Origin of the sequence: Streptomyces carminius (assembly GCF_002794255.1) — a bacterium.
Lineage (GTDB): Bacteria > Actinomycetota > Actinomycetes > Streptomycetales > Streptomycetaceae > Streptomyces > Streptomyces carminius.
On sequence record NZ_PGGW01000015.1, the window covers coordinates 1 to 44,747 of the forward strand.

Annotated in this window: 33 protein-coding genes and 2 pseudogenes; 24 read left to right on the forward strand and 11 right to left on the reverse strand. The window is 72.6% G+C overall.

Going from position 1 to position 44,747, the window contains the following annotated elements; translation table 11 throughout:
* Positions 1–900 (forward strand): thioredoxin-disulfide reductase (gene trxB / locus CUT44_RS04885; RefSeq protein WP_100200454.1); only part of this gene is annotated, 900 nt, incomplete at its 5' end.
* A 120-nt stretch (positions 901–1,020) separates the two neighbouring features.
* Here trxB and CUT44_RS04890 read toward each other — a convergent pair.
* Entirely contained in the window at positions 1,021–1,224 is a 204-nt protein-coding gene (locus CUT44_RS04890; protein ID WP_408646712.1) for an ArsR/SmtB family transcription factor, read from the reverse strand.
* Between the two features lie 376 nt (positions 1,225–1,600).
* On the opposite strand from CUT44_RS04890, the gene CUT44_RS04900 reads away from it, so the two are divergent.
* From CUT44_RS04900 to CUT44_RS04920, 5 genes are all read left to right on the forward strand, one after another.
* The gene (locus tag CUT44_RS04900) at positions 1,601–3,154 is read left to right on the forward strand and encodes a TIGR02677 family protein (protein WP_100200913.1); all 1,554 of its coding nucleotides are present in this window, start codon (positions 1,601–1,603) and stop codon (positions 3,152–3,154) included.
* Positions 3,151–4,497 (forward strand): TIGR02678 family protein, encoded by a 1,347-nt coding sequence (locus CUT44_RS04905; protein ID WP_100200914.1) that lies wholly within the window; start codon positions 3,151–3,153, stop codon positions 4,495–4,497. Before CUT44_RS04900 ends, CUT44_RS04905 begins: the two co-directional genes overlap by 4 nt.
* Positions 4,494–8,636 (forward strand): TIGR02680 family protein, encoded by a 4,143-nt coding sequence (locus CUT44_RS04910; RefSeq protein WP_100200915.1) that lies wholly within the window; start codon positions 4,494–4,496, stop codon positions 8,634–8,636. Before CUT44_RS04905 ends, CUT44_RS04910 begins: the two co-directional genes overlap by 4 nt.
* Positions 8,633–9,925, forward strand: coding sequence for a TIGR02679 family protein (locus CUT44_RS04915; protein WP_100200916.1), 1,293 nt, complete (start codon positions 8,633–8,635; stop codon positions 9,923–9,925). Before CUT44_RS04910 ends, CUT44_RS04915 begins: the two co-directional genes overlap by 4 nt.
* Before the next feature lie 541 nt (positions 9,926–10,466).
* Positions 10,467–11,957, forward strand: coding sequence for an AAA family ATPase (locus tag CUT44_RS04920; RefSeq protein WP_199185614.1), 1,491 nt, complete (start codon positions 10,467–10,469; stop codon positions 11,955–11,957).
* Positions 11,958–12,021: 64 nt separating this feature from the next.
* On the opposite strand, the gene CUT44_RS04925 is transcribed toward CUT44_RS04920, so the two are convergent.
* Positions 12,022–12,990 (reverse strand): hypothetical protein, encoded by a 969-nt coding sequence (locus CUT44_RS04925; protein WP_146252173.1) that lies wholly within the window; start codon positions 12,988–12,990, stop codon positions 12,022–12,024.
* Positions 12,991–13,920: 930 nt separating this feature from the next.
* Here CUT44_RS04925 and CUT44_RS04935 point away from each other — a divergent pair.
* The 8 genes from CUT44_RS04935 (at position 13,921) to CUT44_RS04985 (ending at position 26,399) form a co-directional block, all read left to right on the forward strand.
* Positions 13,921–14,877 carry a GlxA family transcriptional regulator gene (locus CUT44_RS04935; RefSeq protein ID WP_100200920.1) on the forward strand — a complete coding sequence of 319 codons (957 nt, stop codon included), beginning with the start codon at positions 13,921–13,923 and terminating at the stop codon, positions 14,875–14,877.
* 120 nt (positions 14,878–14,997) lie between these two features.
* Positions 14,998–15,996: a type I glyceraldehyde-3-phosphate dehydrogenase gene (gap, locus tag CUT44_RS04940; protein ID WP_100200921.1), complete on the forward strand. Its 999-nt coding sequence runs from the start codon at positions 14,998–15,000 to the stop codon at positions 15,994–15,996.
* A gap of 1,350 nt (positions 15,997–17,346) precedes the next feature.
* The gene (locus CUT44_RS04960) at positions 17,347–18,531 is read left to right on the forward strand and encodes a N(5)-(carboxyethyl)ornithine synthase (RefSeq protein ID WP_100200924.1); all 1,185 of its coding nucleotides are present in this window, start codon (positions 17,347–17,349) and stop codon (positions 18,529–18,531) included.
* 1,127 nt (positions 18,532–19,658) lie between these two features.
* On the forward strand, positions 19,659–21,086 hold the full coding sequence (locus CUT44_RS04965; RefSeq protein ID WP_100200925.1) for a non-reducing end alpha-L-arabinofuranosidase family hydrolase: 1,428 nt from the start codon (positions 19,659–19,661) through the stop codon (positions 21,084–21,086).
* A gap of 319 nt (positions 21,087–21,405) precedes the next feature.
* Positions 21,406–22,935: a Y4yA family PLP-dependent enzyme gene (locus tag CUT44_RS04970; protein WP_233221238.1), complete on the forward strand. Its 1,530-nt coding sequence runs from the start codon at positions 21,406–21,408 to the stop codon at positions 22,933–22,935.
* The gene (locus CUT44_RS04975) at positions 22,932–24,278 is read left to right on the forward strand and encodes a pyridoxal-phosphate dependent enzyme (protein ID WP_100200927.1); all 1,347 of its coding nucleotides are present in this window, start codon (positions 22,932–22,934) and stop codon (positions 24,276–24,278) included. Before CUT44_RS04970 ends, CUT44_RS04975 begins: the two co-directional genes overlap by 4 nt.
* Positions 24,275–25,519 (forward strand): aminotransferase class V-fold PLP-dependent enzyme, encoded by a 1,245-nt coding sequence (locus CUT44_RS04980; RefSeq protein ID WP_100200928.1) that lies wholly within the window; start codon positions 24,275–24,277, stop codon positions 25,517–25,519. The genes CUT44_RS04975 and CUT44_RS04980 overlap by 4 nt, the downstream gene beginning before the upstream one ends.
* A gap of 79 nt (positions 25,520–25,598) precedes the next feature.
* Positions 25,599–26,399 (forward strand): class I SAM-dependent methyltransferase, encoded by an 801-nt coding sequence (locus CUT44_RS04985; RefSeq protein WP_100200929.1) that lies wholly within the window; start codon positions 25,599–25,601, stop codon positions 26,397–26,399.
* A gap of 339 nt (positions 26,400–26,738) precedes the next feature.
* Here the strand turns inward: CUT44_RS04985 and CUT44_RS04990 are convergent, their stop codons facing one another.
* Positions 26,739–27,248: a MarR family winged helix-turn-helix transcriptional regulator gene (locus CUT44_RS04990; RefSeq protein WP_100200930.1), complete on the reverse strand. Its 510-nt coding sequence runs from the start codon at positions 27,246–27,248 to the stop codon at positions 26,739–26,741.
* Positions 27,249–27,371: 123 nt separating this feature from the next.
* Here CUT44_RS04990 and CUT44_RS04995 point away from each other — a divergent pair, with 123 nt between their 5' ends.
* The 3 genes from CUT44_RS04995 (at position 27,372) to CUT44_RS05005 (ending at position 30,698) form a co-directional block, all read left to right on the forward strand.
* Complete coding sequence (locus CUT44_RS04995; RefSeq protein ID WP_100200931.1) at positions 27,372–27,947, forward strand: NADPH-dependent F420 reductase; 576 nt, start codon at positions 27,372–27,374, stop codon at positions 27,945–27,947.
* A 155-nt stretch (positions 27,948–28,102) separates the two neighbouring features.
* The gene (locus tag CUT44_RS05000) at positions 28,103–29,008 is read left to right on the forward strand and encodes a dioxygenase family protein (RefSeq protein WP_100200932.1); all 906 of its coding nucleotides are present in this window, start codon (positions 28,103–28,105) and stop codon (positions 29,006–29,008) included.
* A gap of 145 nt (positions 29,009–29,153) precedes the next feature.
* Complete coding sequence (locus tag CUT44_RS05005; protein WP_100200933.1) at positions 29,154–30,698, forward strand: fused MFS/spermidine synthase; 1,545 nt, start codon at positions 29,154–29,156, stop codon at positions 30,696–30,698.
* On the opposite strand, the gene CUT44_RS05010 is transcribed toward CUT44_RS05005, so the two are convergent.
* Entirely contained in the window at positions 30,634–32,022 is a 1,389-nt protein-coding gene (locus tag CUT44_RS05010) for an MFS transporter (RefSeq protein ID WP_100200934.1), read from the reverse strand. The genes CUT44_RS05005 and CUT44_RS05010 overlap by 65 nt on opposite strands.
* A gap of 129 nt (positions 32,023–32,151) precedes the next feature.
* Here CUT44_RS05010 and CUT44_RS05015 point away from each other — a divergent pair, with 129 nt between their 5' ends.
* Positions 32,152–32,733: a CGNR zinc finger domain-containing protein gene (locus CUT44_RS05015; RefSeq protein ID WP_100200935.1), complete on the forward strand. Its 582-nt coding sequence runs from the start codon at positions 32,152–32,154 to the stop codon at positions 32,731–32,733.
* A 172-nt stretch (positions 32,734–32,905) separates the two neighbouring features.
* Here CUT44_RS05015 and CUT44_RS05020 read toward each other — a convergent pair whose 3' ends face one another.
* Both CUT44_RS05020 and CUT44_RS05025 read right to left on the reverse strand, forming a co-directional pair.
* Positions 32,906–33,445, reverse strand: a complete 540-nt coding sequence (locus CUT44_RS05020; protein WP_100200936.1) for a TetR/AcrR family transcriptional regulator — start codon at positions 33,443–33,445, stop codon at positions 32,906–32,908.
* A 22-nt stretch (positions 33,446–33,467) separates the two neighbouring features.
* Positions 33,468–34,304, reverse strand: coding sequence for an alpha/beta fold hydrolase (locus tag CUT44_RS05025; RefSeq protein ID WP_100200937.1), 837 nt, complete (start codon positions 34,302–34,304; stop codon positions 33,468–33,470).
* A 1,437-nt stretch (positions 34,305–35,741) separates the two neighbouring features.
* Between CUT44_RS05025 and CUT44_RS33820 the strand changes: the two are divergent.
* The 3 genes and pseudogenes from CUT44_RS33820 to CUT44_RS05045 all read left to right on the forward strand — a co-directional run.
* Positions 35,742–36,072 (forward strand): annotated as a pseudogene (locus CUT44_RS33820) (3-hydroxybenzoate 6-hydroxylase); the annotation flags it as partial.
* Positions 36,069–37,262 (forward strand): thiolase family protein, encoded by a 1,194-nt coding sequence (locus CUT44_RS05040; RefSeq protein WP_100200939.1) that lies wholly within the window; start codon positions 36,069–36,071, stop codon positions 37,260–37,262. The pseudogene CUT44_RS33820 and the gene CUT44_RS05040, both read left to right, overlap by 4 nt.
* Before the next feature lie 51 nt (positions 37,263–37,313).
* Positions 37,314–37,676 (forward strand): annotated as a pseudogene (locus CUT44_RS05045) (CocE/NonD family hydrolase C-terminal non-catalytic domain-containing protein); the annotation flags it as partial.
* A gap of 27 nt (positions 37,677–37,703) precedes the next feature.
* Here the strand turns inward: CUT44_RS05045 and CUT44_RS05050 are convergent.
* Positions 37,704–38,744, reverse strand: coding sequence for an NAD(P)-dependent alcohol dehydrogenase (locus CUT44_RS05050; RefSeq protein WP_100200940.1), 1,041 nt, complete (start codon positions 38,742–38,744; stop codon positions 37,704–37,706).
* A 94-nt stretch (positions 38,745–38,838) separates the two neighbouring features.
* Here CUT44_RS05050 and CUT44_RS05055 point away from each other — a divergent pair, with 94 nt between their 5' ends.
* From CUT44_RS05055 to CUT44_RS05065, 3 genes are all read left to right on the forward strand, one after another.
* Positions 38,839–39,447 (forward strand): TetR/AcrR family transcriptional regulator, encoded by a 609-nt coding sequence (locus CUT44_RS05055; protein WP_100200941.1) that lies wholly within the window; start codon positions 38,839–38,841, stop codon positions 39,445–39,447.
* An 89-nt stretch (positions 39,448–39,536) separates the two neighbouring features.
* Positions 39,537–39,815: a hypothetical protein gene (locus CUT44_RS05060; RefSeq protein ID WP_100200942.1), complete on the forward strand. Its 279-nt coding sequence runs from the start codon at positions 39,537–39,539 to the stop codon at positions 39,813–39,815.
* Entirely contained in the window at positions 39,812–40,210 is a 399-nt protein-coding gene (locus CUT44_RS05065; protein WP_100200943.1) for a PIN domain-containing protein, read from the forward strand. The genes CUT44_RS05060 and CUT44_RS05065 overlap by 4 nt, the downstream gene beginning before the upstream one ends.
* Before the next feature lie 69 nt (positions 40,211–40,279).
* On the opposite strand, the gene CUT44_RS32665 is transcribed toward CUT44_RS05065, so the two are convergent.
* The 4 genes from CUT44_RS32665 to CUT44_RS05080 form a co-directional block, all read right to left on the reverse strand.
* Positions 40,280–40,465, reverse strand: a complete 186-nt coding sequence (locus CUT44_RS32665) for a hypothetical protein (RefSeq protein ID WP_146252174.1) — start codon at positions 40,463–40,465, stop codon at positions 40,280–40,282.
* A 56-nt stretch (positions 40,466–40,521) separates the two neighbouring features.
* Positions 40,522–42,111: a bifunctional 3-(3-hydroxy-phenyl)propionate/3-hydroxycinnamic acid hydroxylase MhpA gene (mhpA, locus tag CUT44_RS05070; RefSeq protein WP_100200944.1), complete on the reverse strand. Its 1,590-nt coding sequence runs from the start codon at positions 42,109–42,111 to the stop codon at positions 40,522–40,524.
* 13 nt (positions 42,112–42,124) lie between these two features.
* Complete coding sequence (locus CUT44_RS05075; RefSeq protein ID WP_100200945.1) at positions 42,125–42,913, reverse strand: arylamine N-acetyltransferase family protein; 789 nt, start codon at positions 42,911–42,913, stop codon at positions 42,125–42,127.
* Between the two features lie 19 nt (positions 42,914–42,932).
* The coding region (locus CUT44_RS05080) for an acyltransferase domain-containing protein (RefSeq protein ID WP_146252175.1) at positions 42,933–44,747 on the reverse strand (1,815 nt) is incomplete at its 5' end.

Sequence of the window (44,747 nt, forward strand, 5' to 3'; positions counted from 1 at the left end):
GGCTCGGTGACCGCGGGCGGTGCACTGATGAACACCACCGAGGTGGAGAACTTCCCCGGTTTCCGCGACGGCATCATGGGCCCGGACCTGATGGACAACATGCGCGCCCAGGCCGAGCGGTTCGGAGCCGAGCTGATCGCCGACGACATCACCGCGGTCGACCTGGAGAGCGAGGTCAAGTCGGTCACCGACTCCGCCGGTGCCGTGCACCGCGCCCGGACGGTCATCATCGCCACCGGCTCCCAGCACCGTCGGCTCGGCCTGCCCAGAGAGGACGAGCTGTCCGGCCGCGGGGTGTCCTACTGCGCCACCTGTGACGGCTTCTTCTTCCGCGGCCAGCACATCGCCGTGGTCGGCGGCGGTGACACCGCCATGGAGGAGGCCACCTTCCTCTCCCGGTTCGCCGAGAAGGTGACCATCGTCCACCGCCGTGACACCCTGCGGGCCTCCAAGGCGATGCAGGAGCGCGCCTTCGCCGACCCGAAGATCACCTTTGCCTGGAACAGCGAGGTCGCCGAGCTCCACGAGGACGGCGGCAAGCTGTCGGGGCTGACCCTGCGCGACACCGTCACCGGCGCCACCTCCCACCTGCCGGCCACCGGACTGTTCGTCGCCATCGGCCACGACCCGCGCACCGAGCTGTTCAAGGGCGTGCTCACCCTGGACGAGGAGGGCTACCTGACGGTGGACGCGCCCTCCACCCGCACCAGCATCCCCGGAGTCTTCGCCGCCGGGGATGTCGTCGACCACACCTACCGCCAGGCCATCACCGCCGCCGGCACCGGCTGCTCCGCCGCCCTGGACGCCGAACGCTACCTCGCCGCCCTGGTCGACGCCCCCGAGAAGCACGTCGCCGAACCGGAGAAGACCGACGAGGCAGCAGCAGCCGCCGCACTCTGAACGGCCGCGGGGTACGGAACGGACCGCGTACGCGCGCCGGCTGCTCGTGAAGCGCGTCCGGGTGACTGGCGGGTGCGTCGCCGACCGGCGGCGTAGGGCCCAGCCGCTGAGACTCGTCCCTCAGCGCTCGGACAGGGCGGCGAGGCCGTCGTCCTTGGTGGGGGTGAGGATCTCCCGCAGGCTGCGGAGACCCTCCTGGTTCACCGAGTACCACACCCAGGTGCCTCGTCGCTCGCGGTTGAGCAGGCCGGCGTTGGTCATGAGCTTCAGATGGTGGCTGATCGTCGGCTGGCGCAGACCGAGGCACTCGGTCAGATCGCACACGCATGCCTCGCCCGTGGGTGAGGACTGGATCGGGCCTATCCCTGGTTTGGACCACGGTCCGGTCGCTGCCGAGAGCCTTGGGAGTCGCCGCCCATCCCGCCCTGCCCGATCCGGCCGAGCAGTTCGTATCCGCCCAGCTCGCAAGGGTCGTCGGGGCTGAGGGGCGCGATGTGCACGAAGGGCCTCACAATCGGGCGGAACCGGTGTCCACGATCACACCAGACCACTGCCCGCCCCCACGGGAGGCCGGTCACCGCTCATTCCCCGGCAGGCCGGGGCGCACACCCCTCTTCCGGGACAGGGCCCGTGGTCTCGGTGCCGCCCTCTACGGTGGAGAACGCCGATACCGCAGGGCAGGTGGGGAGGGACGACAGGCGTGCGCAGGGTGCCACCGGAGATGTTCCGGTTCACGACAGGGGAGAAGGCCGATCTGTACGGGGCGGTGCTGGACGCCTTCGGTGTGGCCGGCGAGCACCTCGAAACCACCCTGGGCCCCGACGCGGTGCGCGAGCGACTGCGTCTGGTGGGCTGGGTGGCGGACGTCGGCGACGGGGAACTGCACGACGCGCTCGCCCGGCTGGTGAAGTGGGAGCTCCTCGACGTCGTGCACAACCACGCGGAGAACTACCGCACGGCCGAGGAGTACGAGCGGCGCAACCTCCAGTACTCGCTGACCCGCCGGGGTGAGGCGGCTCTCGCCGGAGTGCGGCACGCGCTGGAAGTGCTGGCCTCCACGGGGGCGTTGCAGACGGCCGTGCTGGAGGCCATCGCCGACCGCTTGGACGACCTGTGCCTGCTGTCCGGCGAACCCGCCTCCGCCGACCGGCGGATCTTCAGCACGCTGCGCGAGCTGGAGGCGCATCTGGAAGCCCTGGTGGAGAACACCAAGGCGTTCAACGGCGAACTGCAGCGCCTCCTGCGTGCCGAGGGCGCGGACCTGGAGGTGTTCCGCGAGGTCAAGGCCGCCACCGTCGCCTATCTCCAGGAGTTCCTGGTCAACCTCGACCGGCGCGGACAGGCGGTCGCCGCAGCCGTGGCCCGGGTGGAGGAGCGGGGGACCGCCGTGCTGCGCGAGCGGGCTCTCCGCGGGGCCGAACTGCCCCCGGTCGCCGGTGAGGACCCCGCGGCCGGCTGGCTGGAGAGCAGGCGGGCGCGCTGGGCGGGTCTGAGGGCGTGGTTCCTGCCGGACGACGGGGCACGGCCCCGGATCGAGCAGCTGCACGACATCGCCCGGCGCGCCATCGTCTCGCTGCTGCAGGTCCTGGAGCGGATCAACGAGTCACGGCGCCGCTCCTCCAGCGCTGTACAGGACCTCCGGGAGCTGGCGCGCTGGTTCGCCGCGGCCCCCACGGAGGAGGACCTGCACCGGCTGTGGTCGACCGCCTTCGGACTCGCCCCGGCGCGCCACGCCCACCTCGCGCACCCCGACCCCGAGTTGATCCCGTCGTCCCGTTCCTGGTCCGAGGCCCCGCCCGTGGAGGTGTCGGCGCTGCTGCGGACCAGCGGACGGACGGAGCGCTTCACCCGCACGGCCAAGGTGCGGGACGTCACGGCGGTCAGGGCCGAGCGCGCGGAACGGGCCCGTACGGAGCGGGCGGAACTCGCGCGTGCCTGGCAGGCGCTGGAGACGGACGGCCCAGTGCGCCTGTCCTCCTTCGGCACCCTCGATCCCGCCGTTTTCGAGCGGCTGCTCGACCTGGTGGGCCGGGCCCTGGCTGCCCGGCCGGACACGACCGGCTCGCGGCGCGCCACGACGGGGGACGGCCGGGTGGAGATCGCGCTGTTCCCATCTCCCGACGAGCGCACCGCCGTACTGCGCACGACGAAGGGCACATTCGCCGGACCGGACTACGTCGTGCTCATCACAGCGGCCGACGCAGCGAGCCCCCTCCCACGGCCGGGCGCCGCGCGCCGGGAGGCAGCCGGATGAGCACCCTCGCCAACCAACTCGCCGCCGCGGAACGGGAGCAGGTCGCCCGCGCCATCCGTCTCCTGCTGGCCCGGCCCCTGCTGACCGAGGCCACCGACCCGGCCGGCTTCGAACTGGTACGCCGCCGTCGCGAGCCGCTGGCCCAGTGGTTCGACTACACCTGCGGCTGGAGCCTGGTGGTGGAACCGCGCCGCGGCTACGCCCGCCTCACCAAGGTCCGCGCCGACCCGGACGGCTCCCGGCCGGCCCGCCGGGCGCGTTCCGGCCGGGCCCCGTTCGACCGCCGGCGTTACGTGCTGCTGTGCGTGACCGCCGCCGAGCTGCTGTCCATGCCGATGACGACCATCGGCATGCTCGCCGACCGGGTCGTGCAGGCCACGTCGGCCGACCGGGCGCTGGCCGCGTTCGACCCGGTGCACAAGCCGGAGCGAATGGCGTTCGTCGATATCCTGAAACTGCTGGAGTCGTACGACGTGCTGCGCGCCGTCGACGGGACCACCGAGGCGTACGTCGAGTCCGCCGAGGCGAAGGTCCTCTACCGGGTGGACACCACACTGCTGATGCGGCTGCCCGCCGCGCCCGTCGGCGCCTCCCGGCTCGCCGTACCCCCGGACGAGGTGCCCGCGCGGTTCGGGGAACTCCTCACCGGTCTGGTGCGCGAGCGCCGTTACGGCGGCACGGTCGCCGACGGCACGGCGAACGAGGTGCACGGCGAGCGGGCGGCCACGGACGCGCAACGCAACCTGAGGCTGCGCCACTCGGTGCTGCGTCGCCTCTTCGACGACCCCGTGCTGTACCGGACGGACCTCACCGACGACGAGCTGGCGTACGTCACCTCCCTGACCGGACGCCAGATCCTACGCCGCTCGGTCGAGCAGGCCGGTTTCCTCCTGGAGGAACGAGCCGAGGGCTTCCTGCTCGTGGACCCGGACGGCCTCGCCACCGATGTCCGCTTCCCCGACGACACGTCCACCGCCCGGGTTGCCGCGCTGCTCCTCCTGGAGCCGCTGTGCGCCGCGCCCAGCGGACTGCTGCCCGAGCAGGTCGCCGAGGCCGGCGCGGACCTGCTGCGCCGCTTCCCGCGGTGGGCCAGGGCGTACCAGTCCGAGGACGGTGCCGCCCGGCTGTCCGACGACGCCGTACGCGTACTGCGTGACGTCGGCCTGGCCCACCGTACCGGGGGGCGTGTCGTCGCGTGCCCTGCCGCATACCGCTACCGCCTGACGGAGACGACGAGCCCGAACCGGGACGACAAGCCCGAACCGGGAGGGGACGCCGCCTCCCCCGGGGCCGCGGGCGGCACGGCTGCCGAGGGCGACGTGGAAGAAGGAGACGAGCAGTGAGCGTGACAGAGCTTCCCTCCCCCCGGCGGCCGGAGCCCACCGAACCGGCTCTGGCAGGGGCCGCCCGAGCGGCGGACGCCGCCGGCAGCCGTTGGCAGCCCCACCGCGCCGGCATCCTCAACGTCTGGCGCTACTACGACGAGACGTTCACCTTCCACCAGGGCCGCCTGCTGCTCCGCGGCCAGAACGGCTCGGGCAAGTCCAAGGCCCTGGAACTGCTGCTGCCGTTCCTCTTCGACGCCAGCCTCCGCCCCAACCGCCTGTCCACGTTCGGCGGTTCGGAACGCACCATGCACTGGAACCTGCTGGGCGAGGGCGCCTCCGGCAAGACCCGCGTCGGCTACGTGTGGATGGAGTTCCGCCGAGTCGGCGACGACGGCACCGAGCGGTGGTTCGGCTGCGGGGCGCGCCTGCAGGCCAGCGTGCACACCACCACGGTGCACGCCGACTACTTCACCACCGGCTCCAGAATCGCCCACCCTGGCGGTGTGCTCCTCGTCAACGACGCGGGACAGCCACTGACCCGGGCCGCCCTCGCCGAAGCCCTGCGCGACCGAGGCGACGTCCATGCCTCGGCCCCCGACTATCGCACGGCCGTACGGCGTGAACTCTTCGCGGGGATGGGGGAGCAACGCTACGAGTCGCTGCTGTCCGCGCTGCTCCAGCTGCGTCAGCCCAAACTGTCGGAGCGGCTCGACCCGTCCCTGCTCTCCACCCTGCTGTCCCGTGCCCTGCCCCCGCTGGGCGAGGCGGAGATCGCCGAACTCGCCGAGGGCTTCGAGCGGCTCGACCGGCAGCGCGAACACCTCAAGCGGCTGGACGACGAGGTGACGGCCGCCGAGACCGTCGCGTCCCGGCAGCGTGCCTACGCGCGGCGGGTCCTGCGCGCGGGTTCCGCCGCGCTCATCTCGGCCACGACCGAGCTGGACAACCTCACCCGCGTCGCCCGCCAGAGCGCCGAGGAACTCGAACAGGCGCTGGCGGAACGCAGGTCGACCCAGACCCGACGCGAGAAACTGGAGTTGCGCGCGCACGCGATGGACGAGACCGTCGAGGGCCTGCGCGAGAGTGACGCGTACCGGCAGGGCGAGGAACTCGACCGGCTCCGCCGCCGCGCCGAAGACGTGGCAGCCGCCGCCGGGAGGCAGCGATCCGCCGCTCAGGCCGCTCAGGTCCGGTCGCAGGAGGACCAGCGGCACGCCGAGGAGGCGGCGGACCACGCCCGCACACTAGGCGAGCACGCGCGCGAAGCCGCCGGGGAAGCACACCGGGCGGCTCGGGCAGCAGGGCTGGAGTCCATCCACCACGAGGTGAGGACGGTCCTCGACGCCGCGGAGCCCGCGGTGGCCCTCCCCCGCACCCCGGGACGCGACCAGGGCGGCGTCCCGCGCACGACAGCCGGGAACGGAGCGCGACAGGCCCGTCGACTGATGCGCGGCGCGGACACCGCCCGACGGCAGCAGGTCACCCTCGTCACCGAGGCGATCGACGAGCACGATCGCGCCGTACGCGACCGGGGCGCCGCCGAGGAACTGCTGGACGAGGCCCGCACCCGTCTCGCGGAGGCGATCGCCCGGCGGGACGAGGCGTCCGTCGCCTGGGACGACGCCCTCGCCGTACAGGTGGAACGCCTGCTCGCCTGGGCCGAGAACTGCACGGAACTGCGCATCACCGACCTCGACCAACTTGCTGCCACAGCAGCGGCGGAGGCCGAGGTGACGGCCCTGACCGAAGCCGCCGCACGCCCGCTGGAACAGGAGATCGCCACGGCGGAGGCCACCACCCGGGCCGCATGCCAAGGTCTGCGGGACGAGCGGAGCCGACTGGAGGAGCAGCGACGGCGGCTGAGCGGTGAAACCGACCTGCCGCCTGCGCCCCCGCCCACCCGCACCGCCGTCCGTACGGCGACGGCGGGAGCGCCCCTGTGGCGATTGGTCGCTTTCCGGGAAGGGGTCCCGCTCCCCGTTCAGTCCGCGGTGGAGGCCGCACTGGAGGCGTCGGGTCTCCTGGACGCCTGGGTCAGTCCCTACGACGGAATCACGCTGCCGGGCCACGACACGCGCGCCGAGGCCGCCCTGGCCGCGACCGCCCCGGAGCCCAGCCTGCTGGAGGTGCTGAGGCCCGAGGAGGACATCCCCGTCCCGGCCGACACCGTGACCCGCATCCTCGCAGGCATCGCCTACGGCCCCACTCTGCCGGGCGGGCACCCCGCGGCCGTCTCCGCCGACGGCGCCTGGCGTCTCGCGCTCGCCACTGGCACCTGGAGCAAACCGGAGCCGGCCCACATCGGCGCCCTGGCACGTCAGCGCGCCCGGCAGCGCATGATCGGCGAACTGACCGACCGTATCGGCGAGACGAACGCCTCCCTCGCCGCACTCGACGACCGGCTGCGCGGCCTCGCCGCTCGCCGCGCCCGGCTGGAAGCCGACCGCGCCGCCCGACCCGACCACCGGGAACTCGACGCCCGGCGGCGTGACCGGGACCGCGCGGAAGACACCGTGGCGGCTCGGGACGACGCCGTGCGTGACGTCGCCGGACGACTGGCGCGGTGCGAGAGGGAGGTGGCGGTCGCTCTGCGCACGCTCCACCGCCGAGCCGCCGAACACGGACTGCCCACCGACCGCGCCCGGTTGCGTACGCTCTCCGACGCCATCGACAGGTTCCGGGACACCGCCGACAGTTGGGTGGACGCCCGGCTCGCCGCGACCGCCGCCACCGACCGGGCCCGCCAGCGGGCCGCCCAGGCGGACCGATCGCGCCGGACCGCAGAGGAACGCGCCGAGGAAGCAGCCGCCACCGAAGCGGAGGCAACGGGGCTGAAGGCGCGCCTGGAGGCAGTGGAAGCCACCGTCGGCGCGGACTACCGGCAGATCGTCGCGCGCCTCGCCGAGGCGCGCGCCGAGCTGCGCCGCTGCCGTGAGGAGGCCGGCCGGGCCGCCGAACTCCTGCTGCGCCTGGAAGGACAGGTCGGAGAACTGCGTGCCACCAGCGGCCAGGACGCCGAACGACGGGAACAGGCCGTCGCGACCAGGGACGCAGCGGCGCGCCGGTTCCGGCACCTGTGTCTGGCCGGGCTGGCCGAGGACGCCGGCATCCCACCGGCACTCGACGCCGGGGACGGCATCAAGGTCACCCTGGAGGCCGCCCGCGCCACAGCGACGAAGTGGCCGGACCTCCCGCACGCTCCACGCAACCTGGGCGACGCCGCGACCCGCCTGTCCGAAGCGGTCCACGAGGCCCGCCAGCGCCTCGGCACCCGTGCCGACCTGGATCTGGAACCGGACGACGACATCCAGCTCTTCACCGCCACCCTGGACGGCGTACGCGTGGGGGCGACGGGCCTGCTCAGCACGCTCACCCAGGAGCGGGACCGCAGCCGGGACGACATCACGGCCGCCGAACGGCACCTGTTCGACCAGATCCTCACCGGCGACATCCGCCGCCACCTCGCGGCCCGCATCCGCCAGGCCGGCGAACTCGTCGACCGCATGAACGGGCACCTGGAGCGGGTCCGCACCGCCTCCAACGTCGCCGTCCAACTCGTCTGGGACGTCCGCCCGGACCTTCCGGACAGCACCCGCACCGCCCGTCAGCTGCTGCTCAAGGACCCCGGCCGGGTCACCGAGAGCGACCGGGAGGCGCTGCACGTCTTCTTCCGCGCCCGCATCGAGGAGGCCAAGGGCAGTGAGACGGCCGCGAGCTGGGAGGAACAGCTCGGTGAGGTGCTCGACTACACCGCCTGGCACCGCTTCACCGTCCGCCTCGACCGGGCGAACGGGACCGGCTGGCAGCCGCTGACCAAGAAGCTGCACGGCGCGCTCTCCGGCGGAGAGAAGGCCATCGCACTGCACCTGCCCCTCTTCGCCGCCGTCGCCGCCCACTACGAGGCCGTACCCATGGCACCCCGGCCGATCCTGCTGGACGAGGTCTTCGTCGGAGTCGACACGGTCAACCGCGGACAGGTCTTCGCGCTGCTCACCGCCCTCGACCTGGACCTCATGGTCACCTCCGACCATGAATGGTGCACCTACGGCGAACTGCCCGGCATCGCCGTCCACCAACTCCTCACCGGCGGGGACGACGACGCGGTAACCAGCGCCCGCTTCGTCTGGAACGGCGTCGACCTGGAGGTGGAATGACCAGCACCGAAGCGACGATCCCCACGGAACCGGCCCCGGGCGAGGCCACCCTGCGCCGACCCGAACTCCGCCCCCTATGGGACACGCTCCACAGCCGCCTCTCCTCCGGCCGCCCCGTCACACGGGTGCGCCTCGGACCGCTCGACGACACCCAGCGCGAGGCGCTCGCCGACCTCCTGGGCCTCGACCGCCTGCCGGACGCACGTCCCTCCGTCCCCCTGGCCCGCCTGGAGGAGGCCGTCACCGAACTCTCCGGCCGCACAGTACGAGAAATCGTCAGCGAACTGGTCGGCCCTCTCGGCGACAGAGCCGGCGAGCGGCGCCGCCAGAGGGACGAGCGGGCCGAGCTGTGGACCTGGCTGGCCGAGCACGAGACGGTGAGGGCCCAGCCGGCGCTCTCCGACTGGGCCGCCACCTGCCGGGCAGCCGGCGTGGTCGCCGGCTCGGTGGAGCACACCCGTACGCTGCTCACGGACGCGCTCAAGGTGCTCGCCGAACTGCCCGGCCAGGCAGAACCCCTGCCCGTCTTCGCCGCCCGGGTCCTGAGCGGCCAGACGCACGCACTCGACGACGGCACACCCCTGTCCGCACTTGTCCTGCGCGCCCTGGCGACCCTGTACGACACCGTCCCTCCGCAGTCCGCCGCGCAGCGGCGCGCCCTGTGGACCCGCGCGGGAGTCGCCGACGACGAGCTGTCCGCCACCGTCCTCGTCGGCGGTCTTCGCCCGGCCGGCGACGGACTGCTCGCCCGGGTGGCCACGGCGTGCGCGGAGGCCGGCCAGGCCGCCTGTCTGACCCTCGCCCACGTCCGGTACCCGGGCGAGTTCATCCTTTCCAAGGCCCCTGTACCCGTCGTCCACGTCGTGGAGAACCCCAGCGTCCTGGCACTGGCCCTACGCCGCTTCGGGCCCTGCTGCCCGCCGCTCGTCTGTACGTCCGGCTGGCCCAACAGCGCCGCTATCCAGCTCCTGCGCATGCTCGCGGACCACGGCGCGGCTCTTCGCTACCACGGCGACTTCGACGGAGAAGGCGTCCGCATCGCCGCCTACGTCCTGGACAAGACGCCGGCGCGTCCCTGGCGCATGACGGCAGCGGACTATCGTGCCGCGGTCGCCCTCAACCCACGCGGTCCTCAGCCGGGACGCATCACCGAAGCGCCCTGGGATTTCGACCTGGCCGAGGCCATGGCGGAGCACGGCATCGCCGTGGTCGAGGAACTGGTGGCGGAAGTGTTGTTGAAAGATCTCGCTGGTACGGCTCAACAGAGGCGTCGCCCTGGCTGGTCGTGACGCTCCTTTGACGCTCAGGTGGCCGAGTAGCCGTTCGGAGCGGCCGCAGACACACGCTGACCTGCGATTATTCGTCTCACTTTTCATGTGACGTCATTTCGATGACCCACCACATGGAGTGCGTCGCGGTCCTCAAGCCCGCCGAGAAGGGCTCCTGACCTGCTCTTCACCGAACCGGGAACCACGTTCGACCTGTTCCCGGCCATCCACCGGGTGGAACGGCCGCTTCACCCACGAAAGCGGCCTGACCTGCGGTTCTGTAGCGAAGCGCCCCTAGTGCCCACCGCGGTACGAGGGTCTCGCCCGGAGTCCTGACGCCCGTGTGACGCCCGGCTCCCCACGGTGGGACCGACGGAAGCGGTGTGCCGTGATGTGAGTGACGGCCTTGCCGCGGAGTCGCCGGGACGGCTCCGCGACCCTCGTTCCGACGGTGCTCCCAGCCGATCTCGACCAAGCAGGGTCGTACGGAATGCGTCTAAGTACACTTAGACGCATTCCGTCGTAGTGGGGCAGGATGGTGGAGGTTCCGGTGAGCGGGAGCATGCTGACCAAGCCCGAGGACGTGGTCGACCGCGATCGTGAGTGGGACCTGCTCACCGAGTTCGTCACGGACCCGGACCCGGCGATGCGTCTGGGGATCGTGTCGGGGCGCAGGCGGCATGGGAAGTCGTACCTCCTGCAGGCTCTGTCGCAGCGGATCGGCGGCCTGTACATCACGGCGGTGCGTGAGGAGGGACGACTGCCGGCGATACAGAGGTTCAGCGACGCAATCGCGGTCCACGCCGGACTGCGACCGGGCACGCTGCGACTGACCGACTGGCGCGAAGTCCTGGCCAACGCCCTGGACGTCACCGTGCGCTCGAAAACGCCGCTGCTGGTGATCGACGAGTTGCCGTACCTCCTCCAGCACTCTCCGGAAATCCCCGGCCTGCTCCAGCAGCTCTACGACGAGCGCCAGCGCGGCACCGGAGCCGATCCCGGACCACGGGTGATCCTCTGCGGGTCGGCGATGAGCGTGATGCACGAACTGCTGTCGGGGACGAAGCCGTTGCGCGGCCGCGCGGTGGTCGACCTGCGGCTGGGCGCCTTCGACTACCGGGCGGCAAGGAAGTTCTGGCAGATCGACGACCCGCTGACCGCCCTACAGGTGCACGCCGTCCTCGGCGGGGCGCCCGGCTACCGGCCGGTGGCCGCCCGTCCGCACCCGAACGACGGCTTCGCCGCCTGGCTCTCCCGGACGCTTCTGGACCCCGGGCGAGCCGTGTACTCACGCACGGAGACGGAGTACCTGCTGCGCGAGGACCCGCGCATCACCCATCACACCCTGTACTACGACATCCTCACCGCCATCGCACAGGGCGCCACCACACCCACCAGAATCGGCGCGGCCCTGGAACGGCAGCGCAACGCCGTCACCCACCCGCTCGATGTCCTCGAGTCCACCGGTTACATTCAGCGCGAGCAGGACATCCTCCGCCCCCGCCACCCGGTGATCACCCTGGCCGACCCGGTGATCCGCTTCAACCAGCTGGTCACACTGCCGCAGGCGGCCACCGTCGAGCAGGGTTTCGCCGAGCAGGCGTGGCAGGCAGCCGCTCCCACCTTCAACTCCAAGATCCTCGGCCCGCACTTCGAGGACCTCGCCCGCACCTTCACCCGCCGCTACGCCCACACCCTGCTCCCCGGCGGTCTGCCCGGTCCGGTCGGTACCACCGAGGTCGCCGACCCGGCGGCCCGCACCAAGCACGAGGTCGACGTCATCGCCCTCGCCCTGGGCGAGCGTCCGCAGGCGCCGCGCGCCCGGATCGCCCTGATCGGCGAGGCCAAGGCCACCGCCGCCCGCCGCGGCACCGGTGACCTGCAACGCCTGGAGCACATCCGCGGCCTGCTCACCGACCAGGGCTACGACACGACGGGCACCACGCTGGCCCTGTTCTCCCTCCACGGTTTCTATCCCGATCTGGTCGACGCAGCGGCTCGCCGCGATGATCTCCTGCTGGTCGACCTGCCGGGTCTTTACGGGATCGGGTAGCCCAGCGACTTCATGGAGACTCGCCCCAGCCCTTCCGACCGGCACGTTCGGAGATCGCGAACGCTCACCGCTGCTGCGAGGTGGCCGGGGAGTAGGAGTTCACCTTCGGCCTGTTCTTCACGCTGCGACCGCGGGTGCGTACGGCCCGTTCGCGGGGCGTTTCGTCGCTCGTTTCGAATCCCAGCATGACGCTGTATCCCTCGTGGGCACGCTGCAACCCGAAGTTCCTCAACTGCTCGACGCTGGTCCCCACGGTTCCGACTCGGCCGAGCTTCACGAGCTCCGCGAACTCCGCGAACTCCGAGCCGACGAGGTAGCCGGCCGCCCTCTCGTAGCTGAAGATGCGCCCACCCCTGGGTCCGAGCGTGCAGTCGTCCTCCAAGAGGACTCGGGCGTAGGAGAGAGGAATATACATGCCGTGGGCCAGTTCGGTGCTGGAAGCCGCCCCGTTCCGCCAGTGTGCGAACTTCAGGAAGCACGCGTCCGGGGAGAGGCGCCACTCGTGGGAGCGAGCGGGTTTCGAACTGAGCCGTGAAACCTGTTCCAAGCGGTCCATCTGGTCCAAGAGCTGTTTGTTCACCCGGTATTCCTTGTACCGGGATTCCAAGCGCTTGTACTGGACAAGGACGAAGCTGTGCGTGGGGTGGTGGTAGTAGATCATGTCCGTGCCCAACCGGCTCTCGACCGGGGTGGCGTTGACGTTGACGACCTCGAGACGACGTCCTGTGGAGTCTTCCAGCACGTGGATGTCGCATCGCACGTCACCGCGTTGTCGCCAGTCATCGAAAAGGGGCGCTTCGCCGCCCAGCCCGACTCGTGCGTCGTGGTCGATCAGGCTGTTCTCCACTGGATCCGGAATGAGTCCCGCCAGGTATGGCTCGTCCCGGGACGAGGGGCGTCCCCAGGCCGACAGTGCGGAGTGCGGGAAATCGGTCACGCGAGTGAGGGTCTGAGCCGCGTCCTTCTGTTCCTGCCACGCACGGTCCGCTGCGTCCTCGACGTTGAAGACGAGCGGGTTGAGACGGGCGAGCAACCAGCGACCTTCGGCATAGCGCTTCCGCAGTTCACCGCCCTGTTCGGCTACACAGAGATCGGTAGCACGAACCCATCCCGACCCGACCGAGGAACGGCTCGGACCTCTGAGGCCGTTGCCTGGTGGACGCAGGGACAGGTCACGTATGTCGATTGGCTGTGCGAGCGCGTCTTCGTCGAGACCGCCGACAGCGGTGGCACCGCGAAGTGGACGGCCTTGGGGCAGCCCCTCGGGATTGAGGCGATGCGACAGGTTCGCGTGACGCTCATTTGGCGCTCCCCACTCGGAAGACCATCGCGCAGGATGCAGAACACCCTTCTGACCTGCGGGTTATTCGGCAGCAAGGATTCGCACGCGTTCCCGATGACCCACCACATGGAGTGCGTCGCGGTCCTCAAGCCCGCCGATAAGGGCGTCTGACCCGCGGTTCCGCCAGTGCGCATTATGCGCGTTGTGGGTGTTACGGGCGATGCCTTGACGCCGAAGTGACGCTCGTTGATCCTGCTGGCCGGTGGTGGGTCAGGTCACTGGAGGGGAAGGCTGCGGCTCTGCCGAGGCTGGGACTGCAAGACGTTCGGCTCTGTCTCACTTCCGGTGGTGACGGACAGCGAGAACTGGGCGCATCTGCCTTGTGGAGAGGGTGGCCGGTGCTCTGGCCCTGATGTTTCAAAGCGGGTGGCAGCACGCCGGGCCGCTGGGCTTGTGCGCTGAACTCCCGCGGACAGACACCGAGCCGATCGGCCGCCTCCCAGAGGATGACCGTTGTACTGCGCGGACCTGCGGGTTCGTGATCGACACCCCTTCGGTGCTCCCGTGTCCGCACCACGGGGGCACTCCGTCTTGAACCGCTCCTCCGGGCTCGGCGAAGGTGGGCGACGGGTGGGGCGGGCGGTGGGTGTCCCGGCGGCACGCTCCGCGTAGCCTCTTGCTGTGTCCTTGCCCCCTCTGCGTCGTGTCGCCGTCCTGGTGCTGGAGGGCGCGAAGCCGCTCGATGTCGGCATTCCCGCGCAGGTTTTCACGACCCGCGCGAGCATGCCGTACGAGGTGCGGATGTGCGGGGCGGCGCCCGGTCCGGTGACCGGCGGCGACGGTCTGGCGTACCACGTCGCCCACGGCCTGGACGCGCTGGTGTGGGCCGACATCGTCTTCGTCCCCGGCTACCGGTTCCCGGACCGCGACGACCCGCCGCGGGCCGTCGTCGACGCGCTGGTCGCCGCCCACGACCGGGGTGCGCGGCTCGCCGCCATCTCGACGGGCGCCTTCGCGCTGGCCGCCACCGGTCTGCTCGACGGCCTGCGCGCCACCACGCACTGGCACTACACGCGGGCGCTCAAGGCCAGGCATCCGCTCGTCCGGGTCGACGAGAACGTGCTGTTCGTCGATGCGGGCAGGGTGCTCACCTCGGCCGGCGCCGCCTCCGGCATCGACCTGTGCCTGCACATCCTGCGCGGCGACCTCGGGGTGGCCGCGTCCAACCACGCGGCCCGGCGTCTGGTCGCGGCCCCCTACCGCAGCGGCGGCCAGGCCCAGTACGTGCCGCGCAGCGTCCCCGAGCCGCTGGGCGAGCGGTTCGCCGCCACCCGCGAGTGGGCGCTGCACCGGCTCGGCGAGCCCCTCACCCTCGGCACACTGGCGCGGCAGGCGGGGGTCTCGCCGCGCACGTTCTCCCGGCGCTTCGTCCAGGAGACCGGCTGCACGCCGATGCAGTGGGTGACGCGCGCCCGCATCGACCTGGCCCGCGAACTGCTCGAGCGCTCGCAGCGCGGCGTCGAACAGATCGCCGCCGACGTCGGGCTGGGCACCGGCGCGAACCTGCGGCTGCACTTCCAGCGCATCCTGGGCACCACACCGAGCGAGTACCGGCGCACCTTCACCCGGGGCGAATGACCCGCCCGGTGCCGTGTGGCGGGATCCTTGTGGACCGTGGCGGTGGCGCCGCTGTCGGCGGCACCGGCCGCGGGCGAGCCTGGAGTGGAAGGGAAAACGGAGGGGAAAGGGACCTCACTCATGACTCGCATCGCCGTCAACGGATTCGGCCGTATCGGCCGCAATGTGCTGCGTGCCCTGCTGGAGCGCGACAGCGCCCTGGAGATCGTCGCCGTCAACGACCTCACCGAGCCCGCCGCGCTGGCCCGGCTGCTCGCCTACGACAGCACCGCCGGCCGGCTCGGGCGTCCGGTGACCGTCGACGGGGACGCCCTGGTCGTGGACGGCCGCCGGATCACGGTGCTGGCCGAGCGCGAACCGGCGCGGCTGCCGTGGGCCGAACTCGGCGTCGACATCGTCCTGGAGGCCACCGGCCGCTTCACCTCGGCCACGGACGCCCGTGCCCACCTGGCCGCGGGCGCGCGCAAGGTGCTCGTCGGCGCGCCGTCGGACGGCGCCGACGTCACGCTCGCGTTCGGGGTCAACACCGACGCCTACGACCCGGCCGCGCACACGATCGTCTCCAACGCCTCCTGCACCACCAACGCGCTCGCGCCGCTGGCCAGGGTGCTCGACGAACTCGCCGGTATCGAGCACGGGTTCATGACGACGGTGCACGCCTACACCCAGGAGCAGAACCTGCAGGACGGTCCGCACCGCGACGCCCGCCGCGCCCGGGCCGCCGGCGTCAACATCGTGCCGACCACGACCGGCGCCGCCAAGGCGATCGGCCTGGTGCTGCCCAACCTCGGCGGCAGGTTGTCGGGCGACTCGATCCGCGTCCCGGTGCCGGTGGGCTCGCTCGTCGAACTCAACACGACCGTAGCCCGCGACGTGACACGCGATGAGGTGCTGGCGGCGTACCGCGCCGCGGCCGGGGGACCGCTCGCCGGCATCCTGGAGTACTCCGAGGACCCGCTCGTCTCCTCCGACATCACGGGCAACCCCGCCTCGTCGATCTTCGACTCGGCCCTCACCCGCGTCGACGGCCGCCACATCAAGGTGGTCGCCTGGTACGACAACGAGTGGGGCTTCTCGAACCGCGTGATCGACACACTCGAACTCCTCGCCACCGGCTGACCGCGCACCGGGGCCGGCACCCCGACCGCCGGCGACCGCACCGGCCGGAGCGCCCCCGGGCGGTGCCGGCACTCGTCGAGCGTCGCCCTGCGACGGCCGGTGGCCGCCCCTGACGGTCCGCGACGCCCCTCGAACCCGGCGGCTGTCGGACGGACCCGCCCCCTGGCCAGGCCCACGACCAGGGCGGGACGAGGAGCGGGGCCGGGAATCCTCGAGGAGATCCAGCAGCACCGGGCGGTTCTTCATCCCCTCATGCGGTGGATGCGCCGACGCCGCGGTACCGAGCCGACTTCGCGGACTCCGGCGGCACCGAACGGTTGGAGTGAGGGAGGGAACGGGGAATCCGCAGCCCGGCGTGCGCGGGCCGCACACCATGAGCCGGTGTGCGGCCCGCGGCCGTCCTGGTCCGCGGCCGGACGGCAGAAGACCTCGCCGTGTTCGTGACCCGGCCCCGGACGACCGGCTCGACGACTGTCGCCGGCCACGTCCCAGGACTCCTGCCGACCGGGCTGCCGGCGTTGGAGTCAGCCCGAACCCTGCTGCTCGGGCTCGGGCTCGGGAGGCGGCAGGGCGGCAGGGCGGCAGGGCGGCAGGAGTCGGTCCGGCCCCGATGATGTCGCCGCCGAACACGAGGCGGTCGACGACGGCCGCGCGGAGACGGGGATCGGTGAACGTCCTGGTCCGGCCGGGGAACGACGCGTCCGGGGCGATGGTGAAGCTGTTCTTCTCCGCACGTTCGGTGGTCGGGGAAGACCCCGGGAACGACCCGGCGCCCGCTGCCGGAACTCCGCGGGCGCTTCCACGTCGGCAGGCTCCGACTACAGCCACCCGCCACAACGCTCGGTGCGCGCCGGATGCGTTCCCGTTCGGGCGGAGCGGCCCCCGGCACGGTCGCACCGGTCGGGGCCGGGTGCGGAAGGGAGTACGGTTGCGTCACCGGGCGCACCTCGTATGCCGTCGTCCGTGGCGGCGTCGCACCCGGAGAACGGCAATGGCCGGCGTGTGACGAAGCCGGCCGGAAACGAGCCGCGCGATGGCTTCCGGCTCGTACGGTCCCACCGTCTTCCGCGACCACTCTCGCGTCCGGCGGCAGTGGACCCCCAGCTCTCCATATGCCGCGGCGGTCACCCCGAACCGACCGCCGGGACGCTCTCCGGGCCGGCCCGTCTGACGCGCGGCACCGGCTGCCGGAGGCGCCCGGCTCCGAAGCGGTGGTCGTCCCCCGCGGTGACGGCGGGCAGGTGCCCGCCTGTCCCGGGAGGCGTACGTACGGCGTACAGGCCGGTCGACGACTCGGGTTTCCCCGGCAGCCGCACCACCTACCACGACAACGAACAAAGAAGGACGTGCATGAGTCTGCTGAGTATCGGAGTACCCGCCTCCTCCCTCAAGGAGAACGAGTTCCGGCTGCCGTTGCACCCCGATCACCTCGACCGGATCGCCCCCGACGTACGTGCGAGGGTCTTCCTCGAGGAGGGCTACGGCGAGCGGTTCGGTGTCGCTGACGACGCGCTGCGTCCGCTGGTGGGCGGACTGCGCTCCCGCGGGCAGCTCCTCGCCGAGTGCGATGTGCTGATGCTGCCCAAGCCGATGCCCGAGGACGTCGCCCGACTGCGCGAGGGCCAGGTGCTGTGGGGCTGGCCGCACTGCGTGCAGGACGAGCGGATGACCCAGCTCGCCATCGACCGGCGCCTGACCCTCATCGCCTGGGAGGCCATGAACCACTGGACCTCCACGGGCGCCTTCAGCGTCCACGTCCTCCACAAGAACAACGAACTCGCCGGCTACTCCTCCGTGCTGCACGCCCTGCAGCTCGGCGGACTGACCGGCAGCTACGGCCGCCGGATGCGCGCGGTGGTCATCAGCTTCGGTGCCACCGGCCGCGGGGCGGTCACCGGGCTGGGCGCCATGGGGGTCTCCGACGTCACGGTACTCACCCAGCGGGCCGCCGCCGCGGTGGCCTCGCCGATGCCGTCGGTCGCGATGGGCCACTTCGCGGAGCGGGCGGACGACCCGTCCCGTCTGGAGGTGTCCACCGGACTGGGGCCCGTGCCGCTCGCGGAACATCTGGCCGGGTTCGACATCGTCGTCAACTGCGTGCGGCAGGACACCGACGCACCTCTGACGTTCGTCACCACCGAGGAACTCGCCCTGTTCCGGCCCGGGACCTTCTTCGTCGACGTCTCCTGTGACGAGGGCATGGGCTTCGAATGGTCCCGGCCGACCACCTTCGACGACCCGATGACCGTGGTGGGCCCCGGCTGTCACTACTACGGGGTGGACCACAGCCCGTCACACCTGTGGAACTCCGCCACCTGGGAGATCAGTGAGGCACTGCTGCCCTATCTGCGCAAGGTCATGAGCGGCCCCGCGTCCTGGGACGGCGACGCCACGATCAGGAACGCCGTCGAGATCCGCGACGGAGTCGTCCTCAACCCCAAGATCCTCTCCTTCCAGGGCCGGGCCGCCGAGTACCCGCACCTCCCGGCTCCGGCCCACGACCCGGCCCCGGATTTCTCCGCGCAGTCGGTCTGACACCCGGTGTCACGGCGGGAACCGATCCCGGTGTCGGCGGTGACGCCCGCTGATCCTGTTCTCCGGTGACAGGGCAGTTCGCCGGACGGGCAGGTCGGCGCCCCGCCGACCGCCCCGCGGGGGTACGCCGTCCTGGGCGGCGCTCCCCGGTGCCGGCCGTTGGCGGCCCGCCCGCCCCCGGACGACGGCTTGGCCGCCCGGCTGACGCGCCCGCTCCCGGTTCCGGGGCGGCCGGACTCCGGTGGTGCGGGGACGCGGCCGTCCCCGCGGGGGCGACGGCGGCAAGTGGTGGTGCGAACAGGTCGTCTGACGGTGCGATGGGCGCCGCTTCGCGCACGGGCCCTACGAGACGTTCCGGCGTTGATGGCGGCGTACGCGAGAGGCATTGACGCCGTCCACCGTTTCCTTATCATTCAGGATGCTCGACACTTCGACCGTCGTCCGATATACCGAACACTCCGGAGTCGCTCCTTCGCGCAGCAGGGCCTCTCCGGGGTGCGCCCCCGAACGCCGAGCCGTAAGGAGCCCGCCGCATGCGCATGCCGGGGCCTCGCGAATCCTTCCCCCGCCGCCGGCGCGGCCCTCCCGCTGACGGGAGTCCTCCGCGCCGCGGCCGCTTCCGCCCGGGGGACGGCCCGCGTCACCGCCGGTGGGTACGCGAACCCGGTGATCCGGCAGGGCTTCGCAGACATCGATGTCATCCGCGTCGAGAACACCTGTGACGTCTCGGCCTCGGCCATGCGCTGCTCGCCGTACGCGCCCGCCCCGCGCGCGTACGACCTGAACGGGGCCCGTGGCCGTGTCAGAGGGATCCGGGCGTCACCGCCGGCCGACCGGCCACCGCACCGGCCGTACGAGGAGAAGCATGAACCCGCTCCGACGCCTCGGACGTCGCCGAGCCCCGGTCCCGGGACTGCCGGCCGCGGCAGCCCTGATGGCGCCCGGGGCGCCCACGCGGCCCGGAGACGCCGGGCGCCGCCGGGCCTTCCGGAGGCCGCGAAGGACCAGGACGCACGAGCGGTCCGCCGTGGTGCTCGCGGACCGCTGCACACCGCACGACACCGACAGTCCGGACACCCTCTGACGAGGCCGGCCGGAACCGCCCACTCAAGGTTGGGAAAGTCCCCATGCACAGAGGAAGTTCCATCCGCAGGCATCCGTCCGCGGCGCTCGCCGCCGTGGTCGCGGCCCTGGCCACGCTGGCGGCGATGCTCGTCGCACCCTCGGCTCAGGCGGCCACCAGTGGCACTTTACGCAGCGTCGCTTCGAACCGGTGTCTCGACGTGCCGGGCGCCAGCCGGACCGACGGCACGTACCTGCAGATCCACGACTGCTGGGACGGGACCAACCAGCAGTGGACGCTGACGGACGGCAATGAGCTGACCGTGTACGGCGACAAGTGCCTGGACGTCCCGGGCCACGCCACCGCGGCCGGTACCCGGGTGCACATCTGGACCTGCACCGGCGGTGCGAACCAGCAGTGGCGGGTGAACTCCGACGGCACGGTCGTCGGAGTGGAGTCCGGGCTGTGCCTGGAGGCGGCGGGCGCCGGTACGGCCAACGGCACGGCGGTGCAGATCGGGACGTGCGACGGCGGCAGCGGCCAGAAGTGGACGGGCCTGTCCGGGACGCCGCCGACGGACGGCGAGACGTGTTCCCTTCCGTCGACGTACCGGTGGACGTCGACGGGTGTGCTGGCGCAGCCGGCGCACGGGTGGGCCGCGGTGAAGGACTTCACCACCGCGAGGCACAACGGCAGGCACCTGGTCTACGCGACGAACTACTCGGGATCGTCGTACGGCTCGATGATGTTCAGTCCCTTCACGAACTGGTCGGACATGGCGTCGGCCGGCCAGACCGGGATGAACCAGGCCGCGGTGGCGCCCACCCTGTTCCACTTCGCGCCCAAGGACATCTGGGTGCTGGCCTATCAGTGGGGTCAGTGGCCCTTCATCTACCGCACGTCGAGCGACCCCACCAACCCCAACGGCTGGTCCTCCCCGCAGCCGCTGTTCACCGGGAGCATCTCCGACTCCGACACCGGCCCGATCGACCAGACCCTGATCGCCGACGACCAGAACATGTACCTGTTCTTCGCCGGTGACAACGGCAGGATCTACCGGGCGAGCATGCCGATCGGGAACTTCCCGGGCAACTTCGGCTCGTCGTACACGACGATCATGAGCGACACGAAGGCCAACCTGTTCGAGGGCGTACAGGTCTACAAGGTTCAGGGCCAGAACCAGTACCTCATGATCGTCGAGGCGATGGGTGCGAACGGGCGCTACTTCCGCTCCTTCACGTCCTCCAGCCTGAACGGCTCGTGGACCCCGCAGGCCGCCAGTGAGAGCAACCCCTTCGCGGGCAGGGCCAACAGCGGCGCCACCTGGACCAACGACATCAGCCACGGTGACCTGATCCGCGACAACCCCGACCAGACCATGACCATCGACCCCTGCAACCTGCAGTTCCTCTACCAGGGCAAGGACCCCAACGCGGGCGGCGAGTACAACCGGCTGCCGTGGCGGCCGGGCCTCCTCACCCTGCAGCGCTGACCTTCCCGCTTCCCGGTGACCGCGGCGTGGCGCGGTCACCGGGGGGTGGGCGAGCGGTTCGCGGCGTGGGTGGTTCCACCCGCTGACCGGCACTCACCGCATCGAGGGACCCCGGCCGTACGGCGGCCGGGGTCCCTCCCGTCTCCGGCGCACGGGCCGTCATGGAGGGCGCAACCGGGCGCGCCGGCCGTTCCCGGCGGTGGAACGCGAAGGCGCCCCCGGCCACCGCCCGGTGAGGCTTAGCGGCGGATGCGGGTGGAAACGACTACTTCCGAGCGATCGCCGCAGCGGCGGTCGGCCGACGCGGGAGGGGTCTCACGTGGATGTGCCCTTATATCTGAGGCCGCGAGTGGAGCCGCCGCTCGCCTCACTGCTGAGGGCCGAATCGTTCCTGCACTCGCTCGCCGACGCGCTGGGGTCTCCGCTCAACGTCCTGCTCCCCGAGGTCGTCGCCGAGAACGCCGCGCGCTTCCGCGCCGTCTACCGGCGCCACCGTCTCGCCGGACGCGTGTACTTCGCGCACAAGGCGAACCGGTCCGCCGCCCTGGTGCGGCGGCTGGCGGCCGAGGACGCCGCCGTCGGCGTCGACGTCGCCTCCCTGGGAGAGCTGAGACACGCGCTGAGCTGCGGCTTCACCGGGGAGCGGATCATGGCCACCGGCCCCAAGGACGCGGAGTTCCTCTGGCTGGCGGCCCGGGTGGGGGCGACGGTGAACCTCGACTCGCCGGGCGAGCTGGAACGGCTCTCCGGCCTGGTGCGCACGCACGGTCTCGGCCGGGTCGCCGTACTGGTGCGCCTGTCCCGGTTCGAGTCGGCCGCCGCACACGGCGGGGCGGGCACCAGACTGCTCTCGCGGCGCAGCCGTTTCGGCACCCCGCTGCGGGACGCCGGGGAGCTGGTGGCCGCCCTGGAACGGCACGCGGACGCCGTCGAACTGACCGGTGCCGCCTACCACCTGGACACCACCGGCCTGGAGGAGAAGGTCCGGGCCCTGGAGCAGTGCGTGCTGTTCCTGGACGAGTGCCGGGCGCGGGGGCTCGCGCCGCGCGCCGTGGACATCGGCGGCGGGTTCGGCGCCGGGTACGTCGCCGACGCGGGGGAGTGGGAACGCTGGACCACCGCGCTGAGCGAGGCGGTGCTCGGCGTCCGCCCGCCCCTGACCTGGCGCGGCCACGGCTACGGGCTGCGCAACGAGGGCGGCACGGTGCGCGGGACGGCCGCGCTGTACCCCGGCCACCGTCCCGTCGCCGGTCCCGGCTACCTCGACGAACTGCTGTCGCTGCCCGCACCGGTCCTGGGCCGCCCGCCGGCCACGCTCCTGCTGGAGCACCTCCACGACCTGCACGTCGAGCCCGGCCGGTCCCTGGTGGACCAGTGCGGGCTGTCGCTGGCGCGGGTGCTGGACGTGCGGCCCGCGGACGCGGACTCCGGGCGGTACCTGGTGCGCCTGGGCATGAACGCGGGGGACGTGAGCCTCGAGGAGCACGGTGTGCTCGTGGACCCCGTACTGCTGCCGCGCGGCGGACCGGGGGGGAACGGTGCGGGCGGCGAGAGCGGCGAGAGCGGTGAGGGCGGGGAGGGCCCGGTCGGGGTCTTCCTCGCCGGCAACCTGTGCCTGGAGGCCGATCTGATCACCCGGCGCCTGGTCTTCCTCCCGCGGCTGCCGCGCGCGGGCGATCTGCTGGCCTTCGCCAACACCGCCGGCTACGCGATGGACTTCCACGCGCACCGCGCGCAGCGGCAACCGCTCGCGCGGACGGTCGCGGTGGAGCGGGAGGGCGGCTCCTGGCGCTGGCGCCCGGACGAGGACTACTGGCCGATCACACATCCGGGGGGGATGTCCGCATGAGGTACGACAGCATCACGGAAGCCATCGGCAACACACCGCTGGTGCGCATCGATCCCGCCGTGCACGGGCTGCGCAACACCGATCTCTACGCGAAACTGGAGATGCTCAACCCGTTCGGCTCCGTCAAGGACCGGCCCGCCTGGCACATGGCCCGCCCCCATCTGGAGGGCACGGCCGGCGGGGACGGGGCGGCGTCCACGGTGGTGGAACTCTCCAGCGGCAACACGGCCAAGGCCCTCGCGCTGCTGGCCGGCCTGCACGGGCTGGGGTTCAAGAGCGTCACCAACCGGATGCGCGTCCCCGAGATCAAGGAGCTGCTCCTGCTCCTCGGCGCCGAGATCGAGGAACTGCCGGGACGCAGCGAGTGCCTGGACCCGACGGACACGGACGACCCGCTGACCCACTTCCACCGGGCCCTCTCCGATCCCGGCAGCACCTATCTGCACACCGACCAGTACTTCAACCCGCGCAACGTCGAGGCGCACGCGGCGGGCACCGGGCCGGAGATAGTGAAGGACCTGGACGGGCGGGCGCCGGACTGGTTCATCGCCTGTGTCGGCACGGCCGGTTCGTCGACCGGTGTCGCCAGGGTGCTGCGCGAGCACGACCCGCGGGTGCGGGTCCTCGGCCTGGTCGCCGACAAGTCGGACTTCATCCCCGGCATCCGCACCATCGACGAGGTCCACCAGGTCGGCCTGTTCGACCCGGCGACGTACGACGCCATCGAGCCGGTGACCTCCGGCGAGGCCATCGACGGGATGGTCAGCCTCATCCGCCGCTGCGGAATGCTGTCGGGGCCGACCGGGGGCGCCGCCTACCAGGGGGCGGTACGGCACCTGCGGGAGGCCGACGCGGAGCTGGCGGGGTCGGGGCGCCGCCAGACGGCGGTCTTCATCGTGTGCGACCGGGCCGAGAGCTATCTCAGCTATGTGCGCCGGCGGCGCCCGGAGCTCCTGGGCCGGGCCGGCCGTGGCCCCGCCGAGCCGTCCCTCACCGACGCCGAGGCCCGCGCGCAGGCCCGCGTCATCGGCGTCGGTGAGGCACGGGGCTGGATCGCGGAGGGCGACCCCCGGCCGCTCGTCGTGGACCTGCGCGGCCCGCACGCCTACGCCGCCCTGCACATCGAGGGCTCGGTCAACATCGCCGACGAACTGTTCGGGGAACTGCTCCGGGGCGGGCTCCCCTTCGACAGGCGGACGCCGGTGCTGCTGGCCTGCCCCGTCGGCGAGAAGTCCCTGCGCCACGCCGCCGCGCTGACCCGGATGGGGCACCCCGACGTCCGCAGCCTGGCGGGCGGTGTCGTCGCCTGGCGGGACGCGGGCGCACCGCTGGTGCGCGCATGAGCGGGACGCGGCCGCCCGCCGCGCCGGAGCCCGGCGGGGAGGCGCGCTGGCAGCGGGAGCTGAGGGAGCAGTTCCCGATCGTCACCGCCCATCCGGAGCTGGCGTACCTCGACAGCGCGGCCACCTCCCAGAAGCCGCGGGCCGTGCTGGAGGCCGTCCAGACCTACCTCACGACGTCGAACGCCAACGCGGGCCGCGGCACCTACCCCTGGGCCAACCGGACCACGGAGCTGGTGGAGTCGGCCCGGGCGCGGGTCGGGGAGTTCCTCCGCGACCCCGACCCGGAGCGTTCCGGCGTCCACTTCACCAGCGGCACCACCGAGGGGCTGCGCACCGTCGCCCGCGACTGGCTCGTCCCGTACCTCGGGGACGGGAACGGGAACGGGGATGGGGGCGAGATCCTCGTGCCGTTCGCCGACCACCGCGCCAATCTGGACCCCTGGCTGGAGGCGCGGCGACTGCTGGCCGAACGCGGCGTCGACGTGCGCGTACGGGCGCTGCCGTACCAGGAGGTCTCCGGCGACTACGAGCACCGCGCCCTCGCGGACGCGGTGGGCCCGCGGACCCGCTTCGTGGCCGCCACCCATGTCCACCACGTCTACGGCGGTGACATGAACGTGCACCGCATCCGGGCGGCGGTCGGTCCGGACGTGCCGATCTGCCTCGACGCCGCGCAGAGCGTCGGCCATCTGCCCGTCCACCTCGACGATCCCGCCCTGGACGTCGACTTCGTGGTCTTCTCGGGGCACAAGGCGATGGCCCTGCCCGGGACGGGGGCGGTGTGGGCCCGCAACGCGCGGGGGCCGGTGTTCCGTCCGGCCGGCTGGCAGGGCACGCCCAACACGGTGGGCATCGTCTCGCTGCGGGCTGCGCTCGACTGGCTCGACGCGGCCGGCCCGGACCGGATCGCCCGCTGGACGGCAGGCCTGGCGCTCCGGCTGACCGACCGGCTGCGGCACCTCGGTCCGTACGAGATCCTCGGCTGCCCCGCCGGCCTGGCGGTCGGCTCCCCGCTCCCGGCCGCCCAGCGGCGGCACGGCATCGTCACCTTCCGGCACCGCGACATCCCGTCCGACGACCTGGGGTTCATCCTCCACAGCCACGGTTTCATGGTGCGGGCCGACGGCCTCTGCCAGGCCGGTGCGGACCCGGAGGAGGGGGCCGTGCGGGTGAGCCTGCACGTGTACAACACGGCGGAGGAGATCGACCGCCTGCTGGCCGTCCTCGCGTCACTGACGTGAGAAGCAAGTGATAACCGTTTCCACCGGTAGATTCGGAGGCGTCCGCGGACCGGAGCAGAGACGGAAGAGGTGACGCACGGTGGGCGTGAGCATGGAGACGGCCCGGGCGTGGGTGGAGCGCTGGGAGCGGCAGCAGGAGCGCTACGCGGTGGACCGCGAGGAGCGGTTCACCGTGATCGCGGACGTCGTCGAGCACGCCACGGCCGACCGCTCCCGGCCGCTCCTGCTCGACCTGGGCTGCGGCCCCGGCTCCCTGGCCGCCAGGCTCGCCGGGCGGCTGCCGGCCGCGGAGATCGTCGGCGTCGACATGGACCCCCTGCTGCTGGAACTGGGGCGCACCCACCACGCGGACGCCGCCCGCTACGTCGACGCGGTGATCGGCGAGGAGGGCTGGACCGAGTCCCTCGGGCTGGAGCGCCCGCTGGACGCCGCCGTCTCGACGACCGCCCTGCACTACCTCCCCGAACCGGTGCTGCTGCGCACGTACCGGCGGCTCGCCGCCCTGCTGCGCCCCGGTGGCGTCCTCGTCAACGGGGACCACTTCCCGCCGGACGGGGAGCCGTGCGCGGGCCTCACCGCGTACGTGGGGCGCCGCCGCGCCGAGCGGACGGGCGGCCTCGGCCGCGAGACCTGGCAGTCCTGGTGGGCCGCGGCGGCCCGGGACCCGGAACTGGCCGACCTGTTCGCGGAGCGCGAGCGGCGCCGGGCGGCCTCCGGCGGGGGCGGGCGCGACGCGGGCCTGACGGCGGGCCGCCACGCCGAGCTGCTGCGGCGGGCGGGGTTCGGTCATGTCGCGTCCGTCTGGCAGTGCGGTGACAGCGCCGTGCTGGTGGCGGTCGCGGGTGACGTGCCCGGGGGCGCCGCCGCCGGCGGGTCCTGAGTCCGGCGCGCCGGGGGCCGCCCGGCAGGAGGGCCGGGCACGGGAGCGTGCGCCGGCTCCTCGCCGGGGCGTACGGCTCGACGCCTTCCCGTTCCTGTCCACCGAGGCCGTCCGGCCGGCCCGTGCCACGGGGCCCGGGACGGGGCGGCGGGCGCACTCGACCCCCGCGCGTCACCGAGGACCCGGTGGCCGACGGGGCGGCGGAGTTCAGGGTGCTGTGCACGCCCGCCCGCCGCACGGGCGGCGCGGGCGGTGAGCGCGAAGGGCGCGCGGCATCCGCCGGAAGCTCCCGGGTCCCGGGGCGGCACCCGGCCTGTCCTTCACCGGCTCGGCTACCGACTACCGGCCGCCGTCCGCGGGGCGGTCGTAGCGGTGGTAGGTCGCGGCCATCCTGCCGTGGGGGTCCAGCCTGTGCAGGACGGCGTCACCGATCGCGGTCAGCTGGGCGACCTGCTCGGGGGTCAGGGCGTCCATGACGTGCTGCCGCACGGTGGCGGCGTGCCCCGGCGCGGCCTCGCGCACCTTGTCCCAGCCGGCCGGTGTCAGCCGGGCATTGGTGGCACGGGCGTCCTCGGGGCAGGGGAGCCGCTCCACCAGGCCCCGGTCCTCCAGCCGCCGCACCACGTGGGAGAGCCGCGGCAGAGTGGCGTTGGTCTGCAGTGCCAGCGCGGTCATCCGCAGGGTGCGCCGGGGTGCTTCCGACAGCATCGCCAGGACGTAGTACTCGAAGTGCGTCAGCTCGGCGTCCCGGCGCAGTTGCGAGTCGAGCACTCCGGGCAGCAGTTCGAGTACGGCCGCCAGGCGTACCCAGGCCGCCAGCTCCGTGTCGTCCAGCCATCGTGTGTCCATGGTGTGCATCCTCCCAGGGAAACCCGTGCCACTTCCAGGAAAAACTTGTCGCTACAACTTTTCCGGGGTAGGGTGATTGTTGTAGTGACAACTATTTGGTTCCTTCGATCCCCGGGAGTCCTCATGGCGCACCTCGACATCATCGGCACCGGCAACATGGCCCAGGCCATCTCCGGCATCGCCGCCAAGGGTGGGAGCACCGTCGAGCTGTTCGGCAGGGCCGACGCCGGCAAGCCCGTCACCGGCGACATCGTCGTCCTCGCCGTCCCCCACCCGGCCGTCGCCGACATCCTCGCCGAGCGCGCCGACCAGCTGGCGGGCAAGGTCGTCGTCGACATCACCAACCCGCTGGACTTCGAGACCTTCGACTCCCTCGTGGTGCCCTCCGACAGCTCCGCGGCAGCCGGGATCGCCGCCGCACTGCCCCGGTCGCGGGTGTTGAAGGCGTTCAACACCAACTTCGCCGCCACACTGGCCGCCGGCAGCGTCGGTGAGCTTCCCGCCACCGTCCTCGTCGCGGGCGACGACGCCGACGCCAAGTCGCTGCTGGCCGGTGTGGTCACCGCCGGCGGCCTGCGCGCCGCCGACGCCGGCTCCCTCGAGCGCGCCCGCGAGCTGGAGGCGATCGGCTTCCTCCAGCTCACCCTGGCCGCGAACGAGAAGATCTCCTGGACCGGCGGCTTCGCCGTCGTGGACTGACCCCTCGGCCGCCGGCCGACCCGCCCCCGCCGCCCCGGGCACCGGCACACGGGGCGGCGGCCCACCGTCACCCGCAACCGCGTCACCGACCCGGAGACCCGGAGACCCGGACGCCGGACCCGCCGGCACGGTCCCCAGCGCGAGGAGGAACCCGCATGACACCCCCCGCCCCCGGCGGCACCACCGCCGCCGCCGACGCCCGCATACCCGCCCGGCACCCCTTCGCCGCGCACCTGCGCCGCGCCGCGGCCGCCGAGCGGTCCGCCCCGCACGCACCGTGGACCCCCCAGGACGGGCCGCTGCCGGCCCTGTACCTCAGCCACGGCGCCCCGATGCTGTTCGAGATGACCGGCTGGATGACCGAGCTCCACGACTGGGCGCGGGCGCTGCCCAGGCCCAGGGCCGTCCTCATCGTCTCCGCGCACTGGGAGTCCGCCCCGCTGAGCATCAGCGGCAGCGAGCCGGCCGAGCTCGTCCACGACTTCGGCGGCTTCGACCCGATGTACTACCGGATGCGCTACGACACCCCGGCCGCCACCGAACTCGCACGGCAGGTCGCCGGACTGATGCCGCACACCGAACCGGTCCACGAACACCGCGACCGGGGCCTGGACCACGGCGCATGGGTGCCGCTGAAGATCATGTACCCCGGCGCCGACATCCCGGTGCTGCAGCTCAGCATGCCCACCCACGACCCCGGGCGGCTCCTGGACCTGGGCCGGCGGCTGCGGTCGCTGCGCGAGACGGGGGTGCTCGTCATCGGATCCGGCTACATGACCCACGGGCTGCCGTTCCTCGACTGGTCCCGTCCCGAGCAGGTGCCCGGCTGGTCCTCGGAGTTCGACGCCTGGGCCGCCGAGGCGCTGCACAGGGGCGACATCGACGAACTCGCCGACTTCCGCAACCGGGCACCCGGCATGCCCTACGCGCACCCCACCGTGGAGCACTTCACACCGCTCTTCGTCACCCTCGGCGCCGCCACCGACCCGACGGCACCGCCCACCACGGCCATCGACGGCTACGCCCTCGGCCTGGCCAGGCGGTCCTTCCAGACCGCCTGACAGCTCCCGGGCCCCGGACCCGGGTGCGTGGGCCGAACAGGCAGGGCAGGCCGCCGCACCGGCCGTCAACTCCGGGATCCCCGGCGGCGAGGGTGCTGAGCGAGGGGCCTCGGCACGCCGTTCGGCCGGTGCGCCGCGTGCGAGGATGGCCTACGTGACCGAATCGTCCTCCCCGCCCGCCGCCGAGGGCCCGCCCCGCGGCCGCGGCCTGGGCCCCCGTGCCGCCGCCGTGCTCGTGTTCGGGGCCTCGGCCGCGGTCCTGGTGGTCGAGATCGTCGCTCTGCGGCTGCTGGCCCCCTACCTCGGCCTCACCCTCGAGACCAGCACCCTGGTGATCGGCATCGCCCTCACCGCGATCGCCCTCGGCTCCTGGCTGGGCGGGCGCGTCGCCGACCGGATCGATCCGCGCCGGCTCCTGGGCCCCGCGCTCGGGGTGTCGGGAGCGGTCGTGGCGCTCACCCCCGCCGTGCTGCGCACCACCGCGGAGTGGGTGCCGCCGCTGCTCCTGTCGATCGCGTCACTGACCATCCTCGTACCGGGCGCGCTGCTCTCCGCGGTGACGCCGATCGTGACCAAGCTGCGGCTCACCAGCCTCGCCGAGACCGGGACGGTGGTCGGCCGGCTGTCCGGCGTCGGCACCGTCGGTGCCATCGTCGGCACCGTCCTGACCGGCTTCGTCCTCGTGTCGCGGTTGCCGGTCAGCGGCATACTGATCGGCCTCGGCACCCTGCTGGTGGCCGGCTCGGCGCTGGTCGAGTGGCGGACGCGCGGGTGGAGCGGCGTCCCCGCCCTGGCGCTCGTGGTCGTCGCCGGCGGTCTGGCCGCCGCGGTCGCGCCCGGTGACTGCGACGCGGAGACCAGGTACCACTGCGCACGGGTCGTCGCCGACCCCGACCGGGACAGCGGCCGGACACTCGTTCTGGACGGCCTGCGGCACTCCTACGTCGACCTGGCGGACCCGACCTTCCTGGAGTTCACCTACGTGCGCGCCATCGCGTCGGTGGTCGACGCCGCCTTTCCCGAAGGCGAGCCACTCGACGCCCACCACCTGGGCGGCGGCGGGCTCACCTTCCCCCGCTACCTCGCGGCCACCCGGCCCGGGACGCGCAGCGTCGTGTCCGAGATCGACGGCGGGGTCGTGCGCATCGACCGCGACCGGCTCGGGCTGAGGCCCGGAACCGGTGTCGAGGTACGCGTCGAGGACGGCAGGCTCGGCCTGCGGCGGCTGGACACCGGCAGTCGCGACCTCGTCGTCGGCGACGCCTTCGGGGGCGTCAGCGTGCCGTGGCACCTCACCACGGCGGAGGCGATGACCGACGTACGGCGGGTGCTCGACGAGGACGGCCTGTACGTCGCCAACCTCATCGATCACGGCGAACTGGCCTTCGCACGCGCCGAAGCGGCCACCCTGGACGAAGTCTTCGAGCACGTCGCCCTCCTCGGCGAACCCGCCGACATCGGCCTCGACCCGGCCGCCGCCTCCAGGGGCGGCAACATGGTGCTGCTCGCCTCCGACCGCCCGGTCGACCCGCGCGCGGTCCAGGAAGCACTGGACGCCCGGCGGACCGGCTGGAGGATCGCCACCGGCGACGACCTCGCCTCCTGGATCGGCGACGCCCGGCCGCTCACCGACGACTACGCGCCCGTCGACCAGCTCCTCCAGGCCCACGGCCCGCGGAGCGGCCGGTGACAGGACGCGTCTTTGGGTCCCGGTACGCCGTCGCCTCCGCCAGAGCCCGCGGGGTCACGGCGCGCAGGAACGGAACGACCACCAGGAGGGCGGCCCCGGCGAACACGGCGAACGCCGCGCGCAGCCCGAACCACTGGGCGAGCACACCCGCCAGCCCGGCGCCCAGCGGCATCGCGCCCCAGCTGAACAGGCGCGCGGCGGCGTTGTAGCGGCCCATCAGCTCGGTCGCCACCATGCGCTGGCCGATGGTCCGGGAGTTCACCGTCCACAGCACGCCGCCCATGCCGCCGACGAAGGCGCTCGCCGCCACCGGCCACAGGTTGGTGGTGAGTACCGGAGCGGCCATCATGGCGGCGGTGCCCAGCAGATCGGCGAACATGACCCGGCGCCGGCCGAGGAGCCGGTTGAGCGGACCCACGGTGAGGGCGCCGACCAGGCCGCCGGCCCCGAGAGAGCTGAGCAGCATGCCGTACTGCTGGGCGCTCAGCCCCATCGGCCCGGTCGCCATCAGCGGCATCAGGGCGAACCAGCCGCCCCAGCAGGCGCACAGCACGGTCAGGGCGAGCGCCGTCATCCGCAGCAGCCGCTGATGCCACAGGAGGTGCAGACCCTCGGCGATCCGCTGGTTCACCGAGCCGGCGGGCCGGTCCCCGGCGGCGCGCGGCGCGAACCGGCCGGCCAGCAGGAGCAGCACCGCCATGCCGGTCACGTACGCCGCGCCGGTGGCGCCCAGGGCGACGCTCGCGCCCGCCGCCACCAGCAGTCCGCCGACGAAGGGGCCGCAGAACTCGTTGCACACCGTCTCGGCGCCGGCCACCCAGGCGTTGGCCCGCTCCAGCTTTCCCGGGGCGATCGCCATGGGCACCAGGGCGGTGGCCGAGGTGAGGGCGACGACCTCGGCGACGCCCAGGGCGATGCCGCCCAGGTAGAGGGCGGAGAGGGTGGTCGTGCCGGTGACGGTGGTGCCCAGGAGCGCCGCGACGGCCGCCAGCCGGACGGTGTTGGCGATCCACAGCAGTCGCCGGCGGTCGTAGCGGTCGACCAGCACGCCGACGTGCAGAGCGGCCAGTAACCACGGGAGCGTGAGGGTGAGCGCCACGGCCGAGACCAGGACCGGGGACCGGGTGAACCGGGTCGCCAGCAGCGGCAGTGCCACCTTGGTGACGCCGTCCGCGAGGTTGGTGAGGGAGGTGAACAGCACCAGCACGGTGGTGTTCCGCGTGCTCACGGCGTCCGGCGGGCGGCCCGGCGGGCACCCCGGCGGGTACCCCGGTGGTGCCTTCGGCGGCGGTCCGGTGGCCGGCTCGGCGGCGGCCTTCTCCATCGCATAACTCCCTAACACATGTAGATGGTTACCCCAGTGTCGGCTTACCCCTGGCGCCGAGGAGACTGTTAACCTGCTAATCGAAATGGCTGGTTAGGAGTCTTCGGTTGGCCGGAACGAGGAGGGTGCATGTCCGAACCGCCCGCGGTGGCCGGGCTGATCATGAGCTTCACCAACACCGTCGATCTGGAGAGCGGACGGGAGGAGCTGTCCACGCCCGCCGGGCTCGCCCGCTGGCTGACCGGCGCAGGGCTCGCCGAGCGGTCACCCGATGTCACGGAAACCGATCTCCGGGCCTGTCTGGACCTGCGCACCGGTATGCGGGAGGCACTGGAGGACGGCGGCGCGCCCGCGTCGCCGCACCGGCTGGCACTCGCCGACGCCGTACTGGCCCGGCTGCCGGTCATGATCACCCTGACCGCGGCCACCGCGCCACCGGGCGGCGGACGGCCGCCCGCCGTCCTCGTGCCGTCCCCCGACCTCACCGGCGTGTCCCGGGCCGTGGCGCGACTGGCCGTCGCCTGGGCCGAGCTGGTACTGACCGGGCAGGTGCGGCGGCTGAAGCGGTGCGCGGAGCGGCGGTGCGGCGAGGTGTTCTGGGACACCTCCCGCAACCACAGCCGCCGCTGGTGCTCCATGCAGGTGTGCGGAAACCGGGCCAAGGCCCGGCGGCACACCGCCCGCCGGACCGGGACCGGCCCGACCGGCTGAGCCGGCCGGGCCGCCGGTGACCGGCGGCCCGGCCGACTGCGGGCTGCGTCCCCTCGGCTCCCGGTACCGGCGGGCACCGCCGGAGTCCGCCGGGTGCGCGGTCACGGTCGTGACCGCGCACCCCCGGTCGGGGCGGCGGAGAGCTGCGGATCGCGTCCCCGGCCGGTGGACGTCATCCCTGCGCCGTGCGCAGGCCCCGGTCGGCGAAGGCGATCAGCCACTCGAAGCTCTCGTCGACGTCGGTGCCCCACTGGAAGCCGTCGGCCGCCTGCAGAGTGGCGAAGCCGTGGCAGAGGCTGCGGAGCGTGCGCAGGGCGTGGTCGGTGTCGGACTCCGCGAGGTGGTAGCCGCGCAGGACCGCCGTGAACGCGTCGAGCAGCCGCCGCCCCGCGGCGGCCAGTGGATCGTCCGGGCCGGACGGCTCCACGCCGATCGTCGCGGCGTACCGGCCGGGGTGCGCCAGGACGAAGGCGCGGAAGGCGCGCGCGGCGGCCGCCAGGGCGTCGCGGCCCGCGTACCCCTGGACCGCGCCGCCGACGGCGTCGGCGGCCTCGCCCAGCGCCAGGGCCGCGATGCGCCGGTTGAGGTCCTCCTGACCGCCCACGTGCTTGTACAGGGACGGGGTGCGCACGCCCAGCCGCTCGGCCAGCAGGCCCATCGTCAGATGGGCGAGACCCACCTCGTCGGCGAGGGCGGCACCGGCCGCGACCACGGCCGCCGGGGTCAGACCGGGCCTAGGCACGGGCGGCGTCCGACCGGAGGAAGGCGAGCACGAGCGGGACCACCCGCTCGGGGAACTGGTGATGCGGATAGTGCCCGGCGCCCTCGATCATCTCCAGGCGGCCGAGGCCGGGCGGCAGGGCGTCGACGATCGCCGAACCCTCGGCGTGCGGATCGGCCCAGTCGGGGTCCAGCGTGCCCATCAACACCAGGACCGGGCAGCGGACGTCGCCGAGCCGTGCGCCCGCGTCGGTGGGAGCGCTGCGGCCCATGCCCCGCAGGGCCGCCATCCGGCCCGGCTCGCGCAGCAGGGCGTCGACGCGGCCGAGCCGTTCGGCCCAGTCGGCCGGTTTCGCGCCGGGGTAGGCCACGTCGAGGTACGAGCGCCACAGCCGCACACTGCCGAACGCGCCCGCGCCGAGCAGCCGCAGCATGCCCTGCCGGAAGCGCCTGACCCGCAGGTCGCCGGGGCGGAGCGCCTGCCTGCGGGTGAACGGCGCCAACTCGACGACCGCGGTGACCAGCGAGGGCTCCCGCGCCGCGGCGATGGTGGCGGCGCCGCCGGAGAAGGAGTGGCCGACGAGCACGGCAGGGCCGCCCAGGTGGCGGATCACGGCGAGCAGGTCGCCGGCGACGGCGGTGCGGCTCCAGTCCGGCCAGCCGGTGCTGGACTCGCCGCAGCCGCGCAGATCGACCGCGGCGACCCGGTGGCCCGCCGCCACCAGCGGCGGGATCACGGCACGGTACGCGGCGCGGCTGTCGCCCATGCCGTGCGCGAGGACGACCAGCGGGCCGGACCCGGTCACCTCGTAGGCGATCGTGCCGCCGTCGACGGCAAGGTGTTCGGGCATGGCGTCCTCCGGGATTGGTTAATGGCGTTAGCTAAACGCTAATATCATTAGCCGAACCTGTCAACGGTGAGCCCCCAGGTGCGGCCGGGGAGGGCGCCGGGGACGCCGTCGCCGGCCCGGACCTCTCGGCGGGCGGGCGCGGTCCGCGCCGACGGGGCCGTCCGGTCCGGCCCGGGGTGGGACGCTCCCTCAGCCGGCCCGGTAGCGGCCGGAGAGTTCGGGGCGCTGGATGCCGAAGGCCGCGAGTTCCGCCCGGGAGGCGGCGTCGGCGAGGCCGGCCGGGAGGGGGCACCGGTGTCCGTCCGAACCGGGCGGCGCCGGTCTGGTCCGCCCAGTGCGCGGATGCGGGCGTGGGAGTGGTTGTGGACCGGTTGCCCGGCCGCCCTCCCCGCCGCCTCGAGTGGCTCCGCCGTCTTGTCCAGGTCCGGCTGGCCGGCGTCAACGCCGCTTCGACGGTCGGTGCTTGAACCACGTTCAAGAGCGTCAGTGGACCAGAGGTCTGATGATTGACCCTTCAACATTTTCGCTGTTAACGTCAAAACGGCCTCTCAGGAACGGAGTTCTTCCATGCGTGCACGGATGATCACTCTCGCGGCGGTGCCCGTAGCCTTCTTGGGTGTCATGGCCTCCGCGCCCAGCGCGTCGGCGGCGGTCCCCGGAAACTGTCCGGAAGACACAGTCTGCGTCTGGTCCAATTGGTGGTACGGCGATACCGATGTGCCTCCGTCGCTGGCGACCGAAAGTGAGTGGTCCGGCAGCGTTCCCGGGCGCCAGTTCTACAACAACACGGCCCGGGACATCACGATGACGTACGTCCTCGTCCAGGACGAGGGGCGGGGGCCTGTGCACACGGCATGTGTCAACAGGAAACAAGGCAGTTATTTCACTGTGCCTGTGTCCGTCACGAAAGTGACCTGGGAGGAGACCACCGGCCGCTGTTGACGAACGCCCCCGGCGGCGCCCTCGAACAGTCGCTTCTTGGGCCGCCGTGGTGTGTCACTTGGTCGGCCCCGGTCTTGCGTGGCGGTCCGTCGGCGGAGTCGGCGGACCGTTTCGCGTTCCGTTTCGGCCGGTGACGGCGGCGGCGTGGGCCCGAGTCCGGAGCCGGCCGAGGGCGCGGGTGAACACACCCTCCGACGCGTGGTGGCGGGAGCGGGTGTGAACCGTTTTCCGGGGCCTGTAGCGCTCTGGCAGCCGAGCGGACACCGGAATCGACGCAGAGATCCGTACACGATCTCCGGATCGGTGCGGAGGAACGCGTCGTAGCGGTTCCTGTCGGTGGCCGCGTCGTTCACGGCGGGCCTGATTTCGTGGCTGACCTCGGCGTTCTGAGTCGCGGTCACTCATCCTGCGCCTGTTGGAGGAAGTGCCGTGCAACCCGTCGACCTGAGTGCGGTGGCCTGGCGCAAGAGCGGTCACAGGTGACCCTCCCGGCCGGGCCGGCCGGACTGGGACGCGGCGCTGGCGGTGTACGAGGCGGTCCGTGTCGAGCACTGCCGCCGGGTGCTGACCACCGCCCGCACCTGGGGCGAGCTGTGGCACCTCGACGGGGACGAACGGCTGCGGCGCAACGCGGTCATGCGCGCGGGACACCTACGACTACTCCTTCACCGACTGGATCTACGGACCCACCGCGCTGACCCCGGACGAGGAACCTTCCATGTTCACCTCTGTTCCGCTGGACTCGGTGACAGCCGATGATCTGGCGGAGGAAGAGACCCGGGAGCCGCGGGAAGCGGCGACGACGGCAGGAGGCCGCACACCGTGAACGACGCCTACCTCTACACGGCCGCCCGCACACCGTTCGGCCGGTTCAACGGAGCCCTGGCCGGGGTGCGCCCCGACGACCTCGCCGCCACCGCGCTGACCGGCCTGCTGGCCAAGGCACCCGCCCTGGACCGTGCCGCGATCGGTGAGGTGGTGTGGGGCAACGCCAACGGCGCCGGCGAGGACAACCGCAACGTCGGCCGGATGGCGGTGCTGCTGGCCGGGCTGCCGGTGAGCGTGCCCGCCACCACCGTCAACCGGTTGTGCGGCTCCGGTCTGGACGCGGCGATCACCGCCTCGCGCGCCCTGGAGACCGGTGACGCCGACATCGCGGTCGCCGGGGGAGTGGAGTCCATGACCCGCGCGCCCTGGGTGCTGCCCAAGCCGGACCGAGCCTTCCCCGCCGGCGACACCGCGGCCGTCTCCACCACCCTGGGCTGGCGGCTGGTCAACCCGGCGATGCCGAAGGAGTGGACGGTCTCGCTGGGGGAGGGCAACGAGCAGCTCCGGGAGAGGTTCGGCATCTCCCGCGAACGGCAGGACGCGTTCGCGGCGCGCTCCCACCACCTGGCGGCCCGGGCCTGGGACGAGGGCTTCTACGAGGACCTGGTCCTCCCCGTCGAGGGGCTGGACCGGGACGAGGGCATCCGCCCCGACACCGGCCCGGAGAAGCTGGCGGTCCTCAAGCCGTCGTTCCGGCCGGACGGGACGATCACGGCCGGCAACGCCTCCCCGCTCAGCGACGGCGCGTCCGCCGTACTGCTGGGCACCGGCGCGGCGGCCGACCGGATCGGGCTGGCGCCCGTCGCCCGGATCGCCGGACGTGGAGCGCACGCCGTAGAGCCGCAGGCGTTCGGCTACGCACCGGTGGAGGCCGCCGGGAAGGCGCTGCGCCGCGCGGGCATCGGCTGGGACGACGTCGGCGCGGTCGAGCTGAACGAGGCGTTCGCGGTGCAGTCGCTGGCCTGTGTGGACGCCTGGGGCATCGACCCGGAGACCGTCAACGTCCGGGGCGGGGCCATCGCCCTCGGGCATCCGCTGGGCGCCTCGGGCGGCCGGCTGCTGGGCACCCTGGCGAAGGTCCTGCGCGAGCGGCGGGAGCGCTGGGGTGTGGCGGCCATCTGTATCGGTGTGGGGCAGGCCCTCGCCGTGGTCCTGGAGAACGTCACCGGCGAGGTGAGCGGCGGGTGAGCGCGACGACCATCGCCGCCACGGCCGACGTGGGACGAGGCGCCCGGCGGCAGGCGGCGGCTCATCACCAGCGGCTGCCTCAAGGCCTCCCACCGCGAGCTCGACGAGGGGCGCACCACTGAGGGCGACCCCTACCACCCGCACACCCGCGCGGTGCCGGTGGAGCCCGGGAGGACCGAGGAGTACGTGCTACAGCTCTACCCGTTCGCCGTCGTCTTCCGGCCCGGCCACCGTCTGGTGGCGGAGCTGTCCAACGACGAGCCGCTGGCCGACGCGCACGACGCGCTGCTGCCGCCGGACGCTTTCCACCTGCCGGTGGGCCGCCCCGTCACTCACAGGATCTACCGCGACGCCGCCCACCCCTCCCGCCTCGTCCTGCCGTTCACGGCGCGCGGGGCGGCGGGGAGGGAGTAGCCCGGGGCGGCCCGCCCGGCCGTCTCCTCAGTCCAGGTCGGACATGTCGAGCACGAAGCGGTAGCGGACGTCGTTGCGCCGGAGGCGGTCGAGCGCGGTGTCCACCTGTGACGACGGGAGCACCTCGACATCGGCGGCGATGCCGTGGTCGGCGCAGAACCGGAGCATCTCGGCCGTCGCGGGACGGCCTCCGCTGCCCGCGGAACTGAGCCTCTTGCGGCCGACGAGCAGGTCCATGGCCTCGACGGTGACCGGGCCCAGGTGTCCGAGGAGGCTGAGGGTGCCGTCCATCGCCACCATCCTCAGATACGGGGCGAGGTCGTGGGGTGCGGAGACGGTGTCGACGACGACGTCGAAGCTGTCGCGCGCCGCGGCCGTCCGCCGGGTGTCCGTGGAGTCGACGAAGTCGTGGGCGCCGAGCCGGTGGGCGTCGTCGCGCTTGTCCCGGGTGCGGCTGAAGACGGCCGTGGTGGCGCCGAGCGCCACGGCCATCCTGACCGCGAGGTGGCCCAGACCGCCGAGCCCGGCCACGGCGACGCGGCTGCCGGGGCCCACACCCAGGGAGCGCAGGGGCTCCCAGACGGTGACGCCGGCGCACATCAGCGGGGCGGCCGCGGCCGGGTCGAGGCCGGCGGGGAGCGGGTAGGCGAACGCCTCGCGCACGACGTACTCGCGGGAGTAGCCGCCCAGGGTGGTCGAGCCGTCCCGCCGGTCGGTGCCGCCGTAGGTCAGGGTCGGGAAGGAGTGGCAGAAGTTCTCCTGTCCTGCCTCGCACATGGCGCACGCGCCGCAGGAGTCGACGATGTTGCCCACCGCGACGCGGTCGCCGGCCGAGAAGGCGGTCACCTCGGGGCCGGTCCCGGTCACCACGCCGGTGAACTCGTGGCCGGGCACCAGGGGCGCGTCCGTGTGCGGGTCGTGGTCGTGCAGGGCGTGCAGGTCGGTGTGGCACACGCCGCAGTGGTCGACCCGCACCGCGATGTCGTCCGGGCGCAGGTCCCGGCGCTCCAGCGAGGTGCGCCGCAGCGCCGTCGGGCCGGTCGCCCGCCATCCGGTGGTCGTTCGCACAGCTGACTCCTCAAACAGACTGTTCGGTCTGTTGGAGAGTAAGCATGACGGCGCGACAAGGCAAACAAACCGTTCTGTTTGGTAGGCTGGGTGCATGCCGGAACAGCCCCAGACCTCACGAGGCGCCGCGACGTACCAGCGCATCCTGGACGCGGCCACCGAGGAGTTCTCCCGGCACGGCATCGCCGGGGCGCGCATCGAGCGCGTCGTGACGGCGGCGCGCACCAACAAGGCCCAGCTCTACGCCTACTTCGGCGACAAGGACCGGCTCTTCGACGCGATCTTCCTCAGCTCGCTGGAGCGCATCACCAACGTCGTGCCCATCGACGCCGACGATCTGGCGGACTGGGCCGTGCGTCTCTACGACGAGTACCTGCGCCGCCCCGACCTCATCCGGCTGGCGACCTGGACACGGCTGGAGCGCCGGCCCGCCGGGCACCTCGTCGAGACCCACCAGCACTACGACGACCGCAAGCTCACGGCCATCGCCGAGGCCCAGGCCGCCGGGCGGGTCCGCGCGGGCGACCCGTTCGACATCATGGCCGTGGTCATCGCCATGTCCATGGCCTGGTCGCCGGTCAGCAACGTGTACGCGGCCAGTGACCAGGAGCCCGAGGACGTGCACGACCGGCGCCGCGCCCTGCTCCGCGACTGCGTCCGCAGGGCCACGGCGCCCGACGGAGATGCCGCACCCCCCTCCTGACCGCCGCGAACGGCCCTGGCGACCGGCTCCTCGGAGCGTCGCCGGCAGCGGGCACCCAGATATGGCATTTTCTATGCCACAATCGGGTCATGGCTGACGACGTCGAGTTCCTCCCCGGAGAAGGTCCCAGCAACGGGATCTCCGTCACGCTGACCGCCGGCACCCTGCAGGCCATCCGTGAACGGGTCGGCAGGCGTGGTGTCTCCGCGTACCTGGAGCGGGCCGCTCAGCGCCAGATAGAGCGGGACAATCTGGATGAACTCATCGCCGACTTCGAGGAGATCCACGGCCCGGCGGACCCGGAAGCCGTGGCGGTGAAGAGGGCCCGGCTCACCGGCCGGACCTCCGATACCGGGGCCGCCGCGTGAGCGGTGCCCTCGTCCTGGACAGCGAGGGGCTCGCCAAGGCGGTGGACCGGGACCGGGAGGTCCACGAGTGGCTGACGGCGGCCCGTGACACGGATCTCCCGGTGGTCACCTCGACTGCGGTACTGGTCGAGGTCATCCACCCGAAGGTCAACGACGCCGCCCTGCGGTGGACCCTCTCCCGCCTCCGGGTGGAGCCCGTCACCCAGGCTCTCGCCCAGGCCGCCGCCGCTCTGCTGCGGAGCGCCGGGCTGCACGGCCACAAGTACGCCATCGACGCCATGCTGTGCGCGACCGCCCTGGCCCTGCCGGGCCGGGTGACGATCCTGACCTCGGATCCGGAGGACATCCGGATGCTCGCCGTCGAACAGGCCCGGGTGGCGGTCGAGAGGGTCTGAGGAGGGCTCCGGCCGTGCCGGTCGTGGCGGACACCGGCGGCGCGCCCCGTGCCGCCGTCGGTGTCGTCGTCAGAGCTCGATCTCGTCCAGCAGTTCCGCCGCCGCCCGTGCGCCCGGGGCGGCGGACCGGTTTCCGGGAGGCTCGACAGGGGGCTGCGGAGGCATCTTCTCTTCTCGCAGGGCCTCCTGGCACGGCGTCGCGGCGGTGTCCACTGGACCGCGCGCCCGGTCGAGCAGCACCGTCGGCAACTTCACGCCCAGACGGCGGCGGCCCCGCCGGGGGCCGCCGCCGGAGCCCGTGACGACGGCCCTCAACGCGCCGCCGTCGCCGTCAGCGGCAGCCGCTGCCGCAGGTCGTCGAAGAGGGCAGCGTAGTCCTCTTCCTCCGAGACCTGGCCGAAGACGTAGAAGTCGGGGCGGACCAGCACCGCGCGGGCGTCCGCTTCGGCCAGGTACGGCAGATACCTGCCGTCCACGTCGGCCACGACGTCCGCGCCGGTGGCTCCGGCGTCACCGGGTACGACCGTCACCAGGCGGACGTCCAGGCTCTTCAGGAACTCCGTGGTGCGGGCGTCGAGGAACGGGCGGGGGTCCTCCCTGGACAGCAGGACGAAGCCGGTCCCGACGAGTTCGTCGAACAGCCCCGTCTCGGTGCCGCGCCGCACCCGTGCCTGAGGGCTGAGCCCGCCCGTCAGCCGACCGCCGGCCGCCCCGCCGCCGCGGTACAGCAGTCCGTTGCGCAGGGGGTGCACCGGCGCCTGCGGAGCACCCGTGCCCACTCCGCGGTCCCGTGCGGCCAGCATCGCCACGTCCCGGTCGGCCGCGGCGGCCGGGTCGAGCTGGCAGATCACCTTGCCGAGGTCCACCGACATCCGGATCGCGTGCTGTACGTGCCGGGAGCGCTCGGCGACGTAGGTGTCGAGCACCGTGTCGTCGGCCTGGCCGCGGAGGACCAGGTCGAGCTTCCAGGCCAGGTTCGCGGCGTCCCGGATGCCGGAGCACATGCCCTGCCCGGCGAACGGAGGCATGACGTGGGCCGCGTCGCCCGCGATCAGCATCCGCCCGGAACGCCAGCGCTCCGCCCACCGGGACCTGAAGGTGTAGACGGCGTGCCGCAGCAGGGTCGCGTTCTCCGGTGTGAGGTCGAACATCCCCAGCAGCCGCCAGGCGCTCTCCGGGGTGTCGAGCTCCTCCACCGACTCGCCCTCGAGCCGCATGAACTCCCAGCGCCGGTGGCCCGGCCCGGCCGAGGCCGCGGTCCGGGGCCGGGCCGGGTCGCAGATCTGCAGGTTGTTCGGGTCGAAGGCGCGCTTCTCGTGCAGCACCACATCGCAGATCAGCCAGTCGCGTGAGAAGTCCAGATCGTGCATCGTGGTGCCGATCCGCTCACGGACGAAGCTGTTCGCCCCGTCGCAGCCGATGAGCCAGCGGGCCGAGAGCGCCCGCCGCTCGCCCGCTCGGTCGACGCAGACCAGCTCGACGTGGCTGCCGTGGTCGGTGGCCTCGACGGCCTCGTGTCCGCGCAGCACCCGCAGCGTCGGCAGCCGTGCGCCGCGCGCGGACAGCGCGTTCTCCAGGCCGGGCTGGTACATCGAGGCCGAGTCGGGCCAGTGGCACCAGCCTCTGACCGACCCCTGGATGTCGAGCAGGATCTTTCCGTCCGCGTTCTGCCAGGAGTACCGGCCCGAGGGCTCGGTCTCCGCGGCGATGTACTCGGTCAGCCCGAGCGAGGCCAGTACGCGGGCCGCCTCGCTGTCGAAGGCGACGGCCCGCGACAGGGTGTACGGCTCGGGCCAGCGGTCCACCACGGTGACCTGCCAGCCCTGCCGGGCCATCAGAACCGCCAGCGTCTGGCCGACCGGGCCGTCGCCGACGATCAGCACATCCGTGTCGACGCTCATGGTCGCATCACCCTCAGGCCTTCTGGAGGAGGATGTGGCGGATGGCGGCCTGGTACTCGTCCGTCTTCGCCAGCACCCGTGTCTCGTCCCGGCCGTCCTCCGCCTTGAGGTGGCGCCGCCCGACCAGCAGGAGCTGGCCGTTCTCGTAGGCGCGGCCGTAGATCAGGGTGCCGGCGGCGATCATCTCGCCTGCCCAGTGCCAGAACGGGTCGTCGTTCTCGCCGGCGGCGATGGCCTTCCACTCGGTCAGCTCCCGCTCCTGCAGCATGAAGCGGTAGACGGCCAGCCATTCGCCGCCCCGGGTGCGCCGTTCCAGCACCAGGTAGGGGGCGTTCTCGACGACCCGGTAGTCGAATCCGCACTGGCTCTGCACGTCCTGTGACACCCGCACCGGTTCGATGAACGAGGGACCGGCGAAGCCGACGTCGGCGAGCCAGAGCTCGTCGCCGATGCGCACCACGCTGAGCATGTGTTCCAGGTCGTGGCCGAACTCGCCGTTCGCGCCCCGCACTCCGGAGGAGATGATGTCGACGTCGTAGCCGAACTCGGTCAGCACCGCGCGGAACAGACCGCAGTGCTCGTGGCAGATGCCGCCGCGGCGCTCGACGACGAGCGCCTCGTAGAACACGTCCGCCCCGGCGTCGACGTCGTCCCATATCGCCAGTCCCTTGGGGGCGTTGCGGGAGTTGTCGAAAGGCACCGTCATCATGTGCTTCTTGTGCAGCTCGCGGAGGTTCTCCGCGGTCGGCTCCCTCGTGCCCGTGTAGCCGATGTGCTTCAGATACGTGTCAATGTCGAACATGTCTCGTTCCGCCTCCGGGTCAGTGGCTCTGGGGGGTGAAGAGGAGCTCGTCCAGGTGCTCCGCGAGCATCAGGGGGGTCGGGTAGTCGAACAGCAGCATCGGGGTCGTCTCCAGACCGCAGATCTCGTTGATCTTGTTGCGGACCTCGACCGCGGTCAGGGAACTGAAGCCGACGTCGAAGAAGCCGGTCTCCTCGTCGAACTCGTCGGTGCCGTCATGGCCCAGCGCCGCGGCGGCCAGCTCGATGACGAGGCCGACCAACTCCTTCCGGCGCTCTTCGGAGGGCCGCTCGGAGAGCCCGGCCACCAGAGTCCGCGCCGACTCCTCGGCGGTCTCCGGAACGGGCGGTTCTTGTGGGGCGAGGGTCTGCTCTTCCCGGGGCATGGGGGTCCTCTCCAGCCAGTAGCGCTTGCGTTCGAAGGGGTAGGTGGGCAGGGGGATGTGGACGGGGTGCCGCGGCACGGCGAGAGCGCTGCCGCGGACGTGCAGCCGGGCCAGCGCGGTGAGCAGCGAGAGGGACTCGTCGTCTCCGCGGCGTACGACCGGTACCGCCTCGGTGGGAGTGGTGAGGCCCTCGTGGACCATCGCGGTGAGAGTGTCGCCGGGGCCCACCTCGAGGAAGGTGCGGACCCTCTCGGACTCGAGGGTGCGGACGGTGGCGTGGAACCGGACGGCCGCGCGCACGTGCCGGACCCAGTACTCGGGCGTCACCAGGTCGCCCCCCTCGGCGAGCCGCCCGGTGACGTTGGAGACCACCGGGACGCGCGGCGCGGAGTAGGACAGTTCGCGGGCGACCCTGCCGAACTCCTCCTGCATGGGCTCCACGAGCGGGGAATGGAACGCGTGGCTGACCCGGAGCCGCTTCGTGCGGTGGCCGAGGGCGCGCAGCCGGCCGACGATCTCGAGCAGGGGCTCCTCCGAACCGGAGAGCACGACCGAGGCGGGGCCGTTGACCGCGGCGATGCTCACCTCGTGCTCGTGTCCGGCCAGCAGCTCGGCGACCTCCTCCTCACCGGTGCCGACCGCGGCCATGGCCCCGCCCGGGGGCAGCGCCTGCATGAGCCGGGCACGGGCGCAGACCAGAGTGGCCGCGTCCCCCAGGGAGAGCACCCCGGCCACGTGCGCCGCGACGATCTCGCCGACGGAGTGCCCGGCGACGATGTCCGGTCGGATCCCCCAGGAGGCGAGCAGCCGTACGGTGGCCACCTCGAACGCGAACAGGGCCGGCTGGGTGAACTCCGTCCGGTCCAGCAGCTGCGCCTCCTCGGAGGCGGGGTCCGCGAAGACGGCCGTGCGCACGGGGCGCGCCAGCCGGGCGTCCAGTTCCTCGCACACCGAGTCGAAGGCCTCGGCGAACGCCGGGTGGCGCGCGTGGAGTTCCCGGCCCATGCCGAGGCGCTGGCTGCCCTGACCGGAGAAGAGGAACGCGAGGGGACCCGTGGCGGCCTTGCCGGTCACCACGCGGGGAGACGGCCTTCCCTCCGCGAGGCGCCGGGCGGCGTCGAGCAGCTTGTTGCGGTCGGTGCCGACGAGGGCCGCCCGGTGCTCCAGACTGGCCCGGGTCGTCGCCAGCGCGCGGCCGAGAGTGTCGGCGTCCAGCTCCGGATGCGCTTCGACGTGCGCCACCAGTTGCCGTGCCCGGGCGGTCAGGGCGGTGGGGGTGCGGGCGGAGAGGAGCCAGGGGATGTGGGTGTCGGGGTGGGGTTCGGGTGTTTCTTCTTTTTCGTGGGGGGTGGGGTGGGGCGGGGGTTGTTCGATGATGGCGTGGGCGTTGGTGCCGCTGACGCCGAAGGCTGAGATGCCGATGCGGCGGGGGTGGCCGGTGTGGGGCCA

What these genes read in the sequence shown, in the direction of transcription:
- CUT44_RS05010 (WP_100200934.1), bottom strand. Translation starts at nt 32,022, where the DNA reads ATGGAGAAGGCCGCCGCCGAGCCGGCCACCGGACCGCCGCCGAAGGCA.
- CUT44_RS05025 (WP_100200937.1), bottom strand. Translation starts at nt 34,304, where the DNA reads ATGCCCGAACACCTTGCCGTCGACGGCGGCACGATCGCCTACGAGGTG.
- CUT44_RS05060 (WP_100200942.1), top strand. Translation starts at nt 39,537, where the DNA reads ATGGCTGACGACGTCGAGTTCCTCCCCGGAGAAGGTCCCAGCAACGGG.
- mhpA (WP_100200944.1), bottom strand. Translation starts at nt 42,111, where the DNA reads ATGAGCGTCGACACGGATGTGCTGATCGTCGGCGACGGCCCGGTCGGC.
- CUT44_RS04980 (WP_100200928.1), top strand. Translation starts at nt 24,275, where the DNA reads ATGAGCGGGACGCGGCCGCCCGCCGCGCCGGAGCCCGGCGGGGAGGCG.
- CUT44_RS04975 (WP_100200927.1), top strand. Translation starts at nt 22,932, where the DNA reads ATGAGGTACGACAGCATCACGGAAGCCATCGGCAACACACCGCTGGTG.
- CUT44_RS04915 (WP_100200916.1), top strand. Translation starts at nt 8,633, where the DNA reads ATGACCAGCACCGAAGCGACGATCCCCACGGAACCGGCCCCGGGCGAG.
- CUT44_RS05015 (WP_100200935.1), top strand. Translation starts at nt 32,152, where the DNA reads ATGTCCGAACCGCCCGCGGTGGCCGGGCTGATCATGAGCTTCACCAAC.
- gap (WP_100200921.1), top strand. Translation starts at nt 14,998, where the DNA reads ATGACTCGCATCGCCGTCAACGGATTCGGCCGTATCGGCCGCAATGTG.
- CUT44_RS04965 (WP_100200925.1), top strand. Translation starts at nt 19,659, where the DNA reads ATGCACAGAGGAAGTTCCATCCGCAGGCATCCGTCCGCGGCGCTCGCC.
- CUT44_RS04990 (WP_100200930.1), bottom strand. Translation starts at nt 27,248, where the DNA reads ATGGACACACGATGGCTGGACGACACGGAGCTGGCGGCCTGGGTACGC.
- CUT44_RS05005 (WP_100200933.1), top strand. Translation starts at nt 29,154, where the DNA reads ATGGCCTACGTGACCGAATCGTCCTCCCCGCCCGCCGCCGAGGGCCCG.
- CUT44_RS05000 (WP_100200932.1), top strand. Translation starts at nt 28,103, where the DNA reads ATGACACCCCCCGCCCCCGGCGGCACCACCGCCGCCGCCGACGCCCGC.
- CUT44_RS04960 (WP_100200924.1), top strand. Translation starts at nt 17,347, where the DNA reads ATGAGTCTGCTGAGTATCGGAGTACCCGCCTCCTCCCTCAAGGAGAAC.
- CUT44_RS04995 (WP_100200931.1), top strand. Translation starts at nt 27,372, where the DNA reads ATGGCGCACCTCGACATCATCGGCACCGGCAACATGGCCCAGGCCATC.
- CUT44_RS04920 (WP_199185614.1), top strand. Translation starts at nt 10,467, where the DNA reads ATGCTGACCAAGCCCGAGGACGTGGTCGACCGCGATCGTGAGTGGGAC.
- CUT44_RS04905 (WP_100200914.1), top strand. Translation starts at nt 3,151, where the DNA reads ATGAGCACCCTCGCCAACCAACTCGCCGCCGCGGAACGGGAGCAGGTC.
- CUT44_RS05055 (WP_100200941.1), top strand. Translation starts at nt 38,839, where the DNA reads ATGCCGGAACAGCCCCAGACCTCACGAGGCGCCGCGACGTACCAGCGC.
- CUT44_RS05075 (WP_100200945.1), bottom strand. Translation starts at nt 42,913, where the DNA reads ATGTTCGACATTGACACGTATCTGAAGCACATCGGCTACACGGGCACG.